This window comes from Arthrobacter glycogeni, assembly GCF_054511155.1.
Window position 1 is genome coordinate 1 of record NZ_JBTNDE010000023.1, and the last position, 51,715, is coordinate 51,715.

A 51,715-nucleotide genomic window follows, 5' to 3' on the forward strand; every position below is an offset into this window, starting at 1 on the left:
CTCAGGCAGCCCGATACCGGTTGCCGCTGTGAGGTAATCGTCAAAGTCGACAATGCTCAGTGGGCCCGGCTGGGCGGATACGTAGGTTTCCCCTGGTGAAAGTGCGCCTTCGGCGTAGAGGGGTTCGGTGAAGGCATCATCGGAGGTCGCTTCCAGGGTGCCGTCGGGGCGCAGGATCTGGGTGATCTGGGTGTCGGTGCCGGTGATGTCACCGGCAATATCGACGCTGTCATCCTCACTGATCTGCTCCACAACTGAATCCAGGTGCTGAATAGCCAGGTCACGCGCGTTGTCCAGCAGAGACGAGCGCAGGAGGATCAGCAGCACCACCCCGGCGATCGTGAGCACGATGGCCAGAGTAGCGACGGCCGCGGCTGTGGCTTGTTTACGCACCCCCCATATGCCCTGTAGCCGTCCCCTGCTGCGGGGACGTGGCCGGACGGGATCAACGTTCATCGGAGACCAGGCAATACCCCATACCGCGCACGGTTTTCAGGGTATTCATGCCGAACGGCGTGTCGATTTTTTTGCGCAGGTACCCCATGTAGACCTCGACCACGTTGTCGCTGCCCTCGTAGGCGGAATCCCACACGTTATCGAGGATCTCGGCCTTGGAGACCACCTGATCATGGCTGCGCATCAGATACTGCAGGATTGCGTACTCTTTCGGCGTCAGCGCCAGCACGGTGTCCCTCCGGGTGACCGTTCGGCGGACCGGATCCAGAACCAGTGAACCCACGGCAAGGTTGACCGGGCGTTCGGGAGCGCCCCTCCGGATCAACGCCCGGAGGTGCGCGACCAGAACAATGAAACTGAACGGTTTGGTCAAATAATCATCAGCCCCGAGGTCGAAGGCATCCGTTTGATCGTATTCGCCGTCCTTGGCGGTCAGCATCAGGACTGGGGTCCAGATTTTAGCTTCCCTGATTTCCTTCAGGATCTGATAGCCGTGCTTTCCCGGCAGCATGATGTCCAGCACCGCGACGTCGTAGGGGTTCTCCAGTGCCAGCCAGGCCCCGGTCACGCCGTCATTGGCAACGTCGACCACGAACCCCTCATTGGTCAGGCCGCGGCGGATGGACTCCGCGAGATCTTTTTCGTCCTCGACCAACAGAATCCTCACAGTGGTTCTCCTTCGTTAGCGCCCATCCTAGTCAACGCCGTTACCGACCCTGCCCGTGGAGGACCCGGAGAGACTGGGTTCAGCCTCCCCAAGGACTGCAACGGCGGGGCTTGTTTCCGACCGATTCCGGCGAACCTGCCGGAGGATTTCGATCACCGTCGGAACCACCGAGACGGCAACAATGACCAAGGCAATCAGCTCCACATGCGCCGTGATGAACGGGACACCACCGAGAAGGGACCCGGCGATCGTCACCCCGGCCCCCCACAGCACAGCGCCGAGAACATTCCAGAGCAGAAACTTCCGGTACGGGTAGTGGGCGGTACCAGCCGCCAGCGGGACAAAGGTCCGCGCGAACGGCACGAAACGTGCCAAAACCAGGGACCGGCCCCCATAACGGGCGAAAAAGCCTTCCGCGCTGGCTAGATGCCGGGACCTCAGCACACGGGCATCGTCGGTGAACAGGCGGCGCCCGAAACGACGGCCCAGCCAGTACCCCACCTGGTCCCCCACAATCGCAGCTACCACAATGACTGTGACCAACACGGCAAGGTTCAGCCCAAGACGGGCATGCAACAGGCCGGCCGTGAAGATCAGCGAATCCCCCGGCAGGAAGGGGAAAAGAACCCCTGATTCGATGAACACCATGCCAGCCACTACCCCCAGAGCCCACCCTCCCAGGCCCTGCAACAAGGCAGCGGGATCCGTGAGGTTCGACCACGGGACGGCGGTCGCCACATCGGCAACAGCGATGGGTAGGTAAACGGTCATCGGAAGAATCCCCTCAGATATGGATAAGAAGCGGTGGACTTACGTTCCTGCCAGCCTGCACCAGGGTTGCTGAAGGAACCCTGAGAACGCTTGACCGGAGGTTTGGTTTGCTGCATGCCTCCCGTGCTGGTGCTGATCCGGGACGCAGGCCGGCCGCACACCGTTTGGGGGCGGGTGTGCGACCGGGGTCTTATTTGGATGTGGATGATGTTGTTCGGGTTGTTAGTTGGTTTCCGCTGATGCGGCCTCCTGCGCGTCGTCCTGTTCGCCGTCGGCTTCGTTGTCTGCGCCGGTCTGGTCATCTGCGGTTTCGCCCGTTTCTCCGGACTCGTCCTCAGCACTCTCACCGGCTTCGCCCGATTCGTCCTCTGTTTCCTCGGACGCTTCGTCTTCGCCGGCCTCGGTGGCCAGGACAGTAGCGTTGCCGGCGTCGACCTCGACCTCGGTCAACACTCCGGCACCGTCCTTGACGGTCACCTCGTAGACGACCGACCCGTTCTCGTCACCGAGTTCGGTGGAGACCACACTGGATCCTGGTGCCGATCCGGTGGCGGCGGCTTCGGCGGCCTTCGCGTCGATGGTCGCCAGCTTCGCAAGCTGTGCAGACTCGTCTGCCTCGGACTGCTCGGTTGCCGACTCGGGAGCAGTGATAGATCCGTTGAGCTTCGGTTCCTGCTTCTCGTCCGCTTCGTTGCCGTCTTGGCTGGCCTGGACCGGCGGGGTTGGCGCGACGGTCGCAGCATTCGCGGCGGTCAGTCCGACCGCTGCGGTTCCTCCGATCAGTGCAATCCCTGCAAGGGAGCCGACGAGCATCTTCTTTTTGTTGCTGGGGGTGGCGTTCATGGTGGTGCCTTTCAGTGAGGACTTGGACCCTCCCGGTATTGCTGTCTTCCGTTCAGGTCCGGCCCCGTTTCCCGGTGCCTGTAACCACTCTGACCCCTGCCTGCTTAGAGAACGCTGAGAGACCCTGAGAGCCAGATAAGGACCAACCCGCACGCAGCCGGAACCCAGTGCCGCTTATGCTCCTCAGGTAGATGGAGTTGCGGTACGCTCTGGACTTGAAACAAAGGAGTACTTATGCCTGTGCATGCGTATCCTGAGCCTCACGTCTCAGGAATGTCCGGACGTCTGAACGCGCTTCGCGCCGCGGTCCTCGGCGCCAATGACGGCATTTTGTCGATGGCAGGACTGGTGATCGGTGTCGCCGGTGCCAGCACCGAGGTTCAGCCGGTGTTCATCGCAGGGATGGCCGGCCTAACAGCCGGTGCGGTTTCCATGGCATTGGGTGAATACGTTTCGGTGAGCAGCCAACGCGACAGCGAGAAGGATTTGATTGCCAAGGAAATACGTGAACTCGCCGAGAACCCGGAATCCGAACTGGAAGAATTGGCCGGGCTCTATGAGCAGCAAGGTCTCAGCAGTACCACGGCAACTGCGGTGGCGCGGGAACTGACGGCCAGGAATCCTCTCAAGGCCCACTTGCGAATGGAACTTGGCGTGGATGAGGAGGAACTGACTAACCCGTGGCACGCCGCCGTGTCCTCGGCCGTGGCCTTCCTGCTGGGTGGGCTTCTGCCGGTCCTGGCGATCCTGCTCTCCCCTGTTCAGGCGAGGGTGTGGATCACCTATGGCATCGTGTTAGTCGCGTTGGCGCTGACCGGTGCGGCCGGGGCCAAAATCGGCGGCGGGTCAGTCCGGAAAGCAGCCCTGCGGGTAGTGGTCGGCGGGGCTGTGGGGCTGATGATCACGTACGGCATCGGATTGCTGTTCGGAGCCACAGTCCTCTGACCGGACTTCCAGCAGTATCCCGGCCCGGGGCAGGAGTACAGCCCTCGCGCCCTCTACGGGAGCGGATAAGGTTTCGGTCACGACCGGTTAGTGATTGGCGCTCCAGTAGAGGGCGCGCGCCGGGCAATACTTCACGGCTAGTCGCGCCTCACGGCTCTCCGTGGCGGGACCGCTGAGTATCGGGTAGCCCCATTCGTCGAGGATGATGTGTTCGGGCAGGAGGGTCGCGCACACCCCGTGCCCGGTGCAGGCGATCCGGTCCACCGCAAGGAACCGTCCAGTCACTTCCCCTGCCTCGGCGCTGGTTTCATTGCTCATGCTGCGGCGCCCCGTTGCCGGATCGTGCAGAAACCATCGGCATGTTCTTCCAGGTGCACGGCGAACACAGTCAGGGCGCTGGCAGTGAACGCTGCGATACCGTCCGGGAAGTGGCAGGCTCCCCGCCCCGGCAGCAGGCCAATACGCTGCTTGAGGTCCTGCAGGACGCGGGGCCCTCCAGTTCCGCTCGCAAGCTGATGGAAACCGTGCGACACAGCCGGCACACCGAACATGCAGGGCCCGCACTGCCCGGCGGATTCTCCCGCGGCCCAGGCGAGCATCCCGGACACCGTGTCGACAGGGCAGGAGCCAGGGGCGAGCACGTTGATGACTCCGGGGCCGATGACTGCGTCCGCTGTTGCCAGGGATGGACTGGAGTAGGCCAGGCCCGGCACCCTGTCCATCGGGATGAAGCTCCCGCCCAGGCCACCAATATTCAGGGCGGAGGAACCAGGGTCGGCGTGACCGGCCAAGGCGAGGATGTCCGCCAGTGGTGGTCCGGCCTGTGTTTCGTAGACCCCAGGGGAAGGTACCGCCCCGATGATGGTGACCATGCGTGGGCCGGGGTCCAGGGGGGTGCCGAAGGAACGGAACCACGCCGGGCCGTGCTGCTCAATCTGGGCGATGCGCAGCACCGTTTCGGCGTTCAGCACCAACGCGGGACGGGTGTTTTTACCGTCAGGGGTGCGCCCGCCCTCCACGAGTCGCGTGCGCTTGGTCATCGGCCTTGCCTGCCCGCCACGCTGTAAAGCGACGAGGGCGCTGGCCTCGGAGGAAACGTACCGGTGCGGGACGGGCAGCACCCTTTTGCCGTGTGCCAGCAGGAACTTCTCGGCATCCGTTCCGGCGTGGACAGCGTACGTCGCCTGCTTTAGCTGTGTCAGCCGGACACCGTGGTCCACCTCGGCCAGATACCGTTTCAGCACGTAAGCGTCTTTGGCTGCACCGATTTCCCCGTCGCAGGCGTTGATGATCAGTTCCGCCCCGGCACGCTGTGCTGCGGCGAGCTTCACCGCAGTGGGAAATGCTGAACCGCCACGACCGGTAAGCCCCGCCGCTACGAGGTCGTCGATGATGGTCACTGCCATGGCTGTGCCCCGATCCGGTGCCGCAGGGTTTCATCGGGTTGCCGGGACGAGAGCCGGAAAATCACGGCACCGGTCCCTGCCGCCAGGCAGGCGATGCTCACGGCCCGAAGGGCCCAGGCGCTGCCTGTTCCCAGGGCGATGCCGTGCACGACCGCGGCCGGCCACAACACATAGGAAACGGCGTGGACACGCGCCCACCACGGATCCGGTACCCGTTGCCGCAGCATGGATGTCACTGTCACAGCGATCAGCAAATCGAAAGCAATAGTACCGAGGCCCACCCAGGCCAGCTCATACCCGGAGGTGAAGGGTACGACGGCGGACATCCACCCGATGTCCACGTAGGTTTCAAGAACGGCGGTGACCACATGCACTATCAGGAACACCGTCATACCCAGGGCAAGGTTGCGGTGCAGGCCGGTGATCACGGTGGTCTGCGTGCCCTCCGGACGCCTCCGCCCCGAGGTGACCACACCAAGGATGAACACCACAGTCAACAACACTATGGCGGTGATTCCGGTGGCCCGGGATAGCACCCAGAGGACCTCATTGACGGCCGGGGTCACATCATCGCTCCCGCGCTGCCACCGGTGGCAGCCTCATCAGTGCTCGGCCAGCCCCCCGTGCGGACCACCGCCCCGTCCGGGCGCCTGAGCCGTGCACTGATTCCGTTGAAAGCCAACCATCCCGGGGCCTCTTCGCCCAGAATGACAGCAGCGGTCGAGGCAGCGTTGGCCTCCACCACGGTCGCGCCAGCGCACGTTACTTCCGCCCACACCGGTACCGCGGTGTCCCCGGTCCGGGGATCAAAAATGTGGTGGATACGCTCACCGCCGCGGATCCAGGTCCGTAACCGGGTAGAAGAAGTGGCCAGTGCCTGACGATGGATCGTGACGACCTGGCCGATGGTCCCACCGGCCTGTTCCACCCCCACCAGCCAACCGCCAGCCGGTGGACTCCCAGCGACGGCGATATCCCCACCCAGATCGACCAGAAACCCCCCGGGCAAGGTTTGGGCCAGGGTCCCAGCGATGCTGTCCGCGGCATAGGCTTTGGCGCTGGCCCCAAAGTCAAGGACCATTCCCTGCGGTACGCCCAACACGCCCGTTACAGGATCGAAATAGAGGAGCTTCCACCCGGGCGCTGGTACCGGGCGGTTGGGCATCGTCCAGTCGTCTCTGCTAGCGACAGCGCTCATGTCGACATCGTACCCGGAGCGGATCAACGCGGAACCGATAGTGGGATCAACGAGCCCATCGGTCAACTCCGCGGTTTCCAAGGCAGCCCCCAACACCTCGGCGAACAGCGCGCTGACGTCGACCGTGACCGGACCCGATACTGCTCTCCGGTTGATGACGCCAAGCTCGGAATCGGCCCGGAACCGGGAGACCGAATCATCCAGTCCCCGCAGATAGGTGCGGACGTACTCCGCCGCGGGTTCCAGCCTCAGTTGCTCCGTGACATGTAAACCCACCGTGGTCCCAATCGCGGGGAACGTGAGCGAATACATGCTCAGGACCCCTTGGTCGTGACCTGAGGCTGGGCCTGCTGGGTGTGTTGCGGCGCGTTCAATGGGGCCGCACTCCTACTGAAGCCCTGCCCACCGGTGGACACCACCCCCTGCTGCACCGTCTGCTGCGCAGGCTGCTGGGTTGCCTGTTGCCCAGCTACGAGACCGGCACTCATCCCCGCGGTGGCCAGACCGGCCACCAGCAGCCCTCCCACCGTCCACTGCTGAATAGACCGCAAAGCCCGGGTCCGTGAATTGTTCATCATTGCTTTCCTCCTCTCAGCGTCCGTTAAGCATCACCCCCGCATGCTTAACGAACGCTGAGAGGCGCCGAAGGACGACAAAAGCGCAGCAGCCGCTGCGGCTGATAGTTCACCCACACCCCGAAGGAACCAAACTCATGAAGAAGACCCTGATCATATCCGCGACAGTACTGGCCGCAGCTGGCCTCGCATTGAGCGGTTGCAGCGTTAATCCTGGCATTGACCCAGCCAGCACGCCGGGCCCGTCCGCCACCTCAAGCAGCAGCACGCCGGGCCCGTCCGCCACCTCAAACAGCAGCACGCCGGGAATGTCCGGAATGCCGGAGATGTCAGGGGACGGCACAAACACCACCCCGGCAACGCCGGACGGCGGCACCAAATCCGCGGGCGATAACCACAACGCCGCGGACACGACGTTCGCCCAGCTGATGATCCCCCACCACGAAGATGCCATCACCATGAGCGATGGCCTCCTCGGAAAGGAAGGCATCGATTCCCGGGTGATGGCCCTGGCCGACCGAATCAAAGCCGAACAAACCCCCGAAATCGATCAGCTCAACGCTTCCCTGGAAGCATGGGGCGAACCGGCGGGCATGCCCGGCGGGATGGACGGGTCAATGGGCGGATCGATGGGAGGGGGCGATATGCAGGCGCTGGACGCCGCGCAAGGCACGGAAGCGTCGACGGTCTTCCTGGAACAGATGATCATCCATCACACCAGCGCCATCGCCATGGCCGAACAGGAAGCCGCCAATGGATCGGATGCTGACACGGTCAAATTGGCCGAAAGCATCGTGTCTTCGCAGAAGGCTCAGATCCAGGAAATGAAGGATCTGCTCACCACCCTGTGACGAAGCGCGGGCAGGTGCCGACGGTTGCAATGAGGTCGTCCTGCTTGGCCCCGCGGTGTGGTTGCTGTCTTTGCAGGGGAGGGAGGGCCCGCTGATCGGTGACTCCACCTTGCAGGGGTTCGGAGTCAGGTCATGGCCATCGAGGTCCAAGGAAACGCAGATTCTTCCGCGGATACCCCCAGCGGTATAATAGTTTATGTAGGCAGCCAGAAGAGTTCCTCCGCATCATGTTCCACCAACTTCCTATAAGGAGACTTTCATGCCCTTCGAGCGCACCTATAACCAGCGCCACTCCCCAGCCAGCTACTCTGCCCCGCGCCATACTGCCGGTCAGGCCCTGGTTGTCGATCAGAACGACGACGATCGGTGGCGAGCGGGCAACCCAGCGGTAACGGGACGACGGAATGGGACGAAATCATAATGGATGGCAATGGAATGGTCGGTATGGGGTTGGGTTGGATCTTCTGGCCCCTGCTGATCATCGGGGTACTGATGCTGGCGTTCGTCCTGGTGAGGTCTTTCACTGGGTCCGCCCGCGCAGACCGTGGTAGCGCGCCGGGTGGAGACTTCACCCCGCCAACGGGCGCGGGTCCGGGCGGCGCCCGGGAGATCCTTGAAGAGCGGTACGCCCGCGGCAAGATCAGCACCGAGGAATACCGCGAACGACTGCGGACCCTTCAGGAGGGAGACCGGTGAGCCAACTCACGCGCCGGCAGTTGCTGGTCCTGGGCCTCGCTGGTGCCGGAATGACGGCAACCGGCGGAGCCGGGCTGTGGTGGTCCAACAGCGGCGCCACCCTCGGGGGCGGTCAGAAGTTGCTGCAGCCGAAGGTGCTCACCAGCGCCAAGGGGATGCTCCAGTTCGCTTTGGAAGCCGCCCCTGCCCGCGTTGAGGTCGGCGGCCAGCCCGCCAACGTCCAGGCCTTCAATGGGTCCTTACCCGGACCCACCCTACGTGTGCGCGGCGGGGACACGATCCGGGTGGAAATGACCAACAAGCTGGAGGCACCCACGAACCTGCACGTGCACGGGCTGCATGTCTCGCCCCTGGACAACGGGGATAACCCGTTCGTGAGCATCGATCCTGGGGAGTCCTTCAACTACGAGTTCATCCTGCCGGCTGATCACCCGCCGGGCACCTACTGGTACCACCCGCACCGTCACGGTCACGTTGCCGACCAGTTGGCCGCTGGACTCTACGGGGCCATCGTGGTGGAGGATCCCGATCCGATACCGGTGAGCCGGGAGCGGGTGCTGGTGGTATCGGACCTGTCCTTGGACGCGTCCGGGAACCTGTCGGAGGTCACTGCCATGGAGCAAATGATGGGCCGCGAGGGGCAGATTGTGCTGGTCAACGGCCAGATCAGCCCGCAACTCACCGCCGCGCCGGGGGAACGGGAGCGATGGCGGATCGTCAACGCCTGCGCCGCCCGCTATTTGCGCCTATCCCTCGATGGACAAGGCGTACGGTTGCTCTCCTTCGACCTGGGCCGAGTACGTGAACCAGCAGAAGTGACCGAAGTGGAACTGGCGCCGGGCAACCGGGTGGAACTGCTCGTGGACACCCGTAAAGGCACCTCCACCCTGGTGGCGGCGCCCGTAGATCGCGGCGGGATGGGCGGGATGATGGGTGCTGGCAACGATCAATCTGACAACAGCGATCCAGTCGATCTATTGCGCCTTGACGTGTCCGGAGATGTGGTAGCAACCCTCCCGGAGGTTCCCGCCGGGCCTGCGCTGCAGGACCTGCGGAACGGGACAATCACCGGCCGCCACACCCTGGACTTCGACATGGGCATGAGCGGCGGCATGGGCAATGGCAGCGGTGGGAACATGATGTCATTCACCATCAATGGCAAGGCGTTCGATCCAGACCGGCTCGACACCGCAGTGCAGGCTGGTGGGATTGAGGAGTGGACCCTGACCAACTCCAGTTCCATGGACCACCCCTTCCACCTACACGTGTGGCCGATGCAGGTAGTCCAGGATGGGGCCCGCGACCTGAGCGAGCCTACCTGGCAGGACGTCGTGAACATCCCGGCTCGCAGCCAGGTAAAAGTACTGGTGGCCTTCGATGATTTCCAGGGCCGCACCGTCTACCACTGCCACATCCTCGACCACGAGGACCTCGGCATGATGGGCACCGTCGAAGCCCGCTAGCCTCGAGCCAAAGCCCCGCAACGCGTTTCTTCGCGCTCACCGCCTGATCGGTTCCGGCGTAATAGGACAGCAGTGCAAGAGGGTCTCGCTTGTCTGAGCCGTGTTGCTCGCAAAGCCAGTCCCTCACCGCGGCTGTTCGCGTCTCACACGGGATCTTTTCCGGCAGTCCTCGCCGAAGAGTCGGGCGGTCTGGTACGGCTGGTCGGGGCCGACGAAGAGCGCCAGGTCTTTCGTCATGGCACACTCAGTGCACAATGCAGTCAGCTTCGCACCATGGCTTCAGCTTCGTCGGCCGCGCTGGGCGTTGAGATGGCTTCCTGGGCAAGGATGTGTGCGAAATGGCGAGCCGCTGCCGCATAGTGAGGATCGTCCAAAAGGTCGGCAACGGCTGCCGCGATCTTGTCTGGCGTCGACTTTGCGCTCAGGCGTATGCCGGCGCCCTGCCGGAGAGCTCGCACCGTGTTGTCCTTCTGGTCGCGGCCCATCGGTATGCACACCAGCGGGACACCGGCCGCAAGAGCCTTGATCATTGTGCCGTGGCCGGCATGAGTGATGACGACAGATGCCTCGGGAAGTATCCGGCTGTGCGGCGCCGCCTGAACGACGTCGACATTGGGTGGCGCCTCGATTTCGTCCGGATCTACCGCAGTGCCGGTTGTCATTAGCCCCCGGACAGGTAGCTGGCCCAGCGCCCGAGCGATGCGCTGGAGAAGGCCGACCTGGTGTTGGAAGATCGAACTGGTGGCGACGAGGACGAGCGGGTCGGTGCCCTGAGAATGCCACTCGGCGGTTGCCCAAGCGGGATCGTCGAGCTGCGGCCCTACGTATCTGACATTAGCTGGCAGCCGGGGAGCGACGAAGTCGAACGACGGACTGGTCATGACCAAGACCTTGGTGCATCGGTCGAACAACTCGAATACGTCGTGCAGCGGCGGCTGTCCGTAGCTGGCCAGCACGGCGTTGAGCCGTGGCAGGGTGCGGTCCAGGAGCCACGAAACGGTTCTCGGGGCCAGCGTGTCCCTCGTCCGGCGAAGCACCCCCGGGCCTGGTGACCAGCCGGTCCCCATCAGGGGCAGGCCCGGCGTCGGCCGCAGGTAGGTCTGTGCAAGCAAAGCGGCGGTCGGAAGGCCGGTCGATTGGGCCCCGATCAGAATTCCCGGCAAGCCATCCGCTAGGACGGCATCCACAGGGAACTCGCGAATGGTCGCCACGACGTCATTGGCGAAGCGCCTGGTCATTTCTTTCCCGGCGGCAAAGTCTTTGGCCGCCCGGAAGGCGCGCACGGGGTTGCGCCCCTCTAACGCGGCGATCAGGGCCGTCTGCTCGTGTCGGGAGTTGACGTGGGGCGCATCCCTCCACGGGCTGAAAGCGCAACCAGCCGATCTGGCCGACGCTTCGATCGTCGGATCGGCCAGTACGTGCACCTCATGGCCCCGCCGGACGAGCTCGGCGGCGAGACCGATCGCTGGCGGGACGGTTCCTCCGCCGTCGATCACGGCCAACAGGAACCGGGCACCGCCTTGCCCCGGGTGTTCAGTCATCATCGGCCGGCGCCAGATCAAAGTATGCCGCGCTGACCATCAGCGTCTCGTCGACCATAGCCATCTCCTCACTGATCGGCGTCGCGCAGCAGGTTGATGCAGAACGCCAGCGGGCCTTCGTCGTCGCCCCACATGAGATTATCCTCGGGTGCATGAATTGCGACAAGGCGAATTCCATGGCCGCCTATGGGCAGTTTTTCATGGCCGCAAACGATGCCCAAGAGCGTCCGCCGTCAGCATGCGACCTCTGGGACAAGATGCCGGTCAATGGAATTTGCTAATGAGCTCGACGAGATTTTGCGCCTGGAGACCGGAACACGACAAGTCCGTATCGAACCTTCGCGTCTGCTTTCTTAAAGCCGGCTGTCCCGGTCCTCGGCGGCCAAGCAAAACACATCCGCCCTCCCGAAGGAGGGCGGATGTGTGGGCGTCGATTCTTTCATCTGTGGATCGGCCGCCCATCTAAAGCGGGGCCAGCTGCACTTCGACTTGCAGCTGGGTGAGCGTCCCTCCCGGGACGCCTCTCCCAGTTTGCGTGGACAGTCCTATCAGTGACTTTGCGTTGTCAGCTCGCTGGTGGCCAGCGAGACCCCGGCCTCCGCCGCGATCGATTTGATCAGAGCCGACGCGTTCTCTTCCGACCACCCAGCGTCGACTGCAGCATCAACATACTTCCCTGCGGCGGTGACTCCGGGCACAGCTACACCAAGACCGGATGCGAAATCCTGGATAAGACGGCTGTCCTTCTGCATCAGCTTGAGAGCGAATGACGGCGAATAGTCGTCGGCGAGGACCGAGGGCCCGACGCCATCGAAAATGGGCGAACGGAAGTCTGTGACTTTGAGTACGCCAAGCACCTTGTGGAGGTCCAGACCGGCGCGAGCGGCCAACGTAAGCGACTCGCCCAGGGCCAGAAGCTGCGATGCGACAACCAGGTTGCCGACGAGCTTCATCCGAACGCCCGATCCTCCGGGACCCATCAGGTGAACGGTCTCGCTGATCGGCTCCAGCACGCTCAAAGCTTCGTTGAAGGTGTCCTCGTCACCCCCGACGACGATCCAGAGGCCGCCGTTGTTGGCCTCGCCGCGTGAGCCGAAGACAGGAGCGTCGAGGAAGCGCAAGCCTTTCGACTCGAGTGCTTCGCGCTCGACCGCGCTCGCCTCCGGGCTGATGGTCGAGAGGTCGATCACGATGGGGTTGCCGTCGATGACGGCCGCAAGACCGTCCTCGCCAAGGACCACGGACTGGACTGCCACGTCGTCGCTGAGGCAATACATCACCACCGCTGCGCCCGTCACCGCACGGGCAATGGTGGGAGCGGACGTCGCCCCCGCAGCGACTGCTGATTCGACGGGTGCCTCCGAGCGGTTCCAGACGGTGACGTCGTGCCCTGCTGCGATTAGGTTCTTGACCATGCCGAGACCCATGGTCCCGAGTCCGAGGAATGCGATTTGCGTCATTCTGTGTGACCTCCTGTTTGTGATGAAGCCAGTGGCGCGTTCGCCGAGGCCCACGACTGCAGGAACCTCAGGAACGCAGTTGCGCCCGGGTCCTGCAGTCCGATGCTGCGTTCCTGCATCCACGATGCCCTGCCGCGGCGGGATTGGAGTTCCTTCGAGGCGATAACACCGCTTTCGGCGGCGCTTATGGCGGCGTCGAGCGCCTTTGCCCCCGGCCCAGCCTCGAGAAGTGCTTCGGCAGCTGGGAACATTGCGTCCAGGATCGTTTTGTCGCCGACCTGTGACTTGCCGCGCTGGCTGATCGATTCGGCCGCAGCGATTGCGAATTGTCCAACCTGATCGCCCGCTATGGATGGCGTGTCACCCCACACGCGCGAACCCGCGAGTAGCGCGCCGGCCACCAGAGCCGCCATAGTCGACGGGTTAGCGTTCGCGAACGCCTTGGCACAGGCCAGGACGACATCCGACGGGGTGGCGCCCGTCGGCAGGGCTTCCAGCGACTCGACGGCCGCCGCTGCTCCCAACGAGACGGTAATGCCCAGGTCGCCGTCACCGAGGGCTTGGTCAAGATCGCCAAGTTCTTCCGAATAGGTGGTGAATTCGCGAAGGCAATTGCGGATCGCGATGCTGAGTTCGTTTCCATTCATGACTTGCTCACGCTTCCTTGAAGAACGGGGATTCGGCTGGCGCGTTGAGCAGGGCAAGCCGCTCGTCATTCAACGCCAGCAGAGAGATGGAGGCCCCCGCCATTTCCAGGCTGGTGGCGTACTCCCCGACGTAGATTTTGTCGATAATGATTTCCTGATCGGTGAGCAGCGTGTGCACGCGGCGGAACAGGAGGTAGAGCTCTTCGAGCGGAGTTGCCCCCATGCCGTTGACGAGCACTGCAACCCGATCCCCCGCGCCGATACCGAGGTCAGCCACGAGACGTTCGGTGATGCGTTCCGCAATCCGGTCCGCCGTCTCCAAGGCGCCGCGATGGAACCCGGGCTCGCCATGAATGCCGATCCCCACCTCCATTTCACCCTCGTCGAGCTCGAAGCTCGGCTTGCCGGTCGTGGGCAGGATCGTCGGGGAGAGACCGATTCCCATCGTGGCTGTGTTGTCGATGATGTCTTCCGCCACCGCGGCCACCTGATCGAGCGAGTCGCCGCGCTCTGCAGCGGCGCCGGCTGCCTTGAAGGCAAACATGATTCCGGCGACACCCCTGCGGTCTGCGGAACGTTCCTTGGGCTGACTTGCCACATCGTCTCGGCCGACCGCGGTCACCGTGGCAATGCCTTCGAGTTCGGCCATGTCGGCCGCGAGATCGAAGTTAAAGACATCGCCACCGTAGTTGCCATACAGGTAAAGAACGCCCGCGCCTCCGTTGACCGCTTTGGTCGCTTCCAGCACCTGAGACGACGAGGGGGACGAGAAGACGTTCCCGATCGCCACGCCGTCGCAGAGGCCCCGTCCGACGTATCCCTTGAAAAGCGGGAGGTGCCCGGACCCGCCGCCTGTGACGATGCCGACTTTGCCAACGACCGGAGCGTCGGCACGCACCAACACCCGCCGATCATCCGCGGGAGTTTTTACGAGGTCGGGATGGGCCAACAGAATTCCTTCGACGAACTCGTCGACGAAGGCGCCTGGTTCATTAATGATCTTCTTCATAGTTCTTGGTCCTTTTTTCGAGATCAGGTTCAGTGGATGACGGGCTCGGTGGAGGGGGCCTCAGTGGCCGGTTGGGATCCAGCTTTCTTCGACCGTTTGGTGCGCGTAGACGAAACCGAATCGAGAATCATCACTCCGATCAGAATTACACCCTGGGCGATCGCGTACTCGTACGACGAGAGCCGGATGGCGGTGAACCCACTGGACACAACCTGCAGGGTGAGTGTCGCGAGGACAACGCCAGCGACCGATGCGAACCCTCCGGAGGGATTGGTACCTCCCAGCACGGCGATGACAATCACCAGGAGGACGTAGGAGGAGCCGTAGTCGGCCGACGCTGTGGGGTTGCGGGCAAGGAAGAGCAAGCCGGCAAGCCCGGCGAGCAATCCACCCACCATGTAGGTCTTCATGAGCACCGCCCGTCGCGGAATAGCCGAGTATTGCGCGGCGACAGGGTTGGCGCCCTCCAGCTGGATCATTCGGCCGAGGGCCGTGCGATTGATGAGAACAGCGACGAGGGCAGCAACGGCGAGGAAGATAATGAAAAGCACGGGGATGTTGGCGACGGCCGCCTGCCCGATCGTGCCGAGTATGGCCGGCGCGCCGTAGAGTGTCGTGCCGCCCGTCCAGACGATGGCGATCCCGTTGTAGATCTGCATGGTGGCAAGTGTTGCCAGAATCGGGGTGATTCCCACCACGCTCACCAGGAATCCATTGATTGCACCGCCGAGCACTCCGACGGCGAGACCGGCAAGAACAATGACGAAGGCGAGATTGTTTGCCAGGTCCGGGTCGTTCGTAGCTATCGCCGTGTGCAGGGTCGAAATGGTGATGGCGGAGAAATTAGCGACGGCTACCAGTGACAGGTCGATTCCGCCGGTGAGCATGACGACCATCATCCCGATTGCGATGATGCCGATTTCGGGCGCAGCGACAGCGATGTTCTGCAGATTGATCGGACTGAGGAAGACTCCGGGGTTAAGGATGGAGAACAGCGAGATCGCCATAAGCAGCGCAACGACCATCCGTCCTGCACCACGGTTTGCGCCGGTACGTCGCACTAACCGTTCGGTCCAGCTCCCGACTTGACCATTGAACTGGCGCAGCGACTTCGAGTTCGTACGGGGCGACTTCATGTCGGGGCTCAAGGTCCCACCTTCTGTTCGTCTTTGTGCGCCGAGTCGAGATCTTCGATCACACGCATCCGCCGGGAATCTCTTCGGGCCGCTATTGCCTGGATACCAACGCCGAGGACAAGGAGTACGCCGACCGCGGTGCGCAGCCACGCACTGGGTACGCCCACCAGCAAGAGGCTGTTCTTGATTACCTGCACGAGAAGTACGCCGAGTACAGTGCCAATCACGGAACCACGACCGCCGAAGATCGATGCGCCGCCGAGCACCACTGCTGCGATAATGTCGAGTTCGGTGCCGACCAGATCACGGGGGTTGGCGCTTCGACTGAGCACGATGTGGATGACGCCAGCGATTGCAGCGAGTGCTCCCACCAGCACGTAAACGGACACCTGAGTGCGCTTCACCTGGAACCCGGCACGCCGTGCCGCCTCCAGGTCGCCGCCCATGGCGTAGAGGGAGCGTCCGAACATAGAGCGCTTCAGCACCCATGCTACGAGCACACACAACAGGAGGGCCGGCACAACCAACACGTGCAGGTATGCACGACCCTCCGGCGTTGTGACGTCGAGCAGGTTCGTCGTGGCCAGTGCCGCCATCGACCCCGGGAGCTCTGCGAAGTAGGTGGCCCCGACATAGGTGTACATCGCGCCGAAAAAGATGCCCTGGGTACCGAGTGTCACGATCAGCGTGGGCAGGTTGAACTGGGCGATGACTATGCCGTTGATGAGTCCGAGGACAGCACCCACGCCGATCGCAATCGCGAAAATCCCGAGTAGGCCGGGGTCGTAGCCGGAGCTCAGGCAGAACGACACCGTTGCGTATCCGGCGAAGATCGCGATGGCAGCGAATGAGACGTCGATCCCGCCCGTGATCACCACGATGAGAACGCCCAGAGCGAAGATCACCGGAACAATCGAGCTCCGGAGGATTGAGAAGCCGGTGTTGGGGGTGAAGAAGGTTGGGTTGGCGATTGACATCGCAAGGATCAGCCCGAGCAGGACGAGGGCCAGAACGCCCTCGTTGTTCGCGCCTCGGAGCCGCCGAAGCGCGTCCATCAGGCCGACATCCGCTCTTGAATTGTGTCCACTGTGATCTGATCTCCCTCGAGAGTGTGGGTCAGGCGTCCTTGCCTGATGACTAATACTCGATGGCACGAGGCTACGAGCTCGGGGGCGTCGTCCGAGATGACGATCACGGACATTCCCTTGGCGGCCTCGACACGAAGGAGCTCGAGAATCTCTTCTTTCGAGCCGATGTCTACTCCGACGGTCGGCCCGTTAAGCATGAGCACGGTTGGTGCGGTCGCAAGCCATTTCGCGAGGACCACGCGCTGCGCGTTCCCGCCGGAGAGCGTGCGAACCGGGGCCTGCGCGTTCGGGGCGTTGATTTTGAGGCCCTCGAAGTAGTGCTTGATCGTGGCGGTGACGCCCAAGGTACTCAAAGTGCCCCACTTACTGCGGTGGGACTCGAGTGAGGCGGCGACAATGTTGTCAGCAATCGATTTTTCAAGGAATAGACCTTGGGAAAGGCGATCCTCGGGAACATATCCGATGCCTGCTGCGACGGCGTCCTGAATGGTGCGAATATTGACAACTTCGCCCGCGACCCGGATCTGGCCGTCGTCGGCGGGGGTAACCCCGAAGAGCGACTCTGCGATCTCGGTGCGGCCTGATCCCAGGAGGCCCGTCACGCCGAGAATTTCGCCGCGGCGCAACCCGAAGGAAATGTCCCGATAGGCCCCAGCCAGGGAAAGATTCGTGACCTCGAGAGCCAGGGGCGCCGACAGGTCGAGGTCGCTCACCGTTCGTGCTTCGTTGACCTCACGACCGGTCATGTGGCGCGAGATCGATCGCGGATCGAATTCGGACGTCGGCCCGCTCACGACCTGCCGACCGGATCGCATGATCGTGAGTCGCTGAGAGATGGCGAGTACTTCTTCGAGCTTGTGGGAAACGAACATCAGGGCCACTCCGCGGGCGCGAAGGCGCTCGACGAGGGCGAACAGCCGACTCACCTCCGAGTGGGTGAGGGCTGTTGTTGGTTCATCCATAATGATAGCGCGCGCATCATTGACCAGGGCTCGACAGATTGCGGTGAGCTGCTTGTCAGCAACCGAAATATCTCCGACCTCGCGATCGAGATCGAGATCGAGATCGAGTTCTTTCAGAATCGCCTCGGCCTTGGGCCGAATGGAAGCAGGGGAATAGATCCGACGCCCGGTCGCGACCTCCGCAGTCAGCACAATATTCTCAGCCACCGTAAGGTTGGGGAAGAGCGAGAAATCCTGGTAGATGACCTGAATTCCGCTCTGGATAGCTGCGTGGGCGTTGATGTGGGAATGGGAGACTCCGTCGATGACGATCTCACCCGAGTCGGGCCGCTCCGCACCGGAGATGATCTTGATGAGAGTCGACTTGCCGCAACCGTTTTCGCCCGCAAGGCAGTGCACTTCTCCTGGGATCAGCTCGATGGACACGTCCCTGAGAGCGGGTACGCCACCGAAGGTCTTGGAAATTCCGTATGCCGAGACGAATGGTTCTGCCTGCGGGGAATTGGGTGCGGAAGTAATAGCATTACCTTTCCAACTCGGATCCAGAGCGCGCATCCACTGGATGCGCGCCCCGACCCGGTCTGAGATGGCTAGAAGTCGTACTCGGCGGCTGTTTCGGCGTCGGCAGCTACCGAAGCTTCTCCGACAAAGACGTTGTCGTACCCTTCGAGCTTCTTGAGCGAGGTGTAGCCCTCGACTCCAAGATCGGTGCCTTCCTCGATGGTTCCGCCGTCGGCCAGAATTTGCGCGATGGCCAGCTGTGCCTCACCGGCGAGGGCGGGGTCCCAGAAGAAGATCTTGTCGATGGAACCATCAGCGAGGTACTGGTTGGCGACCGACGGGATGGAGGTGCCCATCACACAGACCTGGTCTTCAAGCCCAGCCTCCTGAACCGCACGCGCGATGCCGGGGACGTCGTTGCCGGCTGACCCCTGGAATCCGGCGATGTCCGGGTATTTGGCGAGCACCTCTTTTGCGCGCTCGTAAGCAGTCCCCTGGTCGTCGGTGCTCTCAATCGGAGTCTCGACGCGAGTCATGTCCGGGAAATTCTCGGTCTGGTTCTCGTGCGCGGCATCAACCCACTCCATGTGCGTCTGAGCGGTCAGCCCACCGACGAACTGTACGTACTCACCTGTTCCACCCATGCATTCGGCCAGGTTGTCCATGATCTCGGCACCATAGGAGGGGTTGTCGAACGCCTCGATGTCGATGTCGACGTTCTCGATACCGGTTGCCTCGTGTGAGACGACAATGATTCCCTGGTCCCGAGCCTGCTTGAGCACCGAAGAGAGTGCCTCGGGCGAGTTGGGTACAACAGTGATTGCCGTGGGCTTCTGGGCGATGAGGTCCTGGACGATTTGAACCTGCTTCTCGGGGCTGACGTCGTCTGCGCCCTCCTGACGGGCATCGACGCCAGTTCGGTCAGCGAATGCCTGGATCCCTACCTCCATGCGCTGGAACCACGGAATGGTCTGAGCCTTTACGACCGTCACCATGACTTGTTCCCCGGAGGGGGTGGCCTCGCCGCTCGACTCGCTTCCGACCGAGCCCACTGATGAGCAGCCGACCAGACCGAGAGATGCTCCCACCAGAAGCGCGGTGCCACGGAGGGTTTGCTTACTATTCATTTCGTTTACTCCCTTGTGAACGATTCAATGCAGGTGAAATCCTTGATGTAGCACGCTTACAGTTGCGCGCTATTGGATGAAAATATCTTCGAACACCCGGCTTGTCAAGCGATATCGCGCAGATTTCTGCGCATTAATGAGCATAGATGGGTCAAGATCTCGCCGAGGATCCTTGTTTGCCCCCTTTTTCGGCGCGTTCCGAGCCCACCTCCCTGAAGATCAGGTAATCGAGTGCATCGGCATCGACATCGGCCAACACGCACTGCTCCGGAATGCGCACTTTCGCGCAGACGCTCTAGAATCGAACCAGCGATGAGGCTAGTCCGCGCAGGCAGTACTTTAGACAAGAAAGGAGCTGGATACGTGTCACGACAGGCAGAGATTGTCGAGGTTCTTAAGGATGATGGCTTCCGATCCGTCAACGATCTCGCCGCGCGATTTGCTGTGACTTCATCGACGATTCGGCGTGACCTTGAGCGTCTTGAGGCGATGGATTTGGTGCAGCGAACCCACGGTGGTGCGATCCCAGTTCGGCAATCTGACACTCCTCACCAATTCAAAGAGGAACTTCATCTCGCCGAGAAGTCCGCGATTGGCAAGGCAATGGCGGAGCGCATTCTTGAAGGCCAAACAGTGCTCCTCGATGGGGGGACCACGACGCTCGAGGTCGCGCGGCACCTGACTCGGCGACGTCTCACCGTGGTGACCAATGATCTGCGCGTTGCCACGGAGATTGCCCGGCGACGTTCAGCGCATCTCGTACTTATTGGCGGCGAACTTCTCCCCGACATCTACACGACGTGGGGGCCGGCTGCAGTGCTTCAACTGGAGAATCTGCGAGTTGACGTCGCAGTGTTCGGCGCGGATACCGTCTGCGACGACGGCCTCTATCACACGAGTAGCTATGAGGTTGAGCTCAAAAGGCTGATGCGTTCCATCGCGAAGGAGGCCTTCTTCGTCGCGGACAGCTCTAAGTTCGGCCGTGAGGCGCTCTTCAAGGTCTTGGAGGTCAATGATTTCACTGCGGGGATCACTGACGACTTACTTGACCCCCTTCGCGCCTCGCAATTCCCCATTCCGATTATTTTGGCGGGCGCGCAACGGTAAGCTCCGTAGTGCGTATCCGCTTAGCTCAGCTTAGTTTTGGCTGCTGCCGGCCCGTCAGCGACTATCTCGGCTCCGGTAGACGGCGCCCGTTACCTGGTCGGGCCGCGAAGGGCTTGGAACGCAGACATCGGAGTGAGTTTCAGTTGTAACGGAAAGATCAATACGTCGGTGTAGTCCTGCAGATCCATGGCGCTGTGGGTTCCGCAGCGCCCACCCCTAGACGAGCAATTCCTATTACCGGGAATGGTGTGAAGGCTTGTAAAAGTCAGGCGGAGAGTGATCAACCCGATAAGGTATTCCGCAATGCGGTGCGCTGTCTGGGGATTACTGCGTTCGGGTGGTTCCGAAGGGTATTCTAACAACCCCCCTCTATCGGGTGGATCGTAGATGCCGTCGTCGCCACATCCGTCCGGGCGTGGACCGGCACCTATGTCTCGTACTGAGTCGATGATTAGCGAATGACCTCGGTCCAGAGCCCTCCGATACCGCAGACGAAATCATCAGAGGCCTTGAAAGTGGTAGATATCCCAAGTAGCACGAGTCAAGGGAAACGGCGTTCTGGTCCCCTTGTGGTCCTCTATCCTCAGACGCCCAAGGTCGACCGGTTCCGCTCTTAATTGGGTCGTCCACCCAGAAAGGCCAAAGAGACCAGACTGTGACCTAAAAAACCGCGTCCAGAACGACGAAGCCCCGATGAGATTTGCCGTCTCATCGGGGCTTCCAGCTGTCGGGATGACAGGATTTGAACCTGCGACCCCTTGACCCCCAGTCAAGTGCGCTACCAAGCTGCGCCACATCCCGATTGGCTCGCCGATGAAGGCTGAACCACCTGAAGAATCCTATCGCATACCCCGGCCCTGAACGAACCGGGCCGCCTTGAGGATCCCCAATCCGCTAGGCGTGCACGGGCGAGACTACTTCTTCTTGCCGCGCTTCTCGCGGACGCGCATGGCAACCTCGATCGGCGTTCCTTCGAACCCGAAGGTTTCCCGCAGGCGACGCTGGATGAAGCGACGGTAGCCCGGGTCGAGGAACCCGGTGGTGAAGAGGACAAATTTCGGTGGCCGCGACGACGCCTGCGTGCCGAAGAGGATACGGGGCTGCTTTCCGCCACGGACCGGGTGCGGGTGGGCAGCAACCAGCTCGCCGAGAAACGCGTTGAGGCGCCCGGTGGGGATCCTGGTGTCCCAGGACGCCAACGCGCGGTCCAGGGCCGGGGTCAGCCGGTCCTTGTGCCAGCCGGTCAAGGCCGAAATGTTCACGCGGGGTGCCCATTCGACGTGCGCCAGGTCCTGTTCGATCTCGCGCTCCAGGTAGGTGCGACGCTCGTCGTCCATCAGGTCCCACTTGTTGAACGCCAGCACCAGTGCCCGGCCGGACTCCATGGCGAGGTTCAGAATACGGATGTCCTGCTCACTCAACACCTCGTCCACGGCCAGCAGCACCACGGCCACTTCGGCCTTTTCCAACGCCGACTGGGTCCGCAGGGACGCGTAGAAGTCGGCGCCCTGGGCCATGTGCACGCGGCGGCGGATGCCCGCGGTGTCCACGAAGCGCCAGACGCGGCCGTCGAGTTCAATCATTTCGTCAACAGGATCACGGGTGGTTCCGGCCAGCGGATCCACCACTACCCGGTCGCTGCCCGCCAGCTTGTTCAGCAGCGACGATTTGCCCACGTTGGGACGGCCAATCAGCGCCACACGCCTGGGCCCGCCGGAACGTTCCAGCCCTCCGTGCGCCGAGAACTTCGGCAGCACCTCAAGCGCCTGGTCCAGCATGTCACCGGTACCACGGCCGTGGAGGGCCGAGACCGGCCACGGCTGACCGAAGCCCAGACCCCACAGGGTGGAGGCATCGGCTTCGTTCTGGATGTCGTCAACCTTGTTGGCGACCAGGATGACCGGCTTCTTCTTCTTGCGCAGCATCTGCACAATGGCTTCGTCCGTGGCGGTGGCGCCAACTGTCGCGTCGACGACCAGCAGGACGGCGTCGGCCATGTCGACGGCGATCTCGGCCTGATCGGCGACCCGGGCGTGGATGCCACGGGCATCGTGCTCCCAGCCACCGGTGTCCACGAGGGTGAACCCGCGGCCGTTCCAGGTGGCCGAATACATGACGCGGTCACGGGTGACACCAGGGGTGTCTTCGACGACCGCTTCGCGGCGACCGAGAATACGGTTGACGAGCGTGGACTTGCCCACATTGGGGCGTCCAACGATGGCGAGGACCGGATCGAGCTGCATCGGCGCATCGGGATTGTAATCCTCGGGCTCCAACGCAAGCAGCGCCGCATCTTCCTCGTCGAGTTCGTAGTCGTCAAGGCCGGCCCGAAGCGACCGGGCGCGGACCTCCGCCTCGTCGTCGTCGATTCCGGCCAGGCGCTCCGCAATCGAGTCCTCGCCGGACGGCTCGAACTCTTCTGCCCCTTCAATGTCAGGGCGGGCCTGGTTGTCAGTCATGAGTGCATTCCTTCGTTATCAGTGTGCAACGGTTCGAACGACGTCGAGCACGGCCGTGATGGTCTGCTCGAAATCGAGTTCCGATGAATCTACGGTAACCACGCCATCTGCGGCCTGGTGAAAATTGACTACTGTCGAGTCTTTGGTGTCCCGCCCCAGGACCTGCTCCTGCAGCTGCGCGTCGGTCTGGGTGCCGCCGAGCTGGTCGCCACGGCGGCGCAGGCGGGCGGTTTCGCTGGCGGTCAGCAGGATCCGTACTTCGGCGTCGGGCGCGACGACGGTGGTGATGTCCCTGCCCTCGGCGACGATGCGGTGCCCTGAGTCGGCGATGATCTGGCGCTGACGTCGGATCAGTTCACTGCGGGCGCCCATGGTGGTGGCAACAGCCGAGACAGCGTCGGAGACCCGCGGTTCACGGATGGCGTCGGTGACATCCTGGCCACCGACGGTGACCGATTCGGCGTCGGGCCGGGTGCTGATGCGCAGGTTGATCGTGCGGGCGGCGTGCTCGACGGCGGCGCCGTCCGCCAGATCGATTCCTTCAGCGAGGCAATGCCAGGTGACGGCCCGGTACATGGCGCCGGTGTCGAGGTAGGCGGCGTGCAGCTGGCGCGCCGCTTCACGGCTGACGCTGGATTTGCCGGACCCGGAGGGCCCATCGATGGCGACCACCAGGGACTTGCCGATACGGAAGAGGGAATGAGGCGTGTTCACTGGACCACTTTCCAACCATTGGCGGTGAGAAATTCAAGGAGATCGTGCCGTTTTCCGGGCACCACCGAAATCTCGGCCATCCCGACCTGACGCCCGGGCGAGTGTTCCAGCCGCAGATCCTCCAGGTTGATGCCGGCGTCGCCGATCTCGGTGAGGAGCCGCGCGATCTGGCCTGGGACGTCGTCGACGAGCACCGTCATCCTGGCGAAGGCCTCGGGCGGGGTGCCATGCTTGCCGGGGATGCGGGCCTGGCCCACGTTGCCCTCGGAAATCAATTGCGCCATGTCGAGCCGCGATCCGGCCCCCGTGGGGTTCTCCAGCGTGCCGATCAACCGGTTCAGGTCCGCGCGCACGCCGTACAGGATCTGGACCAGACGGTCAGCGTTCGCCGACAGGATCTGCACCCAGAGCCGCGGGTCGCTCGCGGCGATCCGGGTTACGTCCCGCAGGCCATTACCGGCCAGCGCCAGCGCGTGCGGCGGTGAATCCTGCAGCCGGCTCGCCACCAGCGACGACAGCACCTGCGGGAGGTGGGAAATCAGCGCAACCGACTGGTCGTGCTCCTCGGCACTCATACGCGCGACGACGGCGCCCAGGTCAATCGCCAGCGCTTCGGCAGTGCGGATTGCAGCCGCGGTGGTCTGCGGCCCGGGGCAGACCACCCAGGGCATGCTGGTGAACAGTTCACTGCGGGCGGCGACCGGCCCTGACTTTTCCCGCCCAGCCATCGGGTGGGTCCCTACGTAGCGGGCCAGCGCCGACTCGTCCACAACCGTGGTCAGGTGGTCCAGCACCGAGGATTTCACACTGGCAATGTCGACGACGACGGCGCCCGGGTACTCGGTGAGCGCCTTGGCACTCAGGTCGGCAATAACATCGGGGGGCGCTGCGATGACCACCAGCTCTGGATCGAGAGTTTCGACCGGGTTGAGGGTGCGGCCCGCACCGATATCCTCGGCCACCGCTTGGGTGGAAGGAGAGATATCGGTCAATACGACGTCGATCCCCCGGGCCCTTAGCCCCAACCCAATGCTGGCGCCCAAAAGCCCCGTGCCCACAATGAGCACGGGACCGGACAGGTGGGTACCACCGTTGTTAGGGCCAGGCATGTATTACAGTCCCACCGCTGCCAACAGGTGTCCGACTTCCTGGTTGCCGAGGACCCTGATGCTGCCCTGGCGTTGGTCGTTGACCCGGATGGGGCCCACCTGGGTGCGGACGAGTCGCTCGACGGGGTGGCCGACGGCCTCGAAGAGACGGCGGACCACACGGTTGCGGCCGGAATGGAGCACTACCTCGACAAGGATATGGCCCGGGGTGGAGTCGACCAGCCTGAACGAGTCGACGCTGGCAATGCCGTCCTCAAGCTCGATGCCTTCGCGCATTTTGGCGCCAATCCCGTGAGCCATCGGCCCGCGGACCTGCACCAGGTAGGTCTTGGGAACCTCATACGAGGGGTGGGTCAGCCGGTTGGTGAGCTCGCCGTCGTTGGTCAGGAGCAGCAGACCCTCAGTAGCGACGTCGAGACGTCCCACGTGGAAGAGCCGTTCGTTCTCGTTCTTATTCTTCAGGTAGTCACTGATGCAGGGGCGACCCTCAGGGTCCTCCATGGTGCAGATGACGCCCTTGGGCTTGTTGAAAACGTAGTAGACCAGGTGGTCGTTGAGCTGCAGGCGGATGCCGTCCACATGGATGGCGACCTGGGTGGGATCCACCCGGACACCGAGGTCGGTGACGATGGTTCCATCGACCTCGACGCGGCCATCCTCGATCATTTCCTCGCAGACCCTGCGTGACGCCACCCCTGCCGAGGCCATGATCTTCTGGAGGCGGACGCCGTCGGGGTTGTGGACGTCGAGACGATCGACGGGCGCCGCTTTAGGCTTCTGCGCCTTGGGACGATGGACCGGCCCGAGGCTCTGGCCGAAGCGTTCCCGGCCGAAGGCCTTGGGACCGGCCGGTTGCTGCCGGCCGCCGCTCTTCTTGGGACCGGCCTGCTTGGGGGTGCGGTTGGCAAACGGGCGTGCGTCGCCGGAGCCTTCCGAGGTACCGCGGTAGCCGCCGCTGGTGGGACGACCGCCGCGGGCCGAGGTGTCGCGGGGTGCGCCGCTGCGGGGTGAACTATCACGTGACGCATCACGGGCATAGCCCTCACGGGGTGCGCCATCCCGGCTTGGCTTGGCACGGGCGGCACTGCCACGGGCTGGGCCCTGGCGCTTGGCGCCGTCGCGGGCGGGTCCCCGACGTTCGCCGTCGCGGTCGAAGCCGCCGCCTTCCCGAGGTGAGCTCGGGCGAGCATCGCCGTCGCGCCCTGCGCCGGAAGTCGATCCGCGACCGAACGCGTCTCGTGCCGAACGGCCGCGAGCTGCCCCTGACCCGGCACGGGGTGCACCGCCGCGCGCTGACCCGCCGCGCGGCGCGCCGTCACGGGAGCCCCCGTCACGCGGGGAACCGTCCCTGGAGGCGCCGTCACGCGGGGCACTGTCGCGGGGCGATCGGTCACGGCCGGAGTCGTCACGCGCGTAACCCTCACGGCCGCTGGCAGGACGTGCGGACCCGTCGCGTTGGGGGGTGTTACGTCCGGAGCCGGACCGTGGCGCCTGTGTCATTGAATATCCTTCTAGCTAGCGTGTTTAGTACGTCGTGTCATCAAAGTCACCGAGGTTTTCCAACCCGGGTAGATGTGGTGAAAGCTGCGGCAGGTCAGCAACGCTGCCAATACCTAATCTTTCCAGAAAGTACGAAGTTGTTCCGTACAGAAGTGCGCCAGTTTCAGGATCGGTTGCCGCTTCAGCGATCAAACCGCGTAGCGCCAGGGTGCGGACCACCGAATCCACGTTCACGCCGCGGATCCCTGAAACTCTTGCCCGAGACACCGGTTGCCGGTAGGCGATGACGGCGAGGGTTTCCAAAGCTGCCTGTGACAGGCGGGCGCTTTGTCCTTCGAGCACGAACTTCGCCACTACCGGCGCAAACGTGCTGCGCGAGAAAATCCGCCATCCACCGGCGACGCTGCGTAGCTCGAAGCCACGCGGCTGTGAAACCGCCGGATCGGTGGTGTGCCCTTCTGGGCCCTGACCAGTATAGCCGTCATACTCCCGTTGGAGTTCCACCAGTAGCTGCTTGACTTCGGCGACCGGAACCAGAAGCGCTGTGGCGAGCTGCAGGTCGGTGACTGGCTCGTCGACGACCATCAGCACAGACTCCAGTGCGGCTTTGATGCCGCCCGGTTCGCCCGACGCATCAAAGAGGGTTTCCTCGGCGTCGGGGTCCTGGGCTGTCAAAGTGATCCTTCAGGGGGTAGAGCTGGCAGGGCTGGTGAGGTCGCTGGCTGGTCATCCTCTTCGCTGATCGAGGCCGGGGACCAGTCGTTGGTGCCAGCCGACCAGCGGACCGTGAGATGTCCGAGTGGCGCTCCCTGGTCAAAGGAGATCACAGCATCGCGGAACATTTCCAGCAAGGCAAGAAACCTGACCACCACGGTCAGCATGTCCCCGGCATCCTGGGTGAGCTGCCGGAAGGACAGCGGTCGTCCTTCCCGGAGCCGGAGCTCCAGCAGCTCCGCCTGTTCGCGAACGCTCACTGTTGACCCGTGGAGGTGGTCGATCCCCACCTCGGTGGGCGCGGGCTCGCGGGGCTCGAGTGCTTTCGCCGCCAGGGCTGCAAACTGCTCGGGGGTGGTGCGCCAGGACAATTCGGGCAGCATCGCCGCAACCTCGGGTTCGAGGCTTACCGCCCGCGGGGACCGCTGGCCTTCCTCGGCTAGCCGCTCCCCCAGTTGCCGGGCGATTTCCTTGAACGCCTTGTACTGCAGCAGCCGGGCGAACAGGAGGTCCCGCGCTTCCAGCAACGCCACATCCTCATCGTCCTCCACCTCACCGGCAGGAAGCAGTCGGGCCGCTTTCAAATCCAGGAGGGTCGCGGCGATGACCAGGAATTCGCTGGCTTCGTCGAGGGAGAAATCGGCGTCAGTGCCCTGGAAGGCGCGGATATACGCGATGAACTCGTCGGTGACCGTGGCCAAGGCTACCTCGGTGATGTCCAGCTCATGCTTGGAAATGAGCCCCAGCAACAGGTCAAACGGACCACTGAAGTTTTCCAGCCGGACGGTGAACCTGGCGGTTTCCAGTGCGCCGTCGCGGTCGGGTGTGGCGACGTGAGCCTCGGTCTCACGCACGGGCGTCGGAGCGCTGCATAAAGAACTGCGCGGCGCACTGCATGGTTAGGGGGCGCCCCCGCGCGCGATCAGTTCCTTGGCCAGCCGGCGGTAGGAGTCGGCACCCGAGTGGTTTGCCGCGTAGGAGGTAATTGGCTCGGCGGCCACTGTCGCATCGGCAAACTTGATGGTGCGCTTGATGACCGTCTCGAAGACTTTGTCACCGAAAGCCTCGACCAGTCGGGCGATGACTTCGCGGCTGTGCAGGGTCCGGGCGTCGTACATGGTGGCGAGGACGCCGTCGACCTGCAGTCGCGGGTTCAACCGGTCCTGGACCTTCTCGATCGTTTCGACCAGCAACGCAACGGCGCGCAGCGCGAAGAACTCACAGATCAGCGGGATGATAACGCCGTGCGCCGCAGTGAGCGCGTTGACCGTCAGGAGTCCGAGCGATGGCTGACAGTCGATGAGGATGACGTCGTAATCATCCGAAACCTTCCGGAGGGCGCGGTCCAGTACCTGTTCGCGGGCTACCTCGTTCACCAACTGCACTTCGGCTGCCGAGAGGTCGATGTTGGCAGGCAACAGGTCCACGTTCTCGAATGCCGTGGTCTGAATGGCGTCCTGGATCTGCACCTTGCGGTCCATCAGCACGTTGTAGACGGTGACATCGAGCTCGTGCGGGTTGGTGCCGAGGCCTGCTGAGAGGGCGCCCTGGGGGTCGAAGTCGACCAGCAGGACGCGGCGTCCCGCCTCGGCGAGCGCCGCACCCAGGTTGATGGTGGAGGTGGTCTTGCCGACGCCACCCTTCTGGTTCACCATCGCTATCACGCGGGCCGGTCCGTGGGAGGACAAAACCGGTGGTTCGGGGAACACGGTCACCGGGCGGCCGGTGGGCCCGATCTCGGCGTCCGTCAGAGTTGTGGAACCCTGTTCGCTACTCACGTATGTATCCACGCTTCCGTTTAATCGCTGAACTGAAAGTACTGCTGGCTTGCCTGCCCTCCACGTTACAACCGGGGCTGCATTCCGACGGGTAAATCGGCTGACATCGACCCGCGAGCCTTTAGTTTCAACCTGAGGTCTAAGCTTTCCCGGCTGGGACGGGAAGCACTTTTTGCATTAGCCCACCCGCCGACGCCGGCCACTGGGATTGTCTAGACAATCCCAGTGGTCGGGGCGCGTCAGTGGGACGGTTTGCGGCGCACCCGCTTCGACCGTCGGACAACAGAATAGGCCCCTCCCCTGCTGGGAAGAGGCCTATTCCGAGTGTTACGCGGGAGCTAGAACCTAGCGGTTGGCACCGACCCGGCGGTCGCCGTCATTATCAACGTCATCAAGGTTGCTGACTGCCCTGTCGGTGGTAGCCGCCGAACCGGCTTCGACGTCGTCATCGAAGTGGTTGGCGCTCATGGTCGCCTCGTCGAACGGCAAGTTCCCGGAGAGAACCTCGTCAACGCGGCCCCGGTCAATCTCATTGGTCCATTTGCCGATCAGCACGGTGGCGACGGCGTTCCCAGTGAAGTTGGTCAGCGCGCGGGCCTCGGACATGAACCGGTCGATGCCGACGATCAGGCCGACGCCGTCCACCAGGTCCGGGCGGTGCGACTGCAGTCCACCGGCCAGCGTGGCCAGGCCGGCGCCGGTGACGCCGGCAGCGCCCTTGGAGGCGATGATCATGAAGACCAGCAGCGAAATCTGCTCGCCGAGCGCCAGCGGGGTACCCAAGGCGGACGCAACGAACAGTGACGCCATGGTCAGGTAGATCGCGGTGCCGTCAAGGTTGAAGGAGTAGCCGGTGGGGACGGTGACGCCCACCACGGGCTTGGAGACGCCCAGGTGTTCCATCTTGGCGATCAGGCGCGGCAGTGCTGCCTCGGAGGAGGAGGTGGAGAAGATCAGCAAGTATTCGCGGCCCAGGTACTTCATCAGCTTGAAAATATTGACGCCGGTCACCAGCTTCAGCAGGCCGCCCAGGATGACGACGATGAAGAGGATGCAGGTCACGTAGAACGCGGCCATCAGCGTGAACATGCTGATAATCGCCTGGACGCCCGTTTCGCCGACGACAGCGGCGATCGCGCCGAACGCGCCGATCGGGGCGAGCCACATCACCATGATGAGGATGCGGAAAACGAGTGCCTGGATGTGACCGATGCCGCGCAGGATTGGCTTGCCGGCGGATCCCATGCCCTGCAGGGCGAAACCAACCAGGAGTGCGACGAAGAGGGTCTGGAGAATGCTGGTTCCGGTCAGGGAAGCGAGCAGCGTGACCGGAATGATGCCTAGCAGGAAGTCGGTGGTGCCGGTCGCCTCAGCGGGATCGCCGGCGTCGTAGGTGGCGCCGGAGAGGTCGAGGCCTTCGCCGGGCTGAACGATGTTGCCGACAACCAGGCCGATGGCCAGGGCGAAGGTGGACATCAGCATGAAGTAGCCAAGCGCCAGCCCGCCGACCTTGCCGACCGTTGCGGCTTTGGCGATGGAGCCGATACCCAGCACAATGGTGCAGAAGATAATCGGTGCGATCATCATCTTGATGAGCCCGATGAAGCCAGCACCGATGGGCTTCAGGCTTTTGGCGAACTCCGGTGCCATCAGGCCCAGAATGGCGCCGAGGATCACCGCAGCGATCACTGCAATGTAGAGGAAATGGGTCTTGTCGACCCTCTTCCGGGGCTTACCCGGGCCGGCCGCCTCGGCCGGCTGACCTGCTGCGGATTTCGATGGCGCCATAGCCATACTCCTTCGGTGGATGATTCAAAGCTGTCTATCCCATGCTCGGGCGTACAGTGATGTGAATCACCATTGCGGTCATATTGTTCGCGGCATCAACGAAGGGAACCGGTGGAACGGTGAGGCAGTGGAGCCTGGCTCGGCAGTTCTTCGTCGGGCAACTGGTCTTTGTGCTGGCGCTGACCGCTGCTATCTCCTGGGTCCTCTACCTGGATGCGGAGCAGAGCACTTATGAGACGTCAGCCGATCGCATGCTCGCAATTGCGACGACGTTCGCCGACGACCCCTATGTCAGCGCCTCCGTGTCGCAGCCCGATCCCAGCGCCGCGCTCCAGCCGTATGCCATTGAGGTGATGGACGACCTCGGCGTCGACTTCATCACCATCATGGCGCCGGACCGGACCAGGTTCACCCACCGCAACCCCGACGAGATCGGGGAACCGTACATCGGTTCGGTGCAGCAGGCCCTCACTGGACGGGCTCATACCGAAACCTTTTCGGGCACCCTCGGCCCGTCGGTCCGGGCGATCGTGCCGGTGATCGACGACGACGGCTCGGTGGTCGCGATGGTGGCCGCCGGAGTTACCGTGGACACAGTCACGATCGCCCGCAACGCCCAGCTGCCACTACTATTCCTCATCGCGGCCGGTGCCGTGACAGCTGGCGCGGTGGTGTCTTTCCTGCTCAGCCGGCACCTGCGGCGGGCAACTCTCGGCCTCGGGACTGACCAGCTCGCGCATATGTTCGTGTTCTACGACTCGGTGCTGCATTCGGTCCGCGAGGGCATGGTCCTCACAAACCCGCGCGGCGAACTGGTGTTGTACAACGACCAGGCTGCCCATCTGCTGGGTTTGCCCCCGGCCCGCGCCGGACAGCCGACGGCTGCCTGCGACCTTGACCTGCCGCCGTCGCTCGTGGACCTGCTCACCACCGGCCGGCAAGCCATCGACGAGTTCCATGTCACAGCTGACCGGATCCTGGTGGTCAACCAGGAGGCGGCAGTCCCGGGCGGCGGTACCCCACCGCCGGGCGCCAAGCCGATGGGTATCGTGACCACCCTCCGGGACCATACGGAGATCGAGTCCTTGACCGGTGAGCTGGCGACGATGCGCACCCTCACCGACGCACTGCGCGCCCAGACCCACGAACACGCCAACCGTTTGCACACCATCGTGTCCCTGATCGAGCTTGACCGCCGTACCGAAGCCCTCGACTTTGCCACCCGCGACCTCACCCAGTCACAGCAGCTCACCGACGACGTGCTCGGTGCCATCGACGAACCCTTCATCACCGCACTCCTCGTCGGCAAGGCCGCGCAGGCCAACGAACGCGGGATCGAGCTGGCGATCGCGGTCGACGGCATGATCGAAACCTCGCACCTGGACCCGAGCGCATTGGTCACCATCATCGGGAACCTGTTGGACAACGCCCTCGACGCGGCAGCCGATTCGCAAGGCCGGAAGGTGAACCTCGCTCTTGAGCGCAGCGGCAGCGACGTGATGATCACGGTGCAGGACAGCGGGCCGGGGATAAGCGCGACGGGTGCTGACGCGTTCACGCTCGGGTTCAGCACCAAGGAGCCCGCAATGGGCGGCGCCGGCCGCGGGCTGGGGCTGGCCCTGGTGCGCCAGGCGGTGCACCGCCTGGGAGGTTCGATCACTGTGGCGAACGACGACGGCGCCCGGTTCACTGTGTTGTTGCCCCTCGCCCCGACGCAGGCGCCTACTGCCGACAACCCGTTTCCGGGTGGCGCCCATGTCTGATGCCATCAGGGTCCTGGTGATTGAGGACGACACCATCACCGCGGAGGCCCACGCCGAGTATGTCAGGCGGCTCGACGGGTTCACCCTGGTGGGGGTCGCCCACAACGGGTCCGAGGCGATGACCTTCCTGGGCTCTGGCGCGGAACGGGTGGATCTGGTGTTACTGGACATGAACCTGCCCGACATCCATGGTCTGGACATCATCCGGCGGATCCGGGGCGCCGGTCTGCCCACCGACGTCATCGCCATCACCGCCGTCCGGGAACTGCACATCGTCAGGGCGGCTATCTCCTCCGGTATCGTCCAGTATCTGATCAAGCCGTTTACCTACTCGGCCTTCAGCGACAAGCTGGCCAGCTACCGTTCCTTCCGCGAGAACCTGGTGGCCCAGGCATCCTCCACCACCCAATCCGAGGTAGACAACGCCCTTGCCGCGCTTCGTCCGCCCGCTCAGGGCAGTCTGCCCAAGGGGCTCTCCGACGAGACGCTCAAGGGCGTGATCCTGCTGCTGAAACGGGGCGGCACCGCCGTGTCGGCGGTGGAGGTGGCGGCGGACCTCGCGCTGTCCCGGGTGACCGCCCGCCGGTACCTTGAATACCTCGCCGACCAGGAATCCGCCCGGCGCGCACCCCGGTATGGGACGCGTGGCCGGCCGGAATTTGAGTACTCCTGGATCAGTTAGCTCCCCGGGGTGGGCTGAAGGACCGGTTTCATGGCGTCGAGCACCGATTGGTCCTCGATGGTGGAGGGCACCACATAGTTCTCACCGGCAGCGATCTGGCGCATGGTCTTCCGGAGGATCTTCCCGGATCTTGTCTTCGGTAGCCCGTCGACCACCACCGCCTGCTTGAAGTCTGCTACCGGGCCGATCTGCTGCCGCACCAGGTCCACCAACTCCTGTTGGAGCGTCTCCGCGCTGATGTCTGCCCCGGCCTTCAGTACCACATAGCCGCTGGCGCGTTGCCCCTTCAGCACGTCGGCCAGCCCGATCACCGCGCACTCTGCGACTGCCGGGTGCTGCGCCAGAACCTGCTCAATGGCCCCGGTGGAGAGCCGGTGGCCCGCCACGTTGATGATGTCGTCGGTGCGGCCCATCACGAAAACGTAGCCGTCGTCGTCGAGATATCCCGAGTCACCAGTGACGTAGTAACCGTCGAACGCGCTCAGGTACGAGCTGATGTAGCGCTCGTCGCTCCCCCACAAGGTGGGAAGCGTTCCCGGCGGCAGCGGCAGCTTCAATGCGATGTTGCCTTCGGTTCCGGCCGGGACCGTCTGGCCGTCGGTGTCGAGGATTTTCAGGTCGTAGCCGGGCTGGGGCAGCGTCGGCGAACCCGGCTTGATGGTCAGCTCTTCGACGCCGCGGGGATTGGCGCAGATGGGCCAGCCGGTTTCGGTTTGCCACCAGTTGTCGATCACCGGGACGCCGAGCGTCTCGCCGGCCCACCGGTACGTGTCGATATCGAGCCGCTCCCCCGCGCAGAACAGCAGCCGCAGGCTCGACGTGTCGTAGGCCTGGAGCAGGGCGGCGTCCGGATCCACCTTCCGGACCGCCCGTAGCGCGGTCGGCGCGGTGAAGAGGACGTTGATCCGGTGATCAGTGATCAGGCGCCAGAACGCTCCGGCGTCGGGGGTGCCGACCGGCTTCCCCTCGTACAGCACCGTTGTCGCACCGGCGAGCAGCGGGGCGTAGACGATGAATGAATGTCCCACCACCCAGCCGACGTCGGATGCCGTCAGCATGACGTCGTCCGGGCGGACGTCGAAAATGTTGGTGATTGACCAGGTCAGGGCGACGGCGTGCCCGCCGTTGTCCCTCACCACCCCCTTGGGGGATCCCGTGGTTCCTGAGGTGTAGAGGATGTAGAGCGGGTCGGTGGCGTTGACCGGAACGGGGCTGGCTGGCTCGGCTGTGGCGAGCGTTTCGTCCCAGTCGAACCAGCTGGTGCCCGACGTCGTCGCGTACTGGGCGCGGGTGTTCACGAACCCCTCGCGCGATTTCACGATCACGGCGTCCACCCGATGCTCACAGAGCTCAAGGGCCTGGTGCACGGCGGGCAGGTACTCAATGGGGCCGCGCGGTTCCAGCCCGCCCGAGGCCGTCACCACCACGGTGGGGCGTGCGTCCTGGATCCGGGAGGCGAGCTCCTTGGCCGCGAACCCACCGAAGACCACCGAGTGGACCGCACCCAGGCGTGCGGTGGCGAGCATCGCGATCACCGCCTCGGGCACCATCGGCAGGTAGATCACCACCCGGTCCCCTTTGGCCACCCCCTGCGAGCGCAGGACCCCGGCGAAGCATGCCACCTCATCCCGGAGCTCGGCGTAGGTGTACTTACGGACGAGGCCGAGCATCGCCGAATCGTAGATCAGCGCGGTGGTGTGGCCACGCCCGGCCTCGACGTGGCGATCCAGGGCGTTATAGGAGGTGTTGAGCTCGCCGTCGGGAAACCACCGATGAAGTGGTGCGGCGCTGCTGTCCAGGGCAACGGTCGGGTCCCTGGACCAGTCAACGGCCTGTGCTGCCTCCAGCCAGAACGCATCAGGAGCCTCAAGGCTTCGGCGATACAGCGTTCGATAGTCCTGGCTCATACGGCTCTCCTCCACGTCAATGTGTTGTGCTGTCATCCTACTGACGCGCCGGACTCATGTATACATAAGTCGCAGTAAATTCCCTGATTGGCGACTTTATCTTGCAGATACCGACCTCCCTGTATACATTGGCTTTACAGTGTTTACGTCACAGCCAGCGCCGGCAGGAGGATCCATGAGAGCAAGCGACAGGGCGTACGCCGCCTTGAAGGCCGACATCATCGAATGGCGCCTGGTTCCCGGGACCGTGTTGGGTGAGGTTGAACAGTCTGCGCGACTCGGCGTCTCCCGGACACCCCTGCGCGAGGCACTCGCCCGGCTCGGGGCGGAAGGCCTGACCACCGCACAGGCGGGACGCGGCGTCGTCGTTACCGATATCTCCCTGGAGAAGATGAGCCAGCTCTTCGAGGTACGGCTTGCCCTGGATTGCAAGGCCGCGGAGCTCGCCGCGGCACACCAGGATTTGCCGGTCTTCACCGCACTGGCCGAACGTTTCGAGGCGGCCAGCGACCTCATCGACGGTTCCGACCCCGATCAGCGTGACTACTACGCCCTGGTCTCGGAACTCGATGCTGCCGTCGACGCCGCCGCGAACAACCAGTTCCTCCGCCAGGCCCAGGGCCAGCTACGTGCTCAACTGGTGCGCATCAGGCGCCTGGCCAAAGACAACACTGAGCGGCTGCTGGCGTCGGCGGCCGAACATGCCCAGATCGCACGTTCCATCGCCACCGGCAACGCCGACCTGGCCGCGGCCGCCACCAAGATCCACCTCCACAACAGTCTTGACCATCTGCTGGCGTCCAAACACAGTTTCGACGCCGGTTCCGTCCCACCCCGAAAGGCTCACCTCAATGGTTGAACATCACCTGGTCCGTACCCACCGCAGCGAAGAGAACCTCGTCCGCGAGGAGCAGCTCGCCTACCGCCTGGCGCTGGTCGCCGCCGATCCGGTGGAGGTCGACGCCGACGTAGCCGACATGGTGATCAACCGCATCATCGACAACGCCTCGGTCGCCGTTGCCTCGTTCACCCGCGCCCCAGTGGTGGCCGCCCGCGCGCAGGCCACCAGCCACCCGGCGTCCTCGAACGGCGCCGGTGCCACCATTTTCGGGATTCAGGCGAAGACGTCACCCGAGTGGGCTGCCTGGGCCAACGGCGTCGCCGTCCGCGAGCTGGATTACCACGACACGTTCCTGGCCGCCGACTACTCCCACCCCGGCGATAACATCCCACCCATTCTCGCCGTCGCCCAGCACACCGGGCGATCCGGGCGGGACCTGCTGCGGGCAATCGCCACCGGGTACGAAATCCAGGTGGACCTGGTGAAAGCCATCTGCCTCCACAAGCACAAGATCGACCACGTGGCGCACCTCGGCCCGTCCGCGGTCGCCGGGATTGGCACGCTGCTGGACCTCGACGTCGAGACCATCTTCCAGTCCATCGGCCAGGCCCTGCACACCACGACCGCCACCCGCCAGTCACGCAAGGGCGAGATCTCCACCTGGAAGGCTCACGCTCCGGCGTTCGCCGGGAAGATGGCTGTGGAGTCTGCAGACCGGGCGATGCGGGGCCAGACCTCCCCCACCCCGATCTACGAGGGCGAAGATGGATTCATTGCCTGGCTGCTGGACGGCCCGGATGGCAGGTACGACGTACCGTTGCCGGCCGCAGGCGAGTCCAAGCGGGCCATCCTCGACACCTACACCAAGGAACACTCGGCCGAGTACCAGGCCCAGGCCCTGATCGACCTCGCCCGCAAGCTCCACGCGGCCCACCCGGAGGCGGCGGACCCCGAGCAGGTGAAGTCGATCGTCATCCACACCTCGCACCACACCCACAACGTGATCGGATCCGGCGCGAACGACCCCCAGAAGTACGATCCGACCGCCTCCCGGGAAACCCTCGATCACTCGATCCCCTACATCTTCACCGTGGCACTGCAGGACGGCTCCTGGCATCACGTCGACTCCTACACCCCGGAGCGCGCCGGCCGGACCGACACGGTGGCGCTGTGGCACAAGGTCACCACTCTCGAAGACCCGGAGTGGACCCGGCGCTACCACTCGCTGGACATCAGCGAGAAGGCCTTCGGCGGCCGGGTGGAAATCACCCTCGCCGACGGCACAGTCATCACCGATGAGCTGGCCGTCGCCGACGCGCACCCCCTCGGCGCCCGGCCGTTCGCCCGGGAGCAGTACATCAACAAGCTGCGCACCCTCGCCGCTGGGCAGGACGGCCACCGGATTGTCGACGAGGCAGAGATCGACCGGTTCCTCGCCGCCGTCGAGCGCCTGCCCGACCTGGCTGCCGGCGAACTGGACCAGCTCAACCTGGTCGCGGCGCCCGGCGTCATCGACCCCGCCACCGCACCGAAGGGACTGTTCTAAATGTTGTATTCAGCGGTGACCCCCGAGCAGAAGCGCATCGCGTTCCGCGCAGGCCTGGCGTCCGGCCGGATCCAGCAGTTCCCGGGGGCGTTCAATCCCCTGTCGGCGCGGCTGATTGAGGACAAGGGGTTCGACGGCATCTACATCTCCGGCGCCGTCCTGGCCAATGACCTGGGTCTGCCGGATATTGGCTTGACGACGCTCACCGAGGTGGCCACGCGGGCCGGGCAGATCGCCCGGATGACCGATTTGCCGTCGATTGTCGACGCCGACACCGGCTTCGGCGAACCGATGAACGTGGCGCGGAGCATCCAGGAGCTGGAGAACGCCGGACTGGCGGGCTGCCACATCGAGGACCAATTCAATCCCAAGCGGTGCGGGCACCTGGATGGCAAGAACGTGGTGGACCTGGACACGGCCACCAAGCGGATCCGCGCGGCGGCTGACGCCCGCCGCGACCCCAACTTCCTGATCATGGCGCGCACCGACATCCGCGGCACGGACAGCCTGCAGGCGGCAATGGATCGTGCCCGGGCACTCGTGGAGGCCGGGGCCGATGCGATCTTCCCCGAGGCCATGCGGGACCTGAGTGAGTTCCAGGCCATCCGCGACGCCGTCGACGTCCCCATCCTGGCCAACATGACCGAGTTCGGGAAGAGCGAGCTGTTCACCCTGGACCAGCTCTCCTCGGTCGGGGTGAACATGGTGATCTATCCCGTCACCCTGCTGCGTAGTGCAATGGGGGCGGCGGAGCGTACGCTGGAATCGATCAAGGCCGACGGCACCCAGCAGGGCGCCGTCGGTGCCATGCAGACCCGGGCCCGTCTCTACGAGCTCGTGGACTATGAGGCGTACAACCGATTCGACACCTCGGTTTTCAATTTTCAGGTGCCCGGTTCGCCGGAACACACGACGCAGCAGGCCACTTCAGCTGGTGAACAGGAGTCCCCATGACAGAACCGCAGATCTATAAAGGGCTAGCCGGAGTCACCGTCGACACCACGGCCATCTCCATGGTCAATTCCGACACCAACTCGTTGCTGTACCGCGGGTACCCGGTGCAGGAGCTGGCCGCCAGGTGCAGCTTCGAAGAGGTCGCGTATTTGCTGTGGCACGGGGAGCTTCCCTCGAAGGACGAGCTGACGGAATTCACCACGTTTGAACGCAGCCACCGTGCGCTGGCCGACAACGTCAAGGCCGCCATCGATCTGCTGTCCACGTCATGCCACCCGATGGACGTTGCCCGCACAGCCGTGTCAGTGCTCGGCGCCAATCACCCGTTGGCCGGCGATTCTTCGCCTGGAGCCAACCTGGAGAAAGCGAAAGAGCTATTCGCGGCGTTCCCCGCCGTCGTCGCCTACGACCAGCGCCGTCGTCGTGGTCTGGACATCGTTGCTCCGCGGGACGATCTTGACTACTCGGCGAACTTCCTGTGGATGACGTTCGGCGAGGAGGCGGCGCCCGAGGTTGTTGAGGCGTTCAACGTGTCGATGGTGCTGTACGCGGAGCACTCGTTCAACGCGTCGACCTTTACGGCTCGGGTGATCACGTCAACGTTGGCTGACCTCCACTCGGCGGTTACCGGTGCCATCGGCGCCCTGAAAGGTCCACTGCACGGTGGGGCGAACGAGGCAGTGATGCACACGTTCGAGGAGATCGGTATCCGCACCGACGAGTCCCGAGAGGATGCTGCCGCCCGGGCGAAGGCGTGGATGGAGGATGCCCTCGCCCAGAAGAAGAAGGTGATGGGCTTCGGCCACCGGGTCTACAAGAACGGCGATTCACGGGTACCCACCATGAAGGGCGCGCTGGACGGGATGATCAAGCACTTTGGCCGGCCCGAGCTACTCGGACTGTACAGCGGGCTGGAAACGGCCATGGACGAGGCGAAGAGCATCAAGCCCAACCTTGACTACCCGGCCGGCCCCACCTACCACCTGATGGGGTTCGATACCGAGATGTTCACCCCCCTGTTCATCGCCGCCCGGATCACCGGGTGGACCGCCCACATCATGGAGCAGACCGCGTCCAACTCCCTGATCCGCCCGCTCAGCGCCTACAACGGTCCGGAGCAGCGTCAGGTCCCCTAAGTGCTTGAATCGAGACAGGCTCGATCCATAGGGGTCAGGCAAAGACGGCGCTGAGGACCGTCTCGTTGTCGGAATTGAGGGTGACGAGAACATCCAGGGGGGTTCCGTCGATCACCGACCCGAGCCAGTGCCGCGCGTCGTCCCACATGCCGACCCACGGCAGGTTATCCACCGGGTACCAGGCGGGGTCCACCTCGGCCGTCGGCTGCGGGGTCCCGGTCCACTCGACGGCGGTAAAGATTGCCGCGTCCATGTCAGCGGCCGGTTGCGACGGGAACCTCCAGCGGATCCTTCCGAGGCGGGTCAGCTGGGATTCGACGACGACGACGCCGGATTCCTCCGCGACTTCGCGCGCCGCTGCCTGGACCTCGGTTTCGCCGGGTTCGACTCCCCCGCCGAGGGTGACGATCCTCCCGGCACCGAACCCCGTCTTCTTCAGCCCGAGCAGCACTTCGCTTCCCGATTCCGTTTCACGGAACAGGAAGCACAGTGCAACAGGGCGGGGTTTCATGAGGCCCAAGTGTAGCCTCCGAAACCCCGCCGAATCGTGAGCTCTGGCGACTCAGGGACGTCCTAAGTCGCCAGAGCTCGCTTCTCAGCGAGTAGGGCGAGAGGCTGCGGTGGGCTGTAGGGGCAGGGGTGGGGGCAAGGGGCTAGTCTCTGATGGCTATCGAGTCGGCGATGGCTGCGAGGGCGTCGAACTCGGCCGACCCGGCATACTCTTCAGCCTCCGCCAGGGATGCGAACTCCCTACCTACCTCATACGGTGAGAGCTGGAAGTTGTTCGTCAAGGAGAGCAACCCGACCTCAGCATTCGAGATGACGTTATAGAGCATGCAGGCCGTACCCGAGGTCGGGTCGTCGACCAACACCAGTGCGCTGGTCCCGACGAATCGTTCGCCAGTAAAAACCCTGAGCACAAACCTCGCGTCGACTGGCCCAGCGGGCGCATCGATGGAGACCGGGATCGAACGGACCTCCTGCCAGGGCACCGCAGTTTCGAGGCAGGCTCCGCCGATACCGCCCTCCACTGAACGCTGTAGGTTGGACAGCACTTCCCCGCTGGGGCTCAGAATGTCCAGCCCTTGCGCGGCTTCGACGATCTTCCAGTCGGCGGGCACCTCCACTGACAACCCCATGTCAGCGGCCGGATACGGCTCACGGGTGGGGTCTGGGGAGGGGACGTCCAACGGCGACGGCGGAACCTGCGACACGGTCCACTGGCTATCCGGCTCGCAGGTCTCGGGTGCGAAGAACGATGTTGGGTTCTCCACGGGACCCGGGACGATACTTCCCCCGCCCCCAACGGAAATCTCCTGCCCAAGCTCGTAATCGGTCCCGAAGAAGGACAACACACCATCGGACCAGCTCACCGCGGTGTCCGGAAAATAGGCCAAGACCCGAGTGGTATCAGAAGCTTCGATGTACAGGCAGCCGTCCTCGAGGACCAGCGTTCCGGTCAGCAACGCCGCATCCCCGCCCTCACCGAAGGGGGTGTAGGTTGCGAGCGGCGATCCGGCCGCCACCGGCGTCGTGGGCGTCGGCACGGTCGTCGTGGGTGTAGGCTTGCTCGACGGCGTGGTCGAACCGGTCGCCACAGGATCCGGTTCGTCGGCCGGGAGGGGGGAGGTGGCGCCGAAGTTTCCGCCGATGACGACGCCGGTCGCGACTGCCGCGGCGGCAGCGGTGACTGCGGCGGTTACCGCCCACCGGCGTCGACGATTCAGGGGCACCACCGTCGAGCCCGGCTCTCCCGGATCGTCACTAAAGATCGGGGACTCCGGTTCCCGCTCGTGGTCGGCGCCCCTGAACAACGTCTCGGTCCGGAACGGGTCAATTCCTCGAATAAGTCGTTCGATAGGATCCATCTCAGTTATCTCCCTCGGTCAGCAACACGGCGGGTATGGTTTTCGCGAAGGCTTTGCGGGCACGGTGCAGCCGTACTTTCGCGGCTGGCTGGCTACAGCCGAGGACTTGGGCGATGTCGGCGATTGTCAGGTCATCCCAGTAGGCAAGCAACAGCACCTCCCGGTCGGATTCCCTCAGCAGAAGCAGACCGGCGGCGACCGCTTCCTGCTGACCCTCCGGGTTTCCGGTCCGGGCCGACACCCTGGCCGATTCGTGCAGGCGTTCCATCAGGAGCCCCGCACGCTCACGCCGCCGATATTCGTTGCCCACCACATTGCGGGCAACCGCCAAAAGCCAGGCCACCGTCAGGTCTACGGCTTCCGGATTTCGTTCCCAGGCAATCCTGAACACGTCATTGGTCAGCTCGTCCGCTGCTTCGCGGCTACTCACGCGGCGGTGGATAAAGTTGAAAACTCGAGGCCGGAGCTTGTGGTCCACCACGGCGAATCGTTGATCGCGCTGTCCTCGGTACACATCTACCCCCGCCGAATAAGTGACCTACCTCTACCTGGTTAGTTTCCGGATAGGCAGAAAAGGTTACGCTCGCACACCGCCGAAGGCGGGAGGATTAGAGTGCGCGTGGATGCGCAGCAGCATATACCTCGCGGAGAGTATCAGCAGTGACCAGCGTGTACACCTGGGTGGTGGTCACCGAAGCGTGCCCCAGCAGCTCCTGCACTACGCGAACGTCGGCGCCGCCTTCCAGCAGGTGCGTGGCGAACGAGTGACGCAGGGTGTGCGGAGACACTTCACGGGTGACCCCTGCCTTCTCCGCCGCCGACTTCAGGATGGTCCACGCGCTCTGCCGGCTCAGCCGCCCGCCGCGCAGGTTGAGGAACAGTGCGGAGTTACCCCTCCCGGTCGCCGCGAGGGCGGGCCGCGCCCGGATGAGATACGAGTCGATGGCCTTCGCCGCGTACGAGCCCAACGGCACCATCCGCTCCTTGGAGCCCTTGCCGAACAGCCGGACGACGGCGGGCCCGTCCAGCGCTGCATCCACCGAGACGTCGTCGACGTCGAGCCCCACCGCTTCACTGATCCGCGAACCGGTGGAGTACAGAAACTCAAGCAGCGCGCGGTCCCGCTGGCCAGCGAAGGTATCGGTGTTCACCGCCTCCAGGATGCGGGTCACCTCATCCACCGAGATGGCTTTGGGCAGACGTTTCCCGGCGATCGGCGGGTGCACATCGTGCGCCGGGTCTGCCGTGCAAATGCCCTCCAGCGCCCAGAACCGGTGCAGGCCGCGCACGGCGACGACGGTGCGCGCCGCGGAGCGCGGGCTCAACGGGGCGAGGCCATCCGATCCGGTGGAGAGGGCCTGCGCGAAGGCCGAAATGTCGTGGCGGGTAATCCGTTGCACCTCGGTGACTGACCGGGTGGCGAGGAACCGGTGATACCGCAGCAGGTCCCGCCGGTACGCGGCAAGGGTGTTGATCGACAGCCCGCGTTCCACAGCCATGTGCTGAAGATATTCGCTCATGAGCCGTCCGGGGCCGGTCTCCCGCAGCTCGTCAGCTACGGTCCGCGTTGCAGGGGCCGTCATGGTCAGCTCTTCAGGACCGGTCCGTTGGGCCAGGTGTGGTGCTGGCTGGCGTGTTCGGGCCAGGGTTCGTCGGCCGGCCGCAACAGGTCATACCCTGTGCCGCGCGCAGCCGATGCCGCGAGGATGGCAGCGACCGCTGAGGGGCTGTGGATCCGGCCGGCCAGGACGGCCGCGACGGCGTCGTCCAGATCAACCCATGCCAGCTCGATCTCGGCTTCCTCATGGGTGCGTTCGTGGCGTTCGTCCGGGTGGATTTCCGCTACGCCCCGCGCCAGATAGATGCGCAGCGCCTCACTGGATGACCCGGGCGACAGGAACAGGTCGGTGAGGACATTCCACCGTTCGGCCGTCAGATCCGCTTCCTCGGCCAGCTCCCGTGCGGCGGCGACGACGAAGTCCTCGTCCGGGACATCCAACAAACCGGCCGGAATTTCCCACAGCGTCATCCGCACCGGGTGCCGGTACTGGTTGATCAGCAGCACCTGCCCGGCGTCGTTCATCGCGAGGATCGCGACGGCGCCGGGGTGCTCGATGTAATCGCGTACCAGCGGCTCGCCGTCGACGTCGTCGGTGAGCGAGAAGGTATCGCTGACGACGTTCCAGATCCTGCCCTGATAGACCACTGTCGAGTCCAGCAGCCTGCGGGGGCTCTGCTGGTCGCCCAGCGGCTGGGCCGACGGATCGCCCAAGTTCAGGCTTCGACTCATGCTCAGGCCTTGACTCCACGGCGGAGCAGCGCTGCCTTGACCAGTCCCGCGAACAGCGGATGCGGCCGGGTGGGGCGCGAGCTCAGTTCGGGGTGCGCCTGGGTGGAGACGTAGTACGGGTGGACTTCCTTCGGAAGTTCGACGAACTCGACCAGTTTGCCGTCCGGTGACGTTCCGGAGAACACCATCCCGGCAGCAGCGATCTGATCGCGGAAGTCGTTATTGACCTCATAGCGGTGGCGGTGTCGTTCGCTGACGGTGGTCTTGCCGTAGGTGCGGGCGATGACCGAGCCTTCGTCGAGCTTCGCTTCCCAGAGGCCGAGGCGCATGGTGCCGCCCATGTCGCCGTCGCCGTCGACAATATGCAACTGCTCGGCCATGGTCGCGATGACCGGGTACTGGGTGTCGGGGTCGAACTCGCTCGATGATGCGCCCTCAAGGCCCACCACGTTGCGGGCGTACTCGATGACCATGCACTGCAGCCCGAGGCAGAGTCCGAGCGTGGGGACCGAGTTTTCGCGGGCGTACCTGAGTGCGCCCAGCTTGCCTTCGAGGCCGCGGATACCGAAGCCACCCGGCACGCAGATCGCGTCGGCGCCGTCGAGGGCTTTCGCTGCTCCTTCGGGGGTGGCGCACTCGTCCGAGGGCACCCAGCGAATGATCGCCTTGGACTTGTTGGCGAAACCGCCGGCACGCAGCGCCTCGGTCACCGACAGGTACGCGTCCGGCAGGTCAATGTACTTGCCGACCAGGGCAATTTCGACCGTGTGCTTGGGGTAGTGGACAGCGTCGAGGAGCTTGTTCCATTTGGTCCAGTTGACGTCCTTGAACTTCAGGTCAAGGGTTTGCACGATGTACGCGTCGAGTCCCTGGGCGTGGAGGGTCTTCGGGATGTCGTAGATGCTCGCTGCGTCGGCGGCGTTCACGACGGCGTCGACGTCGACGTCGCACATGCGGCCGATCTTTTCCCGCATGGCGTCGGGAATCTCACGGTCGGACCGGATGACGATGGCGTCCGGCTGGATACCGATGGACCGGAGCATTGCCACCGAGTGCTGGGTCGGCTTGGTCTTCAGTTCCTGGGAGGGGCCGATGTACGGGACCAGGGAGACGTGCAGGAAGAAGACATTGTTACGGCCAATGTCCTGCCGGACCTGGCGGGCTGCCTCAAGGAACGGCTGCGATTCGATGTCACCGACGGTACCGCCGATCTCAGTGATGATGACGTCGGGTGCCTTCTTGGCGTCGACCGGCTCGGAGGGCAGCCGCATCCGACGCTTGATTTCGTCGGTGATGTGCGGGATGACCTGGACGGTGTCGCCGAGGTACTCGCCGCGGCGTTCCTTGGCGATAACCGTCGAGTAGATCTGGCCGGTGGTGACATTCGCCGAACCGTCAAGGCTTTCGTCGAGGAAGCGCTCGTAGTGGCCGATGTCGAGGTCCGTTTCAGCACCGTCGTCGGTCACGAAAACCTCGCCGTGCTGGAACGGATTCATGGTGCCCGGGTCCACGTTGAGGTACGGGTCAAGCTTCTGCATCGTGACTGACAAGCCACGCGCACGAAGCAGATGGCCGAGGCTGGAGGCGGTTAGTCCCTTGCCGAGGGAGGAGGCCACACCGCCCGTCACGAAGACGTGCTTGGTAGTCTTTGCGGACTTCTGGAACCGGGAATTTGTTGATTGCACCACGGAGTTTGAGCCTAGCACTTCGACACAGTCCGCGCTGCGTCTGCGAGCAGTTCCTCAGCGTGTGCTTGCGCGGTCGCCGATTCTTCCTGGCCGGCCAGCATGCGCGCCAACTCCCGCACCCGCTCGGGTTCGGGGAGGACTTCGACGTCGCTGGCCGTCACGCCGTCGCCCGCCGCCGTGGCTGAGGAGTTTTTTGTCACACGGATGTGTTGGGAGGCAAACGCCGCCACCTGGGGCAGATGGGTCACCACAACGACCTGGACGTGTTCGGCCAGCATGGCCAGCCGGCGGCCAATCTCCACAGCCGCCTTGCCGCCCACTCCGGCGTCCACCTCATCAAACACGAAAGTCGGTACCGGGTCGACGGCGGCCAGCACTACCTCGATGGCGAGCATCACCCGGGAAAGTTCACCGCCCGATGCTCCCTTGCCCAGCGGTCGGGCAGCGGAGCCGGGGTGCGGTTGCAGGAGGAAGCCGATGATGTCGGCGCCAAACAGGGTCCGCTCCCCCGGCGTCACGTCGATGACCAGGCTGGCGGCTGCCATGGCGAGGGCGGAGAGTTCCTTGGTGACCCGTTCCGCGAGGGTGGTGGCGGCGCTGGTGCGCATGGCGGTGAGCTCTGCCGCCTGGTCGGCAACCGTGTCCTCGAGCGCGGCAATCTCCTTACTGAGCGCATCAACCCTGGACGAGTCGTCACCCAGTTCGCCGAGCCGAGTCTGCCCTGCCTCGGCCCATTCCAGCACCTCGTCAATGCTGGGCGCGTATTTGCGGACCAGGACGGCCAGTTCTGCCCGTCTGGATTCGACCTCGGTCAACCGGCCCGGTCCGTCGCTATCGAGGGAGGCGCTGTAACCGGAGAGTTCGGCTGAAATGTCGGTAAGAATGTATCCCACCTCGGCGAGTCGTCCTGCCAGCGCGGCGAGGGCTGGATCGTGGTCCCCCGCCGACTCCAGCTGGCGTTTAGCGGCATCAACGAGCACTGTGGCGTCCTGGTCGTCGGCAAACTCACCTGAGACCAGCGCCTGCTGGGCTTTGAACGCCGCGATGCGAAGTTCCTCGACGTGGCCTAACCGGATGGACTCGGCTTTCAGCGTGTCATCCTCGCCGGGCTGGGGTGCCGCGGCGTCGATTTCCTCGAGGGCGGCCTGCAGCGATTCGGCTTCGCGGAGCCTTTCCCTGGAATCGGTGCGCAACTGCTCCAGCTCGGTGGTTGCTTCCTGCAGACGGCGATAACTCAGCTGGTAGTCGCCCAGCACCACGGACAGGTCGGCTCCGGCGAACTTGTCGAGCGCTTCGCGCTGGGCGGTGGTGGTCTTGAGCCGCAACTGGTCCGACTGCCCGTGGACGACCACCAGCGCGGATCCCAGCTCAGCGAGCACCCCTGCGGGGGCTGACCGGCCGCCGACGTAGGCACGGCTCCGCCCCTCGCTGCTGACCGTGCGCGCGACGATCAGTTCGGCCGAGCCCTCTGCCTCGTCAAGCTCCCCGCCGGCTTCCGCGGCGCGCAGTGCCGCAGTGCTGTGCGGCGCGATCCGCAGAACCGCTTCGGCGGAGGCAGCCTTCGCGCCCAGGCGCACCGCGCCGGCGTCGGCCCGGGCTCCGAGCAGCAGGCCCAGGGCGGTAATTACCATGGTTTTACCGGCACCGGTTTCGCCCGTCACCACGGTGAACCCTCCACCCAGATGGAGGGTGGCATCGGTGATAACGCCGAGGTCGCGGATGCGGATTTCTTCGATCACTGGCCAGTGCCTCCTGCATGGCTCGTGGGGCCACGCCAGCCCTGGGTGGGCAACGAGAATTTCTTCACCAGGCGCTCCGAGAAGGGCGTCAGTTGGGTGCGGGCCAACCGGACCGGGGTGCCAGCGCGACGCACCTCCACCCGTGCTCCGGGCGGCAGATCCACGGTGCGTCGTCCGTCGCACCAGAGGACGCCCGCCGCATCGGTGCGGGTCAGGATTTCCACGGCGAGCACCGACGTCGGTGCGATCACGAGCGGTTTGGTGAATAGGGCATGTGCACTGATCGGTGCCATCAGGAGCGCCTCCACTTCGGGCCACACCACCGGGCCACCCGAGGAAAACGCGTAGGCGGTCGACCCGGTGGGGGTGGCCATCACCACCCCGTCGCAGCCGAAGGAGCTCAGGGGGCGGCCATCAACCTCCATCACCACCTCGATCATGCGTTCGCGGCTTGCCTTTTCCACTGCTGCCTCGTTCAGGGCCCAGGTCTGGGCGACCAGGACATCGCCCTGCCACACCTGGACGTCAATGGTCATGCGCTCCTCAACCGTGTAATCCCTGTCCACGACGCGGCGCACCGTTTCGGTGAGGTCCGCCCGCTCACTCTCGGCGAGGAACCCCACGTGGCCCAGGTTGACGCCGAGCAGCGGGACCTCCGAGCCGCGCACCAGTTCCGCGGCGCGCAGGATGGTTCCGTCACCGCCGAGCACCATGCCCAGTTCCACCTCGTCGAGGGCGACGTCGACGCCGAGGGTCTCGGTGGGAGCGGTCAGCACCCCGTACTCGTCCTGGATGTCCTTAAGTTCCTCTGCCCTCATCACGGGGATCAGCCCTGACTGGTGTACCTGGGTGCAGGCTTCCTGGGCAGCCGCCATCGCATCGTGCCGCCCGGTGTGGGCGAGAACCAGTATCCGTCGTGTCATAGAAGCTCCGTCGTATCCAGTGCGCCGTCTGGCGTGCCGGTAACTAGCCGGGCATCGGTGAAAGCAGGGCTGGAGTCCAGCACCCGCCGGGTCATGCGATCAAGCTCCTCTTCGATCCTAGGCACCATCGGGCCCGTCGGCACGGTTATCCACACAAAGAACTCAACATTTCCGTCCTGGCCCGGCAGCGGGCTGCGGATCAACCCCGCCACGCCCAGACCGTGTCCCAGGGTATGGCGGACCACCAACCCGACGGCCCGATGCCGTTCCTCTTCCGTTGCCACTACCCCGCTGGAGTTCAGTTTCCCTTTGCCCACCTCGAACTGCGGTTTGATGAGTAGGACCATGTCGCCGCCGGGTTCAGTGGCCTGGGCGAGCGGCAGCAACACCAGGGTGAGGGAAATGAAGGACAGGTCCGCGACCGTCAGGTCCACCCGCCCACCGATATTCTTAGCCTCCAGTTGACGCACGTTAAGGCCTTCGACGACGCCGACCCTCGGGTCCTTGCGCAGCTGGTCAACAAGTTGTCCATGTCCGACGTCGACAGCAGCCACGTGCGACGCCCCAGCCCTGAGTAACACTTCGGTGAAGCCGCCGGTGGACGCACCGGCGTCGAGACACCGTCGGCCGTTGACGTTGATGGCGGCAAAGGCCCGCAGCGCACCGTCGAGCTTCACACCGGCACGACTGACGAAGTCGGGGACCCCGCCGTCGTCGACTGTCAGTTCGTCTACCTCCGCCACTTTGGTGGCTGCCTTCGCCTGGACGACGCCAGCGCGGCGCACCCTGCCGGCGGCGATGAGCTGGGCGGCCTGGGACCGGGAGCGCGCGAGTCCGCGCGCTACCAGTGCCTGGTCAAGACGCGTCATGGTCCGCGGACGGGTCGGCGTTGAGCTCGGCGAGCAGTCCGTCGTGGAGCCCTGTGTAGAGCGCGTTGTGTTCATCAGTTGCCACATCGGGGATGTCAGCCAGACTCGCGGTCAGCCCATCGACGCTGGGGTCCCCGGAGATGTCCACCCCTGATGGGAAGACCGGGGCGTCGTCGTCAGTCGCCTGCTCACCAACGATTTCCTCGGATGACGATTCGCCCGGGTGGTCACTGGTCATTGGCGGCCTACCGGGTCGTCGACGACCGGGCCACCCTCGGACCTCAGGGTGGGCAGTGCGGCGGTCTCCGTGTCAGGGTGGGCGCTCCACCAGGCGCTGCACGCGGCACGCCAGGTGTCGAGGCTCTCGGTGTCGCCGGTCAGGTGGACGGTACCGTCGTCGACTGTTGCCGACGACGAACCGCACCGGTACACGCCGTCGCTATGGGTGATATCCGGGTACGGCTCGGACAGCCCCTCAAGACTGGCCAGGAGGAACGTCGGACGTTGATCGGCGACTGCTGCAAGCGCTGTTCGCACGGTGTCGACACCGGTCAGCACCAAAGCGGTATCCATGCGCGCACGGTTTCCGCCGAGGATGTCAGTGTCGAGCCGGTCTCCCACCACCAGGGGTCGTGAGACGCCGAGGTGTTTCACTGCTGTGGTGAAGAGCGGCGTTTCGGGTTTACCGGCGACGGCGGGGGTGCTGCCGGTGGCGGCGCTGACTGCATTGACGAGCGACCCGTTCCCGGGGGCGATTCCGCGGAGCTGCGGAATGGAGAGGTCGGTGTTGGTTGCTACCCACACCGCGCCGCCAGCGACTGCGTAGGCGGCCTCCGCAAGATCCTTCCAGCCCAGGCCAGGGTCGAAGCCCTGGATCACTGCTGCCGGGATGGGGTCGGCCGAGGTGACCGGAACCAGTCCCTGGGCTTTGACCTGGTCGATCAGGGTCTGGCTACCCGTGACCAGGACCGTCGAGCCGGCAGGCACCAGTGAGGCCAGGAGCTCTGCCCCGGCGAACGCCGACCCGAAGACCTGGGCGGCCGTTGCCGGAGCGCCCAACTTGCGGAGGTGTGCTGCGACCTGTTCGGCCGACCGGGACGCGTTGTTGGTGATGTACGCCAGGGCAACCTTGATGCCGGCCAGACGTTCCAGGGACTCCACCGCACCAGGGATGGCGTTGGGTCCTGCGTAGACCACGCCATCCAGGTCTGCCAGCAGCGCATCGTAGGACGAGATCAGGGAAACCTCAGTCATGGTGCCTTTCGGTGTCCACCCTGTCCGCTGTGTCACTGGAAGGAGCTGTGTCGTCGGAGGGTGCAGCGTCGGAGGGTGCAGCGTCGGTTTCCGCCGACTCATGGAGTTCGGAGGGGACCGGTTCAGCTGGCTCTGCGCGGGTGCGGACAGGAGCGGGACGGTTCAACGAACGCCAGGTGACCGGCGCACGGGGGGATCCCTCGGTTGGCTCCCCGTCGGGGCGGACTGCCGCATCCTCCGGTTCCTGGGCGGCCGCAGCTTCCGCCGCTTCCTGCCCTGCTGATTTCACGTGGATCGGGCGATCGTCGTCAGCCTCGGCACCGTCGTCGTCGGTATTCTCCTCGTCAATCCCTGAGTCACGCTCGGTCACGGAGGTACTGCCGGGGCTGTTTGTCGGGGCGGAGGCCACCCGTCGGCGGGCGGCCGACGCGTCAGGGACTTCCTCATCGTCACCGGCGAGGTCCAGGATGTCGGGCTCAGCGAAGTCGCCGAGACCAAGGGCACTGTCAGCCATGACGGCCTGACGGCGCCACTGCTCGGCCTCAGCGCTGCGACCGACAGCGGCCAGGGCCTCGGCGTAGGTGCGGAAGAGCCGCGGGCTGTAGCTGAACGCACGGTTGCGGTCCAGTTGGCCGATTTCGAGGGCTGCAACGGCTGCGTCGTGCTGGCCCAGGTCCGAGCGTGCGCCCGAGACCACCATCGCGAGTTCCACCTTGCCGGCCGAGCTCAATCCTTCTGCCTCTTCAGACTGTGCCAGGTCCAGTGCCCGATCCGGACGTCCGAGCCCACGTTCACAGTCGGCCATCACCGGTAGATGATCATTGGATCCGCTGATCCGGCGGTAGGTGCGGAACTCCCTAAGCGCCTCACCATAGTGCCCCGCCGCGTAGGCCGTCAGGCCCACTGCCTCGCGGACGACGGCGAGACGGCCCCCGCGGCGGCTGGCAGCCAGAGCATGCTGGAACGCCAGTTCAGGCTCGTCGTCGAGGAGGCGTCCGGCCATCACGAGGTGGCGCGCCACCCACTCGGCGCTTTTTTCCTCAAGGTTACGGATCTGCGCGCGGGTGACCCGGTCCAGCTCTGCGCCAGTGACGTCTTCATCGATGTCCGGTGACCGTTCACGGTCGGGCCGGTTGGCGCTGCGGAGATCCCGGGCGTTGAAGGAGCGTTTTCCACTTTCGGTCCGCTCGGACCCGCCACGGTTTTCGTCACGTGGACCTCCGCCCCGGCTTTGGCCCCCAGCGGATCCACGACCGGCAGAGGAACCGCCCGCAATCCGCCCGCCAGTCGACGACCCACCACGCTGGCCGTCACGCCCAGTCGACGACCCACCGCCGCCCGGGCGTCCGCCACGGTGGCCGGCCGACCGATCGTCGCGGGAAGCCGAGCCTCGGGGGGAGTCGCTCTGCCTGTCAAAGGACCGGCCGCCCTGGGTGCCTGTTCGATCGGGTCGTCGTTCTCCCCGGTCCGCTCCTTGGTTGCGGTCTTGATCGGCCATGGCTGCGCGGTTCCTCTCATTACAAACGGTCCAGCAGTAAATGCAGTACCCGCTCGGTTTCTCTATGAATCTATAAGGACGGCATCCTTCGTCGCCCTATCCATTGTAGGGCCTGCGTCGAACAGACCGGTGTGGGGTGGTGGTTAAGTGCGAAAGGCCCCACTGTGGGTGGGGCCTTTCGTTTAATGGTTGTCCGGCGGTGTCCTACTCTCCCACACTCTCTCGGGTGCAGTACCATCGGCGCTG

49 protein-coding genes, 1 tRNA gene and 1 pseudogene are annotated in these 51,715 nt (G+C 64.3%); 11 read left to right on the forward strand and 40 right to left on the reverse strand.

What is annotated here, in order from left to right:
- From ACX80O_RS14105 to ACX80O_RS14120, 4 genes and pseudogenes are all read right to left on the reverse strand, one after another.
- Positions 1 to 393: pseudogene (locus ACX80O_RS14105) on the reverse strand (hypothetical protein); the annotation flags it as partial.
- A gap of 52 nt (positions 394 to 445) precedes the next feature.
- Positions 446 to 1,123, reverse strand: coding sequence for a response regulator transcription factor (locus ACX80O_RS14110; RefSeq protein ID WP_459308580.1), 678 nt, complete (start codon positions 1,121 to 1,123; stop codon positions 446 to 448).
- 27 nt (positions 1,124 to 1,150) lie between these two features.
- The gene (locus ACX80O_RS14115; protein WP_459333813.1) at positions 1,151 to 1,894 is read right to left on the reverse strand and encodes a DedA family protein; all 744 of its coding nucleotides are present in this window, start codon (positions 1,892 to 1,894) and stop codon (positions 1,151 to 1,153) included.
- A gap of 222 nt (positions 1,895 to 2,116) precedes the next feature.
- The gene (locus ACX80O_RS14120) at positions 2,117 to 2,737 is read right to left on the reverse strand and encodes a PepSY domain-containing protein (protein WP_459333814.1); all 621 of its coding nucleotides are present in this window, start codon (positions 2,735 to 2,737) and stop codon (positions 2,117 to 2,119) included.
- A 234-nt stretch (positions 2,738 to 2,971) separates the two neighbouring features.
- Between ACX80O_RS14120 and ACX80O_RS14125 the strand changes: the two genes are divergently transcribed.
- On the forward strand, positions 2,972 to 3,682 hold the full coding sequence (locus ACX80O_RS14125) for a VIT1/CCC1 transporter family protein (protein WP_459333815.1): 711 nt from the start codon (positions 2,972 to 2,974) through the stop codon (positions 3,680 to 3,682).
- An 87-nt stretch (positions 3,683 to 3,769) separates the two neighbouring features.
- On the opposite strand, the gene ACX80O_RS14130 is transcribed toward ACX80O_RS14125, so the two are convergent.
- Genes ACX80O_RS14130 through ACX80O_RS14150 form a run of 5 tightly spaced genes read right to left on the reverse strand, consistent with a single transcriptional unit; the run spans position 3,770 to position 6,864 of the window.
- Positions 3,770 to 4,000 carry a ferredoxin gene (locus ACX80O_RS14130; protein ID WP_459308573.1) on the reverse strand — a complete coding sequence of 77 codons (231 nt, stop codon included), beginning with the start codon at positions 3,998 to 4,000 and terminating at the stop codon, positions 3,770 to 3,772.
- Positions 3,997 to 5,088, reverse strand: a complete 1,092-nt coding sequence (locus ACX80O_RS14135; RefSeq protein ID WP_459308571.1) for an NADH-ubiquinone oxidoreductase-F iron-sulfur binding region domain-containing protein — start codon at positions 5,086 to 5,088, stop codon at positions 3,997 to 3,999. The genes ACX80O_RS14130 and ACX80O_RS14135 overlap by 4 nt, the downstream gene beginning before the upstream one ends.
- Positions 5,079 to 5,654, reverse strand: coding sequence for a ferric reductase-like transmembrane domain-containing protein (locus ACX80O_RS14140; RefSeq protein ID WP_459333816.1), 576 nt, complete (start codon positions 5,652 to 5,654; stop codon positions 5,079 to 5,081). The genes ACX80O_RS14135 and ACX80O_RS14140 overlap by 10 nt, the downstream gene beginning before the upstream one ends.
- Positions 5,651 to 6,598, reverse strand: a complete 948-nt coding sequence (locus ACX80O_RS14145) for an FAD:protein FMN transferase (protein WP_459333817.1) — start codon at positions 6,596 to 6,598, stop codon at positions 5,651 to 5,653. The genes ACX80O_RS14140 and ACX80O_RS14145 overlap by 4 nt, the downstream gene beginning before the upstream one ends.
- 2 nt (positions 6,599 to 6,600) lie before the next feature.
- Entirely contained in the window at positions 6,601 to 6,864 is a 264-nt protein-coding gene (locus tag ACX80O_RS14150; RefSeq protein WP_459333818.1) for a hypothetical protein, read from the reverse strand.
- A 134-nt stretch (positions 6,865 to 6,998) separates the two neighbouring features.
- Here ACX80O_RS14150 and ACX80O_RS14155 point away from each other — a divergent pair, with 134 nt between their 5' ends.
- From ACX80O_RS14155 to ACX80O_RS14165, 3 genes are all read left to right on the forward strand, one after another.
- Positions 6,999 to 7,712, forward strand: a complete 714-nt coding sequence (locus ACX80O_RS14155; protein ID WP_459333819.1) for a DUF305 domain-containing protein — start codon at positions 6,999 to 7,001, stop codon at positions 7,710 to 7,712.
- 420 nt (positions 7,713 to 8,132) lie between these two features.
- Entirely contained in the window at positions 8,133 to 8,408 is a 276-nt protein-coding gene (locus tag ACX80O_RS14160; RefSeq protein WP_459333820.1) for an SHOCT domain-containing protein, read from the forward strand.
- A complete protein-coding gene (locus ACX80O_RS14165; RefSeq protein ID WP_459333821.1) occupies positions 8,405 to 9,871 on the forward strand; it encodes a multicopper oxidase family protein in 1,467 nt (488 codons plus the stop codon). The genes ACX80O_RS14160 and ACX80O_RS14165 overlap by 4 nt, the downstream gene beginning before the upstream one ends.
- A 260-nt stretch (positions 9,872 to 10,131) precedes the next feature.
- Here ACX80O_RS14165 and ACX80O_RS14170 read toward each other — a convergent pair whose 3' ends face one another.
- The 9 genes from ACX80O_RS14170 to ACX80O_RS14210 form a co-directional block, all read right to left on the reverse strand.
- A complete protein-coding gene (locus tag ACX80O_RS14170; protein WP_459333822.1) occupies positions 10,132 to 11,415 on the reverse strand; it encodes a glycosyltransferase in 1,284 nt (427 codons plus the stop codon).
- A 65-nt stretch (positions 11,416 to 11,480) separates the two neighbouring features.
- Positions 11,481 to 11,633: a hypothetical protein gene (locus tag ACX80O_RS14175; protein WP_459333823.1), complete on the reverse strand. Its 153-nt coding sequence runs from the start codon at positions 11,631 to 11,633 to the stop codon at positions 11,481 to 11,483.
- A gap of 327 nt (positions 11,634 to 11,960) precedes the next feature.
- Positions 11,961 to 12,872, reverse strand: a complete 912-nt coding sequence (locus ACX80O_RS14180; RefSeq protein WP_459308557.1) for an NAD(P)-dependent oxidoreductase — start codon at positions 12,870 to 12,872, stop codon at positions 11,961 to 11,963.
- On the reverse strand, positions 12,869 to 13,519 hold the full coding sequence (locus ACX80O_RS14185; protein WP_459333824.1) for a DAK2 domain-containing protein: 651 nt from the start codon (positions 13,517 to 13,519) through the stop codon (positions 12,869 to 12,871). The genes ACX80O_RS14180 and ACX80O_RS14185 overlap by 4 nt, the downstream gene beginning before the upstream one ends.
- Before the next feature lie 7 nt (positions 13,520 to 13,526).
- Positions 13,527 to 14,528, reverse strand: coding sequence for a dihydroxyacetone kinase subunit DhaK (locus ACX80O_RS14190; RefSeq protein ID WP_459308553.1), 1,002 nt, complete (start codon positions 14,526 to 14,528; stop codon positions 13,527 to 13,529).
- Positions 14,529 to 14,557: 29 nt separating this feature from the next.
- Positions 14,558 to 15,553 (reverse strand): ABC transporter permease, encoded by a 996-nt coding sequence (locus tag ACX80O_RS14195; protein WP_459308551.1) that lies wholly within the window; start codon positions 15,551 to 15,553, stop codon positions 14,558 to 14,560.
- A gap of 119 nt (positions 15,554 to 15,672) precedes the next feature.
- Complete coding sequence (locus ACX80O_RS14200; RefSeq protein WP_459260175.1) at positions 15,673 to 16,719, reverse strand: ABC transporter permease; 1,047 nt, start codon at positions 16,717 to 16,719, stop codon at positions 15,673 to 15,675.
- Positions 16,719 to 18,140, reverse strand: a complete 1,422-nt coding sequence (locus tag ACX80O_RS14205; protein WP_459308549.1) for a sugar ABC transporter ATP-binding protein — start codon at positions 18,138 to 18,140, stop codon at positions 16,719 to 16,721. Before ACX80O_RS14205 ends, ACX80O_RS14200 begins: the two co-directional genes overlap by 1 nt.
- Positions 18,141 to 18,304: 164 nt before the next feature.
- A complete protein-coding gene (locus ACX80O_RS14210) occupies positions 18,305 to 19,342 on the reverse strand; it encodes an autoinducer 2 ABC transporter substrate-binding protein (protein ID WP_459260177.1) in 1,038 nt (345 codons plus the stop codon).
- A gap of 363 nt (positions 19,343 to 19,705) precedes the next feature.
- Here ACX80O_RS14210 and ACX80O_RS14215 point away from each other — a divergent pair, with 363 nt between their 5' ends.
- A complete protein-coding gene (locus ACX80O_RS14215) occupies positions 19,706 to 20,449 on the forward strand; it encodes a DeoR/GlpR family DNA-binding transcription regulator (RefSeq protein WP_459260178.1) in 744 nt (247 codons plus the stop codon).
- 727 nt (positions 20,450 to 21,176) lie between these two features.
- Here the strand turns inward: ACX80O_RS14215 and ACX80O_RS14220 are convergent.
- The 9 genes from ACX80O_RS14220 to ACX80O_RS14260 all read right to left on the reverse strand — a co-directional run bounded on the left by ACX80O_RS14220 (position 21,177) and on the right by ACX80O_RS14260 (position 30,511).
- A tRNA-Pro gene (locus ACX80O_RS14220) sits at positions 21,177 to 21,250 on the reverse strand.
- 113 nt (positions 21,251 to 21,363) lie between these two features.
- The gene (gene der / locus ACX80O_RS14225; RefSeq protein WP_459333825.1) at positions 21,364 to 22,908 is read right to left on the reverse strand and encodes a ribosome biogenesis GTPase Der; all 1,545 of its coding nucleotides are present in this window, start codon (positions 22,906 to 22,908) and stop codon (positions 21,364 to 21,366) included.
- Between the two features lie 18 nt (positions 22,909 to 22,926).
- Entirely contained in the window at positions 22,927 to 23,622 is a 696-nt protein-coding gene (gene cmk / locus ACX80O_RS14230; RefSeq protein ID WP_459308547.1) for a (d)CMP kinase, read from the reverse strand.
- Positions 23,619 to 24,731 (reverse strand): prephenate dehydrogenase, encoded by a 1,113-nt coding sequence (locus ACX80O_RS14235; RefSeq protein ID WP_459333826.1) that lies wholly within the window; start codon positions 24,729 to 24,731, stop codon positions 23,619 to 23,621. Before ACX80O_RS14235 ends, cmk begins: the two co-directional genes overlap by 4 nt.
- Positions 24,732 to 24,734: 3 nt before the next feature.
- Entirely contained in the window at positions 24,735 to 26,231 is a 1,497-nt protein-coding gene (locus tag ACX80O_RS14240) for a pseudouridine synthase (protein ID WP_459308545.1), read from the reverse strand.
- A gap of 24 nt (positions 26,232 to 26,255) precedes the next feature.
- Positions 26,256 to 26,906 (reverse strand): SMC-Scp complex subunit ScpB, encoded by a 651-nt coding sequence (scpB, locus tag ACX80O_RS14245; RefSeq protein ID WP_459308543.1) that lies wholly within the window; start codon positions 26,904 to 26,906, stop codon positions 26,256 to 26,258.
- Complete coding sequence (locus ACX80O_RS14250; RefSeq protein WP_459308541.1) at positions 26,903 to 27,799, reverse strand: segregation and condensation protein A; 897 nt, start codon at positions 27,797 to 27,799, stop codon at positions 26,903 to 26,905. Before ACX80O_RS14250 ends, scpB begins: the two co-directional genes overlap by 4 nt.
- Positions 27,800 to 27,844: 45 nt before the next feature.
- Positions 27,845 to 28,723, reverse strand: coding sequence for a ParA family protein (locus ACX80O_RS14255; RefSeq protein ID WP_196841963.1), 879 nt, complete (start codon positions 28,721 to 28,723; stop codon positions 27,845 to 27,847).
- A gap of 345 nt (positions 28,724 to 29,068) precedes the next feature.
- Positions 29,069 to 30,511, reverse strand: coding sequence for a cation:dicarboxylate symporter family transporter (locus ACX80O_RS14260; RefSeq protein ID WP_459308539.1), 1,443 nt, complete (start codon positions 30,509 to 30,511; stop codon positions 29,069 to 29,071).
- 119 nt (positions 30,512 to 30,630) lie between these two features.
- Between ACX80O_RS14260 and ACX80O_RS14265 the strand changes: the two genes are divergently transcribed.
- Positions 30,631 to 32,274, forward strand: a complete 1,644-nt coding sequence (locus ACX80O_RS14265) for a sensor histidine kinase (RefSeq protein WP_459333827.1) — start codon at positions 30,631 to 30,633, stop codon at positions 32,272 to 32,274.
- The gene (locus ACX80O_RS14270; RefSeq protein WP_459333828.1) at positions 32,267 to 32,956 is read left to right on the forward strand and encodes a response regulator; all 690 of its coding nucleotides are present in this window, start codon (positions 32,267 to 32,269) and stop codon (positions 32,954 to 32,956) included. The genes ACX80O_RS14265 and ACX80O_RS14270 overlap by 8 nt, the downstream gene beginning before the upstream one ends.
- Here the strand turns inward: ACX80O_RS14270 and ACX80O_RS14275 are convergent.
- Positions 32,953 to 34,863, reverse strand: coding sequence for an AMP-binding protein (locus ACX80O_RS14275; protein WP_459333829.1), 1,911 nt, complete (start codon positions 34,861 to 34,863; stop codon positions 32,953 to 32,955). The genes ACX80O_RS14270 and ACX80O_RS14275 overlap by 4 nt on opposite strands.
- Positions 34,864 to 35,038: 175 nt before the next feature.
- Between ACX80O_RS14275 and ACX80O_RS14280 the strand changes: the two genes are divergently transcribed.
- The 4 genes from ACX80O_RS14280 to ACX80O_RS14295 are packed head-to-tail and all read left to right on the forward strand — an operon-like array spanning position 35,039 to position 39,340.
- Positions 35,039 to 35,722 carry a GntR family transcriptional regulator gene (locus ACX80O_RS14280; RefSeq protein ID WP_459308533.1) on the forward strand — a complete coding sequence of 228 codons (684 nt, stop codon included), beginning with the start codon at positions 35,039 to 35,041 and terminating at the stop codon, positions 35,720 to 35,722.
- Positions 35,715 to 37,250, forward strand: coding sequence for an MmgE/PrpD family protein (locus tag ACX80O_RS14285; RefSeq protein WP_459333830.1), 1,536 nt, complete (start codon positions 35,715 to 35,717; stop codon positions 37,248 to 37,250). Before ACX80O_RS14280 ends, ACX80O_RS14285 begins: the two co-directional genes overlap by 8 nt.
- The gene (prpB, locus tag ACX80O_RS14290; protein WP_459333831.1) at positions 37,251 to 38,204 is read left to right on the forward strand and encodes a methylisocitrate lyase; all 954 of its coding nucleotides are present in this window, start codon (positions 37,251 to 37,253) and stop codon (positions 38,202 to 38,204) included.
- Positions 38,201 to 39,340, forward strand: a complete 1,140-nt coding sequence (locus tag ACX80O_RS14295; protein WP_459333832.1) for a bifunctional 2-methylcitrate synthase/citrate synthase — start codon at positions 38,201 to 38,203, stop codon at positions 39,338 to 39,340. Before prpB ends, ACX80O_RS14295 begins: the two co-directional genes overlap by 4 nt.
- 34 nt (positions 39,341 to 39,374) lie before the next feature.
- Here ACX80O_RS14295 and ACX80O_RS14300 read toward each other — a convergent pair whose 3' ends face one another.
- From ACX80O_RS14300 to ACX80O_RS14355, 12 genes are all read right to left on the reverse strand, one after another.
- Positions 39,375 to 39,851, reverse strand: a complete 477-nt coding sequence (locus ACX80O_RS14300) for an 8-oxo-dGTP diphosphatase (RefSeq protein ID WP_459333833.1) — start codon at positions 39,849 to 39,851, stop codon at positions 39,375 to 39,377.
- Positions 39,852 to 39,993: 142 nt separating this feature from the next.
- Entirely contained in the window at positions 39,994 to 41,208 is a 1,215-nt protein-coding gene (locus ACX80O_RS14305; protein ID WP_459333834.1) for a hypothetical protein, read from the reverse strand.
- 1 nt (position 41,209) lies between these two features.
- A complete protein-coding gene (locus tag ACX80O_RS14310; RefSeq protein ID WP_459333835.1) occupies positions 41,210 to 41,722 on the reverse strand; it encodes an RNA polymerase sigma factor in 513 nt (170 codons plus the stop codon).
- Positions 41,723 to 41,816: 94 nt separating this feature from the next.
- Positions 41,817 to 42,791, reverse strand: a complete 975-nt coding sequence (gene xerD, locus ACX80O_RS14315; protein ID WP_459333836.1) for a site-specific tyrosine recombinase XerD — start codon at positions 42,789 to 42,791, stop codon at positions 41,817 to 41,819.
- Between the two features lie 2 nt (positions 42,792 to 42,793).
- Positions 42,794 to 43,498 carry an NUDIX domain-containing protein gene (locus tag ACX80O_RS14320; RefSeq protein WP_459333837.1) on the reverse strand — a complete coding sequence of 235 codons (705 nt, stop codon included), beginning with the start codon at positions 43,496 to 43,498 and terminating at the stop codon, positions 42,794 to 42,796.
- A 2-nt stretch (positions 43,499 to 43,500) separates the two neighbouring features.
- Positions 43,501 to 45,204 (reverse strand): CTP synthase, encoded by a 1,704-nt coding sequence (gene pyrG, locus ACX80O_RS14325; RefSeq protein WP_459333838.1) that lies wholly within the window; start codon positions 45,202 to 45,204, stop codon positions 43,501 to 43,503.
- On the reverse strand, positions 45,198 to 46,925 hold the full coding sequence (gene recN / locus ACX80O_RS14330) for a DNA repair protein RecN (RefSeq protein ID WP_459333839.1): 1,728 nt from the start codon (positions 46,923 to 46,925) through the stop codon (positions 45,198 to 45,200). The genes pyrG and recN overlap by 7 nt, the downstream gene beginning before the upstream one ends.
- Positions 46,922 to 47,848: an NAD kinase gene (locus tag ACX80O_RS14335; RefSeq protein WP_459308516.1), complete on the reverse strand. Its 927-nt coding sequence runs from the start codon at positions 47,846 to 47,848 to the stop codon at positions 46,922 to 46,924. Before ACX80O_RS14335 ends, recN begins: the two co-directional genes overlap by 4 nt.
- A complete protein-coding gene (locus ACX80O_RS14340; protein WP_459308514.1) occupies positions 47,845 to 48,717 on the reverse strand; it encodes a TlyA family RNA methyltransferase in 873 nt (290 codons plus the stop codon). Before ACX80O_RS14340 ends, ACX80O_RS14335 begins: the two co-directional genes overlap by 4 nt.
- Complete coding sequence (locus ACX80O_RS14345) at positions 48,704 to 48,955, reverse strand: hypothetical protein (protein ID WP_459333840.1); 252 nt, start codon at positions 48,953 to 48,955, stop codon at positions 48,704 to 48,706. The genes ACX80O_RS14340 and ACX80O_RS14345 overlap by 14 nt, the downstream gene beginning before the upstream one ends.
- A complete protein-coding gene (locus ACX80O_RS14350; protein ID WP_459333841.1) occupies positions 48,952 to 49,971 on the reverse strand; it encodes an HAD-IIA family hydrolase in 1,020 nt (339 codons plus the stop codon). The genes ACX80O_RS14345 and ACX80O_RS14350 overlap by 4 nt, the downstream gene beginning before the upstream one ends.
- Complete coding sequence (locus ACX80O_RS14355) at positions 49,964 to 51,469, reverse strand: tetratricopeptide repeat protein (RefSeq protein ID WP_459333842.1); 1,506 nt, start codon at positions 51,467 to 51,469, stop codon at positions 49,964 to 49,966. The genes ACX80O_RS14350 and ACX80O_RS14355 overlap by 8 nt, the downstream gene beginning before the upstream one ends.
- Between the last annotated feature and the right edge of the window lie 246 nt (positions 51,470 to 51,715).

Bases quoted from the DNA above. Each gene is read 5' to 3' on its own strand.
- ACX80O_RS14115 (WP_459333813.1), bottom strand. From the start codon at position 1,894: ATGACCGTTTACCTACCCATCGCTGTTGCCGATGTGGCGACCGCCGTC.
- ACX80O_RS14120 (WP_459333814.1), bottom strand. From the start codon at position 2,737: ATGAACGCCACCCCCAGCAACAAAAAGAAGATGCTCGTCGGCTCCCTT.
- ACX80O_RS14125 (WP_459333815.1), top strand. From the start codon at position 2,972: ATGCCTGTGCATGCGTATCCTGAGCCTCACGTCTCAGGAATGTCCGGA.
- ACX80O_RS14130 (WP_459308573.1), bottom strand. From the start codon at position 4,000: ATGAGCAATGAAACCAGCGCCGAGGCAGGGGAAGTGACTGGACGGTTC.
- ACX80O_RS14135 (WP_459308571.1), bottom strand. From the start codon at position 5,088: ATGGCAGTGACCATCATCGACGACCTCGTAGCGGCGGGGCTTACCGGT.
- ACX80O_RS14145 (WP_459333817.1), bottom strand. From the start codon at position 6,598: ATGTATTCGCTCACGTTCCCCGCGATTGGGACCACGGTGGGTTTACAT.
- ACX80O_RS14150 (WP_459333818.1), bottom strand. From the start codon at position 6,864: ATGATGAACAATTCACGGACCCGGGCTTTGCGGTCTATTCAGCAGTGG.
- ACX80O_RS14155 (WP_459333819.1), top strand. From the start codon at position 6,999: ATGAAGAAGACCCTGATCATATCCGCGACAGTACTGGCCGCAGCTGGC.
- ACX80O_RS14160 (WP_459333820.1), top strand. From the start codon at position 8,133: ATGGATGGCAATGGAATGGTCGGTATGGGGTTGGGTTGGATCTTCTGG.
- ACX80O_RS14170 (WP_459333822.1), bottom strand. From the start codon at position 11,415: ATGATGACTGAACACCCGGGGCAAGGCGGTGCCCGGTTCCTGTTGGCC.
- ACX80O_RS14180 (WP_459308557.1), bottom strand. From the start codon at position 12,872: ATGACGCAAATCGCATTCCTCGGACTCGGGACCATGGGTCTCGGCATG.
- ACX80O_RS14185 (WP_459333824.1), bottom strand. From the start codon at position 13,519: ATGAATGGAAACGAACTCAGCATCGCGATCCGCAATTGCCTTCGCGAA.
- ACX80O_RS14190 (WP_459308553.1), bottom strand. From the start codon at position 14,528: ATGAAGAAGATCATTAATGAACCAGGCGCCTTCGTCGACGAGTTCGTC.
- ACX80O_RS14195 (WP_459308551.1), bottom strand. From the start codon at position 15,553: ATGGTCGTTGCGCTGCTTATGGCGATCTCGCTGTTCTCCATCCTTAAC.
- ACX80O_RS14200 (WP_459260175.1), bottom strand. From the start codon at position 16,719: ATGGACGCGCTTCGGCGGCTCCGAGGCGCGAACAACGAGGGCGTTCTG.
- ACX80O_RS14210 (WP_459260177.1), bottom strand. From the start codon at position 19,342: ATGAATAGTAAGCAAACCCTCCGTGGCACCGCGCTTCTGGTGGGAGCA.
- der (WP_459333825.1), bottom strand. From the start codon at position 22,908: ATGACTGACAACCAGGCCCGCCCTGACATTGAAGGGGCAGAAGAGTTC.
- ACX80O_RS14235 (WP_459333826.1), bottom strand. From the start codon at position 24,731: ATGCCTGGCCCTAACAACGGTGGTACCCACCTGTCCGGTCCCGTGCTC.
- ACX80O_RS14240 (WP_459308545.1), bottom strand. From the start codon at position 26,231: ATGACACAGGCGCCACGGTCCGGCTCCGGACGTAACACCCCCCAACGC.
- ACX80O_RS14260 (WP_459308539.1), bottom strand. From the start codon at position 30,511: ATGGCGCCATCGAAATCCGCAGCAGGTCAGCCGGCCGAGGCGGCCGGC.
- ACX80O_RS14270 (WP_459333828.1), top strand. From the start codon at position 32,267: ATGTCTGATGCCATCAGGGTCCTGGTGATTGAGGACGACACCATCACC.
- ACX80O_RS14275 (WP_459333829.1), bottom strand. From the start codon at position 34,863: ATGAGCCAGGACTATCGAACGCTGTATCGCCGAAGCCTTGAGGCTCCT.
- ACX80O_RS14280 (WP_459308533.1), top strand. From the start codon at position 35,039: ATGAGAGCAAGCGACAGGGCGTACGCCGCCTTGAAGGCCGACATCATC.
- ACX80O_RS14285 (WP_459333830.1), top strand. From the start codon at position 35,715: ATGGTTGAACATCACCTGGTCCGTACCCACCGCAGCGAAGAGAACCTC.
- prpB (WP_459333831.1), top strand. From the start codon at position 37,251: ATGTTGTATTCAGCGGTGACCCCCGAGCAGAAGCGCATCGCGTTCCGC.
- ACX80O_RS14295 (WP_459333832.1), top strand. From the start codon at position 38,201: ATGACAGAACCGCAGATCTATAAAGGGCTAGCCGGAGTCACCGTCGAC.
- ACX80O_RS14300 (WP_459333833.1), bottom strand. From the start codon at position 39,851: ATGAAACCCCGCCCTGTTGCACTGTGCTTCCTGTTCCGTGAAACGGAA.
- ACX80O_RS14305 (WP_459333834.1), bottom strand. From the start codon at position 41,208: ATGGATCCTATCGAACGACTTATTCGAGGAATTGACCCGTTCCGGACC.
- xerD (WP_459333836.1), bottom strand. From the start codon at position 42,791: ATGACGGCCCCTGCAACGCGGACCGTAGCTGACGAGCTGCGGGAGACC.
- ACX80O_RS14320 (WP_459333837.1), bottom strand. From the start codon at position 43,498: ATGAGTCGAAGCCTGAACTTGGGCGATCCGTCGGCCCAGCCGCTGGGC.
- ACX80O_RS14335 (WP_459308516.1), bottom strand. From the start codon at position 47,848: ATGACACGACGGATACTGGTTCTCGCCCACACCGGGCGGCACGATGCG.
- ACX80O_RS14340 (WP_459308514.1), bottom strand. From the start codon at position 48,717: ATGACGCGTCTTGACCAGGCACTGGTAGCGCGCGGACTCGCGCGCTCC.
- ACX80O_RS14345 (WP_459333840.1), bottom strand. From the start codon at position 48,955: ATGACCAGTGACCACCCGGGCGAATCGTCATCCGAGGAAATCGTTGGT.
- ACX80O_RS14350 (WP_459333841.1), bottom strand. From the start codon at position 49,971: ATGACTGAGGTTTCCCTGATCTCGTCCTACGATGCGCTGCTGGCAGAC.
- ACX80O_RS14355 (WP_459333842.1), bottom strand. From the start codon at position 51,469: ATGGCCGATCAAGACCGCAACCAAGGAGCGGACCGGGGAGAACGACGA.